At 25.4% G+C, this 50468-nt stretch carries 47 protein-coding genes and 4 tRNA genes; 17 read left to right on the plus strand and 34 right to left on the minus strand.

Features of this window, described 5'->3' with window-relative positions; all coding sequences use genetic code 11:
* Window positions 1-142: 142 nt before the first annotated feature.
* The gene (tyrS, locus tag H0H53_RS02795) at window positions 143-1423 is read left to right on the plus strand and encodes a tyrosine--tRNA ligase (RefSeq protein WP_185870469.1); all 1281 of its coding nucleotides are present in this window, start codon (window positions 143-145) and stop codon (window positions 1421-1423) included.
* A 13-nt stretch (window positions 1424-1436) separates the two neighbouring features.
* Here the strand turns inward: tyrS and era are convergent, their stop codons facing one another.
* Both era and clpB read right to left on the minus strand, forming a co-directional pair.
* Complete coding sequence (gene era / locus H0H53_RS02800; RefSeq protein ID WP_185870802.1) at window positions 1437-2333, minus strand: GTPase Era; 897 nt, start codon at window positions 2331-2333, stop codon at window positions 1437-1439.
* Window positions 2334-2359: 26 nt separating this feature from the next.
* On the minus strand, window positions 2360-5020 hold the full coding sequence (gene clpB, locus H0H53_RS02805) for an ATP-dependent chaperone ClpB (protein WP_185870470.1): 2661 nt from the start codon (window positions 5018-5020) through the stop codon (window positions 2360-2362).
* 263 nt (window positions 5021-5283) lie between these two features.
* On the opposite strand from clpB, the gene prfB reads away from it, so the two are divergent.
* The 6 genes from prfB (at window position 5284) to menD (ending at window position 11952) form a co-directional block, all read left to right on the plus strand.
* On the plus strand, window positions 5284-6399 hold the full coding sequence (gene prfB / locus H0H53_RS02810) for a peptide chain release factor 2 (protein WP_185870803.1): 1116 nt from the start codon (window positions 5284-5286) through the stop codon (window positions 6397-6399).
* A gap of 65 nt (window positions 6400-6464) precedes the next feature.
* Window positions 6465-7865: a type III PLP-dependent enzyme domain-containing protein gene (locus tag H0H53_RS02815; RefSeq protein WP_185870471.1), complete on the plus strand. Its 1401-nt coding sequence runs from the start codon at window positions 6465-6467 to the stop codon at window positions 7863-7865.
* A gap of 13 nt (window positions 7866-7878) precedes the next feature.
* Complete coding sequence (gene speB / locus H0H53_RS02820) at window positions 7879-8745, plus strand: agmatinase (protein ID WP_185870472.1); 867 nt, start codon at window positions 7879-7881, stop codon at window positions 8743-8745.
* A gap of 16 nt (window positions 8746-8761) precedes the next feature.
* Window positions 8762-9478, plus strand: coding sequence for a (d)CMP kinase (gene cmk / locus H0H53_RS02825; RefSeq protein WP_185870473.1), 717 nt, complete (start codon window positions 8762-8764; stop codon window positions 9476-9478).
* Window positions 9479-9510: 32 nt separating this feature from the next.
* Entirely contained in the window at window positions 9511-10248 is a 738-nt protein-coding gene (fabG, locus tag H0H53_RS02830; RefSeq protein ID WP_185870474.1) for a 3-oxoacyl-[acyl-carrier-protein] reductase, read from the plus strand.
* Between the two features lie 6 nt (window positions 10249-10254).
* The gene (menD, locus tag H0H53_RS02835) at window positions 10255-11952 is read left to right on the plus strand and encodes a 2-succinyl-5-enolpyruvyl-6-hydroxy-3-cyclohexene-1-carboxylic-acid synthase (protein WP_185870475.1); all 1698 of its coding nucleotides are present in this window, start codon (window positions 10255-10257) and stop codon (window positions 11950-11952) included.
* A 7-nt stretch (window positions 11953-11959) separates the two neighbouring features.
* On the opposite strand, the gene H0H53_RS02840 is transcribed toward menD, so the two are convergent.
* Genes H0H53_RS02840 through H0H53_RS02850 form a run of 3 tightly spaced genes read right to left on the minus strand, consistent with a single transcriptional unit; the run spans window position 11960 to window position 16194 of the window.
* Window positions 11960-12550 carry a SanA/YdcF family protein gene (locus tag H0H53_RS02840; protein ID WP_317168604.1) on the minus strand — a complete coding sequence of 197 codons (591 nt, stop codon included), beginning with the start codon at window positions 12548-12550 and terminating at the stop codon, window positions 11960-11962.
* A 42-nt stretch (window positions 12551-12592) separates the two neighbouring features.
* The gene (secA, locus tag H0H53_RS02845; protein ID WP_185870476.1) at window positions 12593-15913 is read right to left on the minus strand and encodes a preprotein translocase subunit SecA; all 3321 of its coding nucleotides are present in this window, start codon (window positions 15911-15913) and stop codon (window positions 12593-12595) included.
* Between the two features lie 47 nt (window positions 15914-15960).
* On the minus strand, window positions 15961-16194 hold the full coding sequence (locus tag H0H53_RS02850; protein WP_012821710.1) for a DUF2795 domain-containing protein: 234 nt from the start codon (window positions 16192-16194) through the stop codon (window positions 15961-15963).
* Between the two features lie 139 nt (window positions 16195-16333).
* On the opposite strand from H0H53_RS02850, the gene fmt reads away from it, so the two are divergent.
* Window positions 16334-17326 (plus strand): methionyl-tRNA formyltransferase, encoded by a 993-nt coding sequence (gene fmt / locus H0H53_RS02855; protein ID WP_185870477.1) that lies wholly within the window; start codon window positions 16334-16336, stop codon window positions 17324-17326.
* A gap of 84 nt (window positions 17327-17410) precedes the next feature.
* Window positions 17411-17677 carry an HU family DNA-binding protein gene (locus H0H53_RS02860; RefSeq protein ID WP_185870478.1) on the plus strand — a complete coding sequence of 89 codons (267 nt, stop codon included), beginning with the start codon at window positions 17411-17413 and terminating at the stop codon, window positions 17675-17677.
* 186 nt (window positions 17678-17863) lie between these two features.
* Here H0H53_RS02860 and pdxH read toward each other — a convergent pair whose 3' ends face one another.
* Complete coding sequence (gene pdxH, locus H0H53_RS02865; protein WP_185870479.1) at window positions 17864-18520, minus strand: pyridoxamine 5'-phosphate oxidase; 657 nt, start codon at window positions 18518-18520, stop codon at window positions 17864-17866.
* 126 nt (window positions 18521-18646) lie between these two features.
* Here pdxH and H0H53_RS02870 point away from each other — a divergent pair.
* The 3 genes from H0H53_RS02870 to pheT all read left to right on the plus strand — a co-directional run bounded on the left by H0H53_RS02870 (window position 18647) and on the right by pheT (window position 22013).
* A tRNA-Met gene (locus H0H53_RS02870) sits at window positions 18647-18720 on the plus strand.
* A gap of 24 nt (window positions 18721-18744) precedes the next feature.
* Window positions 18745-19917: a DNA polymerase III subunit beta gene (gene dnaN / locus H0H53_RS02875; protein ID WP_185870480.1), complete on the plus strand. Its 1173-nt coding sequence runs from the start codon at window positions 18745-18747 to the stop codon at window positions 19915-19917.
* The gene (pheT, locus tag H0H53_RS02880; protein ID WP_185870481.1) at window positions 19914-22013 is read left to right on the plus strand and encodes a phenylalanine--tRNA ligase subunit beta; all 2100 of its coding nucleotides are present in this window, start codon (window positions 19914-19916) and stop codon (window positions 22011-22013) included. Before dnaN ends, pheT begins: the two co-directional genes overlap by 4 nt.
* Here the strand turns inward: pheT and H0H53_RS02885 are convergent.
* Window positions 22002-23426 carry a glycine--tRNA ligase gene (locus H0H53_RS02885; protein WP_185870482.1) on the minus strand — a complete coding sequence of 475 codons (1425 nt, stop codon included), beginning with the start codon at window positions 23424-23426 and terminating at the stop codon, window positions 22002-22004. The two genes, pheT and H0H53_RS02885, sit on opposite strands and share 12 nt — an antisense overlap.
* Window positions 23427-23445: 19 nt before the next feature.
* Complete coding sequence (gene trxB, locus H0H53_RS02890) at window positions 23446-24384, minus strand: thioredoxin-disulfide reductase (RefSeq protein ID WP_185870483.1); 939 nt, start codon at window positions 24382-24384, stop codon at window positions 23446-23448.
* A gap of 93 nt (window positions 24385-24477) precedes the next feature.
* On the opposite strand from trxB, the gene H0H53_RS02895 reads away from it, so the two are divergent.
* Entirely contained in the window at window positions 24478-24906 is a 429-nt protein-coding gene (locus H0H53_RS02895) for a type I restriction enzyme HsdR N-terminal domain-containing protein (protein ID WP_185870484.1), read from the plus strand.
* 9 nt (window positions 24907-24915) lie between these two features.
* Here the strand turns inward: H0H53_RS02895 and gap are convergent, their stop codons facing one another.
* The 7 genes from gap to fabZ form a co-directional block, all read right to left on the minus strand.
* Window positions 24916-25929: a type I glyceraldehyde-3-phosphate dehydrogenase gene (gene gap, locus H0H53_RS02900; RefSeq protein WP_185870485.1), complete on the minus strand. Its 1014-nt coding sequence runs from the start codon at window positions 25927-25929 to the stop codon at window positions 24916-24918.
* Window positions 25930-25966: 37 nt separating this feature from the next.
* Window positions 25967-27769, minus strand: coding sequence for a translation elongation factor 4 (gene lepA / locus H0H53_RS02905; protein ID WP_185870805.1), 1803 nt, complete (start codon window positions 27767-27769; stop codon window positions 25967-25969).
* 42 nt (window positions 27770-27811) lie between these two features.
* A tRNA-Arg gene (locus H0H53_RS02910) sits at window positions 27812-27884 on the minus strand.
* A 12-nt stretch (window positions 27885-27896) separates the two neighbouring features.
* A complete protein-coding gene (locus H0H53_RS02915; RefSeq protein WP_262887277.1) occupies window positions 27897-28283 on the minus strand; it encodes an aminoacyl-tRNA hydrolase in 387 nt (128 codons plus the stop codon).
* A gap of 14 nt (window positions 28284-28297) precedes the next feature.
* A complete protein-coding gene (locus H0H53_RS03115; RefSeq protein ID WP_262887279.1) occupies window positions 28298-28477 on the minus strand; it encodes an aminoacyl-tRNA hydrolase family protein in 180 nt (59 codons plus the stop codon).
* Window positions 28478-28480: 3 nt separating this feature from the next.
* Entirely contained in the window at window positions 28481-29365 is an 885-nt protein-coding gene (gene sucD, locus H0H53_RS02920; RefSeq protein WP_185870486.1) for a succinate--CoA ligase subunit alpha, read from the minus strand.
* A 136-nt stretch (window positions 29366-29501) separates the two neighbouring features.
* Window positions 29502-30830: a 3-hydroxyacyl-ACP dehydratase FabZ gene (gene fabZ / locus H0H53_RS02925; protein ID WP_185870487.1), complete on the minus strand. Its 1329-nt coding sequence runs from the start codon at window positions 30828-30830 to the stop codon at window positions 29502-29504.
* A gap of 438 nt (window positions 30831-31268) precedes the next feature.
* Here fabZ and rpmH point away from each other — a divergent pair, with 438 nt between their 5' ends.
* On the plus strand, window positions 31269-31418 hold the full coding sequence (rpmH, locus tag H0H53_RS02930; protein WP_185870488.1) for a 50S ribosomal protein L34: 150 nt from the start codon (window positions 31269-31271) through the stop codon (window positions 31416-31418).
* Window positions 31419-31420: 2 nt separating this feature from the next.
* Here the strand turns inward: rpmH and H0H53_RS02935 are convergent, their stop codons facing one another.
* Window positions 31421-32593, minus strand: a complete 1173-nt coding sequence (locus H0H53_RS02935; protein WP_185870489.1) for a M14 family zinc carboxypeptidase — start codon at window positions 32591-32593, stop codon at window positions 31421-31423.
* 597 nt (window positions 32594-33190) lie between these two features.
* Here H0H53_RS02935 and H0H53_RS02940 point away from each other — a divergent pair.
* Both H0H53_RS02940 and H0H53_RS02945 read left to right on the plus strand, forming a co-directional pair.
* Entirely contained in the window at window positions 33191-33985 is a 795-nt protein-coding gene (locus H0H53_RS02940) for a CPBP family intramembrane glutamic endopeptidase (RefSeq protein ID WP_185870490.1), read from the plus strand.
* A gap of 520 nt (window positions 33986-34505) precedes the next feature.
* Window positions 34506-35429 carry a ribonuclease Z gene (locus H0H53_RS02945; protein WP_185870491.1) on the plus strand — a complete coding sequence of 308 codons (924 nt, stop codon included), beginning with the start codon at window positions 34506-34508 and terminating at the stop codon, window positions 35427-35429.
* On the opposite strand, the gene H0H53_RS03095 is transcribed toward H0H53_RS02945, so the two are convergent.
* From H0H53_RS03095 to H0H53_RS02955, 3 genes are all read right to left on the minus strand, one after another.
* The gene (locus H0H53_RS03095; protein ID WP_238784263.1) at window positions 35430-35957 is read right to left on the minus strand and encodes an ABC transporter permease; all 528 of its coding nucleotides are present in this window, start codon (window positions 35955-35957) and stop codon (window positions 35430-35432) included. It lies immediately after the preceding gene.
* Between the two features lie 131 nt (window positions 35958-36088).
* Entirely contained in the window at window positions 36089-36619 is a 531-nt protein-coding gene (locus tag H0H53_RS03100; RefSeq protein WP_238784264.1) for a hypothetical protein, read from the minus strand.
* The gene (locus H0H53_RS02955) at window positions 36616-36984 is read right to left on the minus strand and encodes a ribosome-binding factor A (protein WP_238784265.1); all 369 of its coding nucleotides are present in this window, start codon (window positions 36982-36984) and stop codon (window positions 36616-36618) included. The genes H0H53_RS03100 and H0H53_RS02955 overlap by 4 nt, the downstream gene beginning before the upstream one ends.
* A 102-nt stretch (window positions 36985-37086) precedes the next feature.
* Between H0H53_RS02955 and H0H53_RS02960 the strand changes: the two genes are divergently transcribed.
* Window positions 37087-37160: transfer RNA gene (locus H0H53_RS02960), tRNA-Ile, on the plus strand.
* A 15-nt stretch (window positions 37161-37175) separates the two neighbouring features.
* Here H0H53_RS02960 and H0H53_RS02965 read toward each other — a convergent pair.
* The 15 genes from H0H53_RS02965 to H0H53_RS03035 all read right to left on the minus strand — a co-directional run bounded on the left by H0H53_RS02965 (window position 37176) and on the right by H0H53_RS03035 (window position 50273).
* Window positions 37176-37252, minus strand: a tRNA-Arg gene (locus tag H0H53_RS02965).
* Window positions 37253-37266: 14 nt separating this feature from the next.
* On the minus strand, window positions 37267-37521 hold the full coding sequence (rpmA, locus tag H0H53_RS02970; protein ID WP_185870493.1) for a 50S ribosomal protein L27: 255 nt from the start codon (window positions 37519-37521) through the stop codon (window positions 37267-37269).
* The gene (gene rplU, locus H0H53_RS02975) at window positions 37511-37885 is read right to left on the minus strand and encodes a 50S ribosomal protein L21 (RefSeq protein ID WP_185870494.1); all 375 of its coding nucleotides are present in this window, start codon (window positions 37883-37885) and stop codon (window positions 37511-37513) included. Before rplU ends, rpmA begins: the two co-directional genes overlap by 11 nt.
* Complete coding sequence (locus H0H53_RS02980; protein WP_185870495.1) at window positions 37882-39129, minus strand: aminotransferase class V-fold PLP-dependent enzyme; 1248 nt, start codon at window positions 39127-39129, stop codon at window positions 37882-37884. Before H0H53_RS02980 ends, rplU begins: the two co-directional genes overlap by 4 nt.
* 15 nt (window positions 39130-39144) lie before the next feature.
* Complete coding sequence (gene sufD, locus H0H53_RS02985; protein WP_185870496.1) at window positions 39145-40464, minus strand: Fe-S cluster assembly protein SufD; 1320 nt, start codon at window positions 40462-40464, stop codon at window positions 39145-39147.
* 19 nt (window positions 40465-40483) lie between these two features.
* Window positions 40484-41230, minus strand: a complete 747-nt coding sequence (sufC, locus tag H0H53_RS02990; protein ID WP_185870497.1) for a Fe-S cluster assembly ATPase SufC — start codon at window positions 41228-41230, stop codon at window positions 40484-40486.
* Window positions 41231-41277: 47 nt separating this feature from the next.
* Window positions 41278-42714, minus strand: coding sequence for a Fe-S cluster assembly protein SufB (sufB, locus tag H0H53_RS02995; protein ID WP_185870498.1), 1437 nt, complete (start codon window positions 42712-42714; stop codon window positions 41278-41280).
* A gap of 9 nt (window positions 42715-42723) precedes the next feature.
* Complete coding sequence (locus H0H53_RS03000; RefSeq protein ID WP_185870499.1) at window positions 42724-43053, minus strand: HesB/IscA family protein; 330 nt, start codon at window positions 43051-43053, stop codon at window positions 42724-42726.
* A 126-nt stretch (window positions 43054-43179) separates the two neighbouring features.
* Window positions 43180-43713 (minus strand): DUF192 domain-containing protein, encoded by a 534-nt coding sequence (locus H0H53_RS03005; protein WP_185870500.1) that lies wholly within the window; start codon window positions 43711-43713, stop codon window positions 43180-43182.
* Window positions 43710-44600, minus strand: coding sequence for a prolipoprotein diacylglyceryl transferase (lgt, locus tag H0H53_RS03010; RefSeq protein WP_185870501.1), 891 nt, complete (start codon window positions 44598-44600; stop codon window positions 43710-43712). Before lgt ends, H0H53_RS03005 begins: the two co-directional genes overlap by 4 nt.
* Window positions 44601-44612: 12 nt before the next feature.
* The gene (yidD, locus tag H0H53_RS03015; RefSeq protein ID WP_185870502.1) at window positions 44613-44852 is read right to left on the minus strand and encodes a membrane protein insertion efficiency factor YidD; all 240 of its coding nucleotides are present in this window, start codon (window positions 44850-44852) and stop codon (window positions 44613-44615) included.
* Window positions 44853-44876: 24 nt separating this feature from the next.
* Entirely contained in the window at window positions 44877-47162 is a 2286-nt protein-coding gene (locus tag H0H53_RS03020; protein WP_185870503.1) for an aconitate hydratase, read from the minus strand.
* 260 nt (window positions 47163-47422) lie between these two features.
* Entirely contained in the window at window positions 47423-48211 is a 789-nt protein-coding gene (locus H0H53_RS03025; protein ID WP_185870504.1) for an alpha/beta fold hydrolase, read from the minus strand.
* Entirely contained in the window at window positions 48208-48957 is a 750-nt protein-coding gene (locus H0H53_RS03030; protein WP_185870505.1) for a pyridoxine 5'-phosphate synthase, read from the minus strand. Before H0H53_RS03030 ends, H0H53_RS03025 begins: the two co-directional genes overlap by 4 nt.
* Before the next feature lie 29 nt (window positions 48958-48986).
* Complete coding sequence (locus tag H0H53_RS03035; protein ID WP_185870506.1) at window positions 48987-50273, minus strand: mechanosensitive ion channel family protein; 1287 nt, start codon at window positions 50271-50273, stop codon at window positions 48987-48989.
* Between the last annotated feature and the right edge of the window lie 195 nt (window positions 50274-50468).

The following is a 50468-nucleotide window of genomic DNA, read 5'->3' on the forward strand; positions in this document are numbered from 1 at the left end:
TACAAATTATATGTATAAATATAACCGAAAAAAAAGCTATCAGCTTATAATATTTCTTAATCTTTAAGATCATCATTTGAAAATGAATAAACATAAATAATAAATAAAATCAATCAAAATAAAAAAATGTTATCCCTTTAACATGCAAAATATTATTGATGAACTCTCTTGGAGAGGTTTAATTCAAAATAAAGTCCCTGGGGTAGAAGAACAATTAAAAAAACGTACTATTATATATATTGGATTCGATCCAACATCTGATTCTTTACATTTAGGAAGTTTACTCCCCATTATTATATTGATTCATTTTCAGAAAATGGGGCACAAATCCTTAGTATTAATTGGAGGAGCTACAGGTCTTATAGGAGATCCATCTGATAAATATGATCGTAGAATTTTTTTGAGCAAAAAAACTTTACATAAAAATATAGAATCTATAAAAAATCAACTTTGTAAACTCTTAGAATTTCATTCAGAAAAAGCAGAGCTGTTAAATAATTTTAATTGGATGAAAAATATTTCCTTTTTAAAATTTATACGTGATATAGGAAAACACTTTACTATAAATTATATGATATCTAAAGATTCTGTAAAAAAACGTATTCACAATAAAAATGACGGAATTTCTTTCACTGAATTTTCTTATTCTCTCATACAAGGATATGATTTTTTTTATTTAAATCAAAAAAAAAATTGCTTTCTCCAAGTTGGTGGATCAGATCAATGGGGAAACATTATTACTGGAATAGAACTTATTAGAAAAAAAACTGGGAAAAAAGCATATGGAATCACCTTCCCTTTGATAACAAAGTCTAACGGAAAAAAATTTGGAAAAAGTGAAAAAGAAGAAAATATATGGTTGGATAAAAACCGCACTTCTCCATACAAATTCTATCAATTTTGGATAAATGTATCTGATGTTGAAATTGAAAAATTTATTAAAATTTATACTTTTCTTCCTCAAGAAGAAATTCATTCTTTAATTTTAAAACATAGAAATAATCCAGAAAAGAGATTTTTACAAAGAAAATTAGCGTATGAAATGACAAAATGGGTTCATGGAAATGAAGCCTATGAAAAAGTGATAAAAATTTCAAATCTTTTGTTCGAAAAAAAGTATACAAATACTCTATTACAATCTTTAGATGAAAAAACTTTATTTTCTATATATCAAAATATACCGAATATGCTTTTTTCTAAAAAAAAGTTTGAAAAAGGGATTTATTTATTAGATTTATTAATATTAAGTAAATTTTTTTCTTCTAAAAGTAAAGCTAATCGTGCTTTAAATGCAAATTCAATTTATATCAATAAAATCCCCATCAAAAAAAATATATTACTGAATAAAAAAAATATAATAAAAAAAAGATATATATTACTTCAATTTGGAAAAAAAGAATTTTTCATTGTAAAACTTAAATAAAAATAAAGTTGATTTAATATCCAAAATTTTTTAATTTTTTATAATTTGATCTCCAATTTTGACATACCTTTACATTTAATTTTAGATATACTTTTTTCTTAAAAAAATCCTCCATTCTTTTTACAGAAAAATATCCTAATTTTTTTATAGAATTCCCTTGATTTCCAATTATAATCTTTTTTTGAGAATCACGCTCTACGTATATAGACGAAAATATATCTATAAAAATTTCATTTTCTTGGAATTGTTCTGTAGAGATTTCAACGGAATAAGGAATTTCTTTTTTATAGAAAAAAAATATTTTTTCTCTAATAATTTCATTAACAAAAAATCGTTCCGATTTATCACTTAAAATCCCTTTTGGATAGTAAGGAGGATGTTCAGATAACAATCCTAAAATTTTATTCATAAGTAAATCTTGGTTCATTTTTTTTAATGCAGATATAGGAAGTATTTCTGAATGAGGAATAAATTCATGCCAATCATCTATTGTATCATAGAATAACTTTTCATTTTTTATCCCCATTTTATCTATTTTATTTATTAAAATAATAACAGGAATATTCTTTTTTTGAATAGAATTCAATATAAAAGAAAAATATTTTTTTTTGAAAAAATTCAATTTTCCTATTTCTGTTACCAATAAAACGATATCAGCATCTTCTAAAGATTTTTCTACGTATTGCATCATCATTCTTTGCATAAAAGAAATTGGGTTTAGAATAATTCCAGGAGTATCAGAAAAAATAATCTGAAAATCAGATTCATCAATAATTCCTAATATTCTATGACGAGTTGTTTGTGGTTTATTCGTAATAATAGAAATATTTTCTCTTACAAGAGAATTTATTAATGTGGATTTTCCTACATTTGGAAATCCTATAATATTAACAAACCCAGATTTATGAATCACTACACTACTAAATCAATAGTTAATTAATTTGTTGATTCTTGTATTTTATCCTTCACCGTTTCTGATTCTGATTGTTGTCTAAATACAATTCCTTTTTCTTTAAAAAAATCTACTACTATTTTAGTATTATTATGTATTCTTCCTTGAAGAATTTTTTTAGAAAGATTATTTAAAATATCATGTTGAATCACTCTTTTTAATGGTCTGGCACCAAAATGAGGATCATACCCTTTTTCAGATAAATATTCTATTGCCTCATTTGTCGTTTCTATATGAATATTTTTATTTAATAATAATAGTCCTAATTTTTTCATTTGTAATTGAACAATTACTTTAATTTCTTTTCTAGAAAGAGGTTTAAATAAAATTATTTCGTCAATACGATTAATAAACTCTGGTTTTACTATATTTTTTAATAAATCTATCAAAGATTTTTTTATGAATTCCATTTCATTGGAAAAATAAATTTCTTGATCTTGATCTAGTTGATCTAATTTTTCTTGAACAAGATCCGCACCTATATTGGAAGTCATGATAATAATTGTATTTGTACAATTAACTGTACGCCCCTTATTATCTGTCAATCTTCCATCATCTAATACCTGTAAAAGAATATTAAAGATATCTGAATGAGCTTTTTCTATTTCATCTAACAAAATGACACTATAAGGACGAAGACGTATAGCTTCTGTAAGTTGTCCACTTTCATCGTAACCAACATATCCAGGTGGAGCTCCAATCAATCTGCTTACTGAATGACTTTCTTGATATTCACTCATATCTATACGAACCATATTATTTTCATTATCAAAAAGATATTCTGCTAACGTTTTAGCCAATTCTGTTTTTCCTACTCCTGTACTTCCCATAAAAAGAAAAGATCCTATAGGTTTTTTCTCATCTTGAAGTCCAGCTCTAGAACGTCGTATCGCATTTGCCACCGATTGAATAGCATTCTCTTGACCTATAACTCTTTGATGTAATTTTTTTTCTAAAAATAACAATTTTTCTTTTTCACTTTGTAACATCTTAGTAATTGGAATTCCAGTCCATTTAGAAACAACTTGAGCGATATCCTCCCTAGATACTTCTTCTTGTATCATTTTTTTTCCATTTTCATTTTGTTTTTTTAATTGTTTTTCAAATAATTTAACCTTTTTTTCTTCTTCTTTAATTTTACCATATCTTAATTCAGCTACTTTTCCATAATCTCCTAATCTTTCTGCCTGTTCTGCTTCAAACTTAAAATTTTCTATTTTATCCTTAGATTTTTGTATTCCTTCTACCAAATCTTTTTCACTTTGCCATTGATCTTGTAATTTTTTTCTTTTTTCATTTAATTTAGCTAATTCTTTTTTTAAAGTCACTAGTTGTTTTTCATCATTTTCTCTTTTTATAGCTTCTATCTGTATTTCCATTTGCATTATTTTTCTGTGCAAAACATCTAGTTCTTCAGGTTTTGAATTAATTTCCATTCTTAGTTTCGATGCGGCCTCATCAATAAGATCAATAGCTTTATCAGGTAAAAATCGTTCATTAATATAACGTTTAGACAATTCTACAGCAGCAATAATTGATTCATCTTTAATTCTTACTTTATGATGACTTTCATATTTTTCTTTAATTCCACGTAATATAGAGATGGCATCTGTCACAGATGGTTCATCAACATAGACTTGTTGAAATCTTCTTTCCAAAGCTTTATCCGATCTAAAATATTTCTGATATTCATTTAAAGTAGTTGCTCCTATAGCACGAAGTTCCCCTCTTGCTAATGCCGGTTTAAAAATATTTGCAGCATCTATAGAACCTTCTCCTCCTCCTGCATTGACTAAAGTATGTATTTCATCTATGAATAAAATGACATCTCCATTTGAAGAAGTAACTTCTTTTATAACTCCTTTAAGACGTTCTTCAAATTCTCCTTTATATTTAGCTCCTGCAATAAGAGATGCCATCTCTAAAGAATAAACTTGTTTGTTTTTTAAATTCTCTGGAATATCTCCATTAATAATACGATGAGCTAATCCTTCAGCAATAGCTGTTTTTCCAACTCCAGGTTCTCCAATTAAAATTGGATTATTTTTTGTTCTTCTCGATAATATTTGTAAAACTCTACGTATTTCTTCATCACGTCCAATAACAGGATCTAATTTTCCTTTATTTGCCCAATCATTAAGATTTTTTGCATATTTTTCTAAAAAATTATAAGTATTTTCTGCAGTTTGATAGATTACATTTCCACTTTTTTTTCTTATATTTTCTATGATTTTTTTAATATCATTTTCCGTAATTCCTTGATTTTTTAATACTTGAGAAGTAGAATCGGAACTCATAAAAATAGCGTAAAAAAGATGTTCAATTGAAATAAATTTATCTTTCAAACTATTAGCATAAATTTCTGCTCTATTTAACATTTGTACGACATGATTACTTAAATGTTGAGTAATTATCCGACTCAATACTTTAGGATAAGTAGAGATAATACGATCTACTCCTATCATTATTATTTTATGATTTATATTTAATTTTTCTAAAAAAAAAGGAATAATATTCTCCTCTATCTCTAATAAAGATTTTAAAATATGTGCATTTTCAATAGATTGTTGATGATTTTTTAACGCAATTTGTTGCGCTTCTTGTATAACTTCTTGAGATTTTATAGTAAACTTATTAGAATTCATAAAAAATGAAATTTTTTTTAGGACAAAGTAGTTATCTAGTCTTTATTCTTTTTTATTTAGAATCTTTTTCTTAAGAAGTTCCATATTTTTTTTATTATTGTGCAGAATAATCATAATATTAGTATGAATAATAATTTATTTTTTATTTATCAAAATTCATAATTTTTATTTTCAAAATGTATTTTTGACAATCATTATAGCATCAATTTATAAATTATAAAAATCATTTTTATGATAAATTCGTGTTTTTATTTATTATTATGATGATAAAAAAAGAAGAAATACAATCTCTTTCAGAAAGAATCAATAGAATTCATGATGTTCTTAACATTAAAGAAATGAAAATATTTCTTGATAAAGAACAAAAAAAATTTTTTGATCCTAATTTTTGGAAGAATTATAAAAAATATCAAATTTTCATAAAACGTTTACATGCTATGAAAACATGTATGAAAGATTTTTTTGAATTAAAAAACGCTATGGAAGAATTAGAAATTCTTTTTTCTTTTTCTAAAGAAGAAAATATTGAAAAAGAACTTCATATTCAATTTAATAAAACTAAAAAATTACTATCAAATATAGAATTAAAAAATCTTTTTTCTAAAGAAGAAGATATTTTAAACGCAGTATTACAAATTTCTTCTGGAGCAGGAGGGACTGAAAGTTGTGATTGGACATCTATGTTAATGAGAATGTATATCATGTGGGCAGAAAAAAATAAATATTTTATTAAAAAAATTCATCATCTTCCTGGAGATGTTACAGGAATTAAATCCGTAACTTTAGAACTTGATGGATTATATGCTTTTGGATCTCTTAAAGGAGAAAATGGGGTTCATAGATTGATACGAATCTCTCCATTTGATAATAACTCAAAACGCCATACTTCTTTTTCTTCTGTTTATGTTTATCCTTTAGTTGATAAAGATATAGATATTGAGATCAACCCTTCGGATATACAATGGGAAACTTTTCGTTCTGGAGGAGCAGGAGGACAAAATGTTAATAAAGTAGAAACAGGAGTTAGATTACGTCATATTCAAACAGGGATTACTATAGAAAATACAGAATATCGTTCACAAATACAAAATAGACAAAAAGCTTTACAGCTTTTAAAATCTAGATTATTTGAAATAGAAATCGTTAAAAAAAATGAAAAAAAAAACAAAATAGAATCTGAAAAAAAAAAAATAGAATGGGGATCTCAAATACGAAATTATATCATGCACCCTTACAAATTGGTAAAAGATTTACGAACAGGTTATGAAACAACCCAAATTTATTCTGTAATGAATGGAGAAATAGATATTTTTTTAAAAAAATTTTTGGTATACAATAAAAAAATAGAAGAAAAAGAAAACGAAAGAAAAAAACTTTAAATTTTTTTTTATTATTATTATTTAGAACATTACATTAAACATTAATTCTTCTATTTTTTCAATCGATGAAAATTCGTTACGCGGATCTTATAGATCAAACTTTTGATTTTCCTACAGAGGAATTTACTATTAAAAATAATTTATTAGAATTTCATGGAATTCCATTAATGGATCTTATTCAAAAATATGGAACTCCATTAAAATTTACTTATTTGCCAAAAATATCTCAAAATATACAAAAGGCTAGAAAATGGTTTGAGAAAGCTATTCATTCTAATCAATATAATAACAAATATACTTATTGTTATTGTACAAAAAGTTCTCATTTTTCTTTTATCTTAGAAGAAGTATTGAAAAATAATACTATTAGTAGTATTGAAACTTCATATGCTTATGATATAGAAATCGTTAAAAATCTTTATCAAAGAGGAAAAACAAATAAAAATATTGAAGTGATTTGCAACGGATTTAAAACTCATAACTATATAGAAAATATATCAGAATTGATTAATAACGGTTTTTATAATACTATTCCCATATTAGACAACTCTGATGAATTAGAGAAATTCAGTTTATTTATCCATAATTATCCATTTAAATTAGGAATAAGAATTGCTTCCGAAGAAGAACCTAAATTTGAATTTTATACTTCTCGTCTAGGAATTGGATATAAAGATATCATTTTTTTTTACTTAAAAAAAATAAAAGATAATCCTAAAGTAAAACTAAAAATGTTACATTTTTTCATCAATACGGGGATTAAAGATACGGCTTATTATTGGAATGAACTCTTTAAATGTTTGCATATTTATGCTAGACTAAAGAAAATAGCTCCTGAATTAGATATTCTAAATATAGGGGGAGGTTTTCCTATTAAAACATCTATGTCTTTCAAATATGATTACGAATATATGACTAATGAAATTATTTATCAAATAAAAAAATTTTGTCAAGAAGAAAATATCTTAGAACCACATATATATACAGAATTTGGTGCCTATACAGTAGGAGAAAGTGGAGGAATTTTATATAAAATTCTTAATCAAAAACGTCAAAATGACAGAGAAAAATGGAACATGATAGATAGTTCATTTATGACTACTCTTCCTGATACTTGGGCTATAAGTAGTAGATTTATCATGATGGCTATCAATCGTTGGAATGATTCATATGAAAGAGTTTTTTTAGGAGGATTAACATGTGATAGTGAGGATTATTATAACTCAGAACAACATATGAACGCCATTTATCTTCCTTGTTTTCGTGAAAACATTCCACTTTATATTGGTTTTTTTAATACTGGAGCATATCAAGATACAATTAGTGGATATGGAGGGGTTCATCATTGTTTAATACCTCAACCTGTTCATATTTTAATCGATCATGATGATAAAAAAAACTTTGTATACAGAATATTTCGTCACTCACAAAATTCTGAAGAGATTTTAAAAATATTAGGTTATTAAAAAAAGGTTCAAGATGAAGGAAAAAAAAACTTTTGCAGGAATTCCTAAAAAATACGCCTCACTTGAAAAATCTAAAATTGTCCTTATTCCTGTTCCATATGATTATACAGGAACATGGAAAAAAGGATCTAAAAAAGGTCCAAAAGCTTTCTTATCTGCAGCAGAACATATGGAATTATACGATATTGAAACTAATTCCGAAGTATACAAAAGAGGAATTTTTCTTGTTCCACCTATTGTAAATCCTTCAATTTCTTCCAAAAAAATGATAAAAAAAGTATACGAAATAACAAAAAAATACCTTTTAAAAAACAAATTTGTCACTCTCGTAGGAGGAGAACATTCTATTTCAATAGGGAGTATTCGAGCGTTTGGAGAAACATATACTGATATGAGTATTCTTCATATGGATGCACATACGGATTTACGTCCTATATATAATGGAGATCCTTATAATCACGCTTGTTCTATGCATGAAGCATCCAAAAAATATCCTGTTATACAAATTGGAATTCGCAGTATGGATATACTAGAAAAACAATATATACAAAACGAAAATGTATTTTATATTCATGATCTTTATCAAGATGATTTATGGATGAAAAAAGCCATTCAAAAATTATCTAACAATGTATTTATAAGTATAGATATAGATGTTTTTGATCCAAGTATAGCCCCTTCTACAGGAACACCAGAACCAGGTGGAATGTCTTGGTACAAAACTTTAAATTTTTTAAAAATGGTATTTGAAAATAAGAAAGTTATAGGGTTTGATCTTGTAGAACTATTGCCAAACGAAAAAGAATCTTCTACAGATTTTTTAGTAGTTAAACTCTATTACAAATTATTGTCATACAAATATGAATTAATTACAACATAATTAATTATTTTTGATAATGAATCAAAATCAAAAAATCATAGTCGCTATAGATGGATATTCTTCTTCTGGAAAAAGTACTCTTGCTCAAGAAATATCTAAAAAATTAAAATACATTTATATAGATACTGGAGCAATGTATAGAAGTATCGCTTTACTAGCGATTCAAAAAAATGTTTTCAATAGCGATTTGTGGAATATCACTAATTTTATTCCTTTTTTAAGGAATATTGATTTTCAATTTCAATGGAATAAAACATTAAATAAAACAGATTTTTTTTTAAAGAAAAAAAATGTTCAAGATGAAATTCGTTCAAAAGAAGTCACCAATAAAGTAAGTTTAATAGCTAGAATCCCAGAAATTCGTGATATATTAACAATGAAACAGAGAAATTTTGTAAATAATATTCATAATAAAGGGATTATTATAGATGGAAGAGATATAGGAAATATTATTTTTCCTCAATCAAAATTAAAAATTTTTATGACAGGATCTATAGAAACTCGTTCTTATAGAAGATATCAAGAAATTCAAAAAAAAGGAGAATTAGATTCTTATGAAGAAATAAAAAAAAATATTCTCTATAGAGATATGATAGACATTTCTCGTCAAATTTCTCCACTTAAGAAACCTATTGATTCCATAGAAATCGATAATACATCTCTAAATCCTGAAAAGCAATTAACGCGTGTCCTTCAATTGATAGAAGAAAATATTTCTTCTAAAAAAAAGTAAATAGGAGGTGGTAAAAATAAAAGAAATCATATATGAAACTTTTAAACGGAAAAATAGCAATAGTAACAGGAGGGTCAGGAGATATTGGAAAATCTATTGTGAAAACATTTGTAAAACATGGAGCTTATGTTATTTTTACATTTTTTTTTTCAAAAAATAATGCTAAAAAATTATCTAATGAATTGGGGAATTCGGTAGAAGCGCATAAAATAGATCTTACAGATTTTAATTCTTCACAAAATTTCGTAAAAAAAGTTATGGAAAAATTTGGAGGTATAGATATATTAGTCAACAATGCTGGAATCATAAAAGATAATTTATTACTTAGAATGTCTGAAAAGGATTGGGATCAGGTTATCAGAACTAATATTTATTCTATTTTTTATCTCACAAAATATGTCATTAGCTCTTCTATGATAAAACAAAAAAATGGAAGCATTATTAATATGAGCTCTGTTATAGGAGTCACAGGAAATTCTGGACAATCTAACTATGCTGCATCTAAAGCGGGAATTATTGGATTTACTAAATCAATTGCTAAAGAATTAGGTAAAAAAAATATTCGTTGTAACGTCATAGCTCCTGGATATATTGAGACAAGAATGAATTCTCATTTTCAATCAAAAATAAAGGAAAATTGGATTAAAAATATTCCGTTAAAAAGACCTGGAATTCCTCAAGATGTAGCCAACTGTAGCCTATTTCTTGCGTCCGATCTTTCTAATTATATTACTGGAGAAGTATTAAATGTCAACGGAGGATTAATTTGAATCATTATGTATTCAAATAAAAAGATTGTGCAAAGTTTAGGAGAAATTCTAATAGCAAAATCTATTTTCCACATCATAATATCTCCAGGATCTAGAAATGCTCCTCTCATCATCCATTTTACACAGCATATGTCTTTTAAAACTTATAGTATTGTAGATGAACGTTGTGCAGGTTTTTTTGCTATAGGAATTTCACAACAAATAAAAAAACCCGTAGTTCTCAGTTGTACTTCTGGGTCCGCAGTAGTTAACTATTATCCTGCAGTTACAGAAGCTTTTTATCAAAACATTCCTCTTATTTTTATCACTGCAGATCGTCCTAAAGAAATTATAGATGTTTTTGAAGGGCAGTCTATTCATCAAGAAAATATTTTTAAAAATCATGTTGAATCATTCATTCAACTAACAGAAGATGAATCTAAATCAGGATTATGGTATAATGATAGATTAATTAATGAATCTATTAATCTATGTATTTTAAAAAAAAAACCTATACATATTAATATTCCTTTTTCAGAACCTCTTTATGAAACAACAAACTGTTTACAAGTAAAACCTAAAATTATAAAAACGATACCTGTGAATAATTTTATTGAAAAAAATCAATATAAAAAAGAAAAATATATATGGAAAAAATCTAAAAAAAAAATGATTTTACTGGGGTTATATTCTCCAGAAAAAAAAATGGAAATGGAAAAAATGTTAAAAAATTTAAGTATGGATCCTTCTATAGTCATTTTCACAGAAACAACATCTCATATTATATCTGAGAAATTTTTTTTTTCATGCATAGATCAGCTTATTTTTGGTATGAAATCTAAAGATTGGATTCAATTAAAACCTAATCTTTTATTAACTATTGGAATCAATATTATATCCAAAAAAATTAAATTTTATTTACGAAAATATCCCCCTGTGTATCATTGGCATATAGGAGATCATCAAAATCATTATCCAGATACTTATTACAAATTAACAACCTATTGGCCTATCAAACCAGAAGCTTTCTTAAAAATATTTTTTTTTCAGAATAACAACAATAATAATCATTCACATTCATTATTAGATTATAGATATAAATGGGAAAAATTAAGAAAATTAAGAAGAAAAAAACAGGATACCTTTTTAAAAAAAGAAAAAAGTTTTTCAGATATTAAAGTTTTATTTTTTATATTCAAATCCATTCCTAACAATTCCATTTTACAATTAGGAAACAGTACCATTATACGATATTATCAACTTTTTAATAAAAAAAAATATTCTGTTCAATCTTATTGTAATCGTGGAACTTCTGGAATAGATGGGAGTGTTTCTACAGCAATAGGTTCTGCTGTTATCAGCAAAAAAAAAACTGTGACACTAATTATTGGAGATATAAGTTTTTTTTACGATAGTAATGCTCTATGGAATAATTATGTACCAAATAATTTTCGAATTATACTTATTAACAATGGAGGAGGAAATATTTTTAGATTTATTTCAAAAATACCTAAAAAAAGTTTTAATTTTTTTGAAACAAAACATACTTTTACTGCAGAAAAAATTTGCAAAATGCATAATTGGAAATATGAAAGGGTCTCAGATAAATTTTCTTTGAAAAAAAGTTTATATGTTTTCTGGAATCAATATGATATTCCTTGTTTATTAGAAATCATCACTCAAAAATACAATAATGCAGAAATCTTGAAAAGATATTTATCTTAATAATTTTTCATTGTATTTTTTTAGGAATAAAATGAGTAAAAATAATATCCCAGATAGCTTTAATCCTTGCAAGGATTTCTCTAAACTGTATTTTGGAATCAAAAGATAAACTTTTTGCATTAAACCCTATGACATCTAATCCTAAACAATTACCTATAAAAATAGCTCTTTCATTATGAAATTTTTGAGAGATAATAGTAAATTTTTTTTGATTAAAAATTTTGTGAACTCTTTTTACAGAATGTAAAGTACTAATTCCTAAAAAATCTTCGTAGATAAAATAAGAAGGAATTCCTTTTTTCATTAATTCTTTTTTCATCATTTTTGGTTCATTATAATTCCTTTCTCGGTTATCTCCACTAACAATTATATAACGAATTTTCTTATGAAAAAAAAGAAAATAAGCTGCATCTATTCTATACTGAAAATAAGCGTTTATTCCTCCTCCATGTAAATATTTAGAAGTCCCTAAAACGACTCCGAATGTATTATATGGAATGTCATCAACATGATCATAACTCTTTCTTATTGACCATAAACTAATTCCAAAATAACAAAAAACAAAGAATAAAACAATAATAAAAAATATACGTTTTATTTCTAATTAAAATACACAATACACAATACAATAATCGCATTCTTAAAAAGAATCATCTTCAATCACCCATTCCCCTTTGTCCAAAAAAAATTCCACTTGTTTAAATTTTATATTTTTAGTTTCTCCAGTAATTAGATGACGGATATTAATTCTATTATTTCTTCCTAACTTTTTTCCATCTTTTTTCCCTTTCACTTTCAAAAAAGGATCTATATCTATCATCATCTTATTGTTATTTGGAATACATAAAACATCACTTCTCATAATAGTAGATTGAAGCAAAAAAGAAATAACTTTTTTGTTTATTTCATAAACTCTTTCTTGAAATAAATTAAAAGCATTCTTCTTATAAACTATTAAAGGATCCTTTTGTTCAAAAACAGCATTCTGCACTGAAGATCGCAAATTATCCATTTCTCGTAAATGTTCTTTCCATTTTTCATCTAGAAAACACAATATAGTTTTTTTTTCAAACATAGAGAATAAAGACCTTCCCTCACTATCATAAATTTCTTTCAAACTTGATACGGAACGTATATTAGTTCTTCCATCTGTAAAAATAATCTGAACTTGATAAGTTTCATGATTTTTTTCAAAAATATTAGATATATTAGATATAATAGGAAAAAAATTTTCGGAAATCATTTTTTCTTTTTTCTTTTCATAAAAATCTATAATTTTATCATGAAGAAAATTGATACAATCACGTTCTTTATACGAAAAAAATTCCTTTTCTTGTATAGGAAAACGAATTCCAAAAGTTTGAAAAAATTCAAACTCCAAATTTTTAAAGTCATTTAAGGATTTTTGTCCCCATAAAATCATAACATCTAATAATAGATACACCATATTAGATATATCTAAACTTAATTCATTTTCACAACACAACGCGTTTCTACGTTTTTTATAGATAAATTCTCGTTGTTTATTAATCACATCATCATAATCTAATAAACGTTTACGTATGCTAAAATTATTATCTTCTATTTTTTTTTGTGCTCTTTCTATAGACCTTGTTAACAGAGGATGTTGTATAATATCCCCTTCTTTATGACCAAAACGATCCATTAGTTTTGACAATCTTTCTGAATCTATAAATAAACGAATTAAATTATCTTCTAGAGAGACATAAAATTGAGAAGTACCTGGATCCCCTTGACGTCCAGAACGCCCTCTTAACTGATTATCTACTCTTCTAGAATCATGTCTTTCAGTTCCTAATACAGCTAATCCTCCATATTTAACTACTTCTTTAGAAAGTTTTATATCCGTTCCTCTACCGGCCATATTGGTTGCTATAGTTACAGCTCCAGGAAGACCTGCTTTTGCTATTATTTCTGCTTCTTTATCATGTAATTTAGCATTCAAAACATTATGTGTTATTTTTCTAAATTTCAAAGCTCTGCTAAGAAATTCAGAAACTTCAACAGAAGTTGTTCCAACAAGAACTGGACGTTTTTCATTTTTAGATAAATGAATAATTTTTTCTATAATATCGTTATATTTTTCACGTTGTGTTTTAAAAACAAGATCTTGCAAATCCTTTCTTTTTATAGGTTTATGAGTAGGAATCACCACCACATCCAATTTGTATATATGCCAAAATTCTCCAGATTCTGTTTCTGCTGTTCCCGTCATTCCAGATATTTTTTTATACATCCTAAAATAATTTTGTAAAGTGATTGTTGCAAAAGTTTGACTGGAAGATTCTATTTTTACATGTTCTTTTGCTTCAATAGCCTGATGAAGTCCATCAGAATAACGTCTTCCTTCCATAATACGACCAGTTTGTTGGTCGACAATTTTCACTTTTCCTTCTAATACGACATAATCAACATCTCTTTCAAAAAGAGTATAAGCTTTAAGAAGTTGATTGATAGTATGGATACGTTGTGATTTAACAGTAAAGTTTTTTAAAATTTTTTCTTTTTCCTTAATTTCTTTTTCTTTAGAAAAATTTTTTTTTTCTAGTTCCGTAATTTCTACATTTATATCAGGCAATACAAAAAAACCTATGTCTTCTACATTTTTAGATAAAAACTCAATCCCTTTATCTGTTAATTCTACAGTATTATTTTTTTCATCTATAACAAAATAAAGATCTTTGTCTACTCTATACATATCCCTACCATTGTCTTGTAATAAATATTGACTTTCTACCCTTTGTAAAATTAAACGAATATTATCTTCACTTAAAAATTTTATTAAAGACTTTTTTTTTGGTAATCCACGATATGCTTGAAAAAGTTTAAATCCCCCTAATTTTTTCTCTCCAGACTTTATTAAACTTTTAGCCTCATAGAAAAAATTATTTACTTCTTTATTTTGTTGATTTACAATATCTTCTACTTTTTTTTTCAAAAATTTAAATTCATCTTTATTATCTTTATCAGGTTGAACAGGACCTGAAATGATTAAAGGAGTACGGGCTTCATCGATTAGAACAGAATCAATCTCATCTATAATAGCATAATTTAATTCTCTTTGAACCAATTCTTCTTTAGAACTTGCCATGTTATCACGTAAATAATCAAATCCAAATTCATTATTAGTTCCATAAGTTATATCAGCTTGATAAGCCTTTTTACGTAAATCTATGTTAGAAGACAGATAGTTATCAATACAGTCCACTTTTAATCCATGAAATTCCATTAGAGGAGACATCCAACTCGTATCTCTTTTAGACAAATAATTGTTTACCGTAACAATATGGACCCCTCTTCCAGAGAGAGCATTTAAATAAGCAGACAAAGTCGCAACAAAAGTTTTTCCTTCTCCTGTAGCCATTTCAGCTATCTTTCCTTGATGAAGAACCACTCCGCCCATTAATTGAACATCATAATGAACCATATCCCAAATAATAGCTTTTCCATGAGCATCCCATTTATTTTTCCAAATGGCCATTTTTTTATGCAATAAAACATAAGGTTTTGTTTTTGAAATTTCTTCATCAAAAAATGTGGATTGAACTATCAGTTCTTTTTTTTCTTTAAATCGTTTTGCCGTTTCCTTAATCACAGCAAAAGCCTGATAGAAAATACTTGTTAATACTTTTTGTTCTTCTTTATAACATTCTTCTTTTATTTTTTCTAAATTAGAGTAATTCTCTTCTAGAGAATTTAGAGTACAAGATTTTTCTTGTATTTTTTTCAGTATCAATTTTTCTTCTTCATAAAATTTTTTTGTACATGTTTTTATGATATTTTTGAATTTTTTAGTTTTATTTCTTAATTCATCATCTGATAATAACGATATTTTTTTTTCTTCTTCTTTGATATGAATTAAAATTTTTCTAACCTCTTGAAGGTCTTTTTCATTCTTATTTTCTAAGAACTTTTTTAAAAGATTTCTAAAAAAATTCATTAGTATAAAATGTTATAAAACATATTTTTTAATTTGAATTATAATAATTAAAGTTCATATTCATCTCTATTCCAATAAAAATCTTCATCATCACGTGGATAATCTGCCCATATATCTTCTATGGATTCAAAAACTTCTCCTTCCCCGTTTTCTAATTGTTGGAGATTTTCTACCACTTCTAATGGAGCACCAGTACGAATAGCAAAATCAATTAATTCCTCTTTTGTTGCAGGCCAAGGAGCATCTTCTAAATGAGAAGCTAATTCTAAAGTCCAATACATATTATATTATTGATATTGATTGTTCTACTGAATTTTATTTGAAAAAAAATGAACTTTTTCATAAAATTACAAGATAAAATTAGTGAATTTAAATTACAAATAATTTGATATTTAGTTAGTATTTATTTTTTTTTGATCTATGAAAAAATTTCCTAAAATTGTGTTTATAGGAGGAACACATTTTTCTCTTTTTTCTTTAAGAGAATTATTTACTCATCAATATAATATTGTAGGAATAATCACAAATCCTGATAAACCTTTTTTTAGTAAAAAAAGAGGAAATGGCCCTCCTATAAATCCTATAAAAAAATATGCATTAGAAAATCATATTCCTTTTTTACAACCAAAAAATCTTCTTGATTCTTCTTTTTTAAGAAATTTGAAAATTTGGAATGCAGATATACAAATAGTTGTTTCATTTCGAATTTTACCTAAAAACATATGGATACATCCAAAAATGGGAACTGTTAATTTACATGCATCTCTTCTTCCCCAATACAGAGGAGCTGCTCCTATCAATTGGACGATTATAAATGGAGAAAAAAAAACTGGATTAACTACTTTTTTCATTTCTAATCAAATAGATGCTGGAAATATTCTTTTACAAAAAGAAATAAAAATAGGTAGAAAAGAAACAGCAGGAGAACTAGAAAATAAATTAAAAAAAATAAGTGGATCCATCATCATAGAAACATTAGAAGGAATTATTAAAAAGAAAATCAAACCTATTTCACAAAAAGAAACTATTATTACGACGACTAGTCGTCGTAATTTACCATTAAAATATGCTCCAAAAATATCTACTAAAAATTGTAGAATTCATTGGGAAGAAACTTCCATCGAAGTTATTTACAATAAAATTAGAGGGCTTAGTCCCTATCCAACTGCATGGACCATATTATTTTTCAATAAAAATAAATTTGTTAGATTCAAAATTTTTGTTGTTGAAACAATACGAAAAAAACACTCTTTTCCAGTTGGACAAGTAATTATTTCATTATACAGAATGAAAATTTCTGTAAAAGAAGGGTTTATATCTATTCTTGAAGGACAAATAGAAGGAAAGAGAAAAATGAATATAAAAAATATCATCAATGGAATGAAAATAAGAAAAAATATTTTTGTTCAATGAACAAAGTCTTTTTTTTTGTTTACATATTTTTATCCATTATAAATCTTTTATATTTGTTTTTTTAAATTAAAAAATAAAATTTCCATGAATAAAACAGAATTGGTAAATTCAATAGCTGAAAAAACCGGGATTACAAAAATAAAAGCGAAAAATGTAACAGATGCATTTATTGATACCGTCATTGAATCTCTAAAAAAAGGAGATAAAGTAACATTAGTAGGATTTGGAACTTTTTCTGTTGTCAAAAGACATCCTAGAAATGGAATTAATCCTAGAACAGGAAAAAAAATTCATATTCCAGGAAAAAAGGTCGCTAAATTTAAAATAGGAGCTGAATTGACAAAATTGTAAAAAAAAGGAAACTAGTTAGTTAGTGTAATTTTTTTGATTGGATTCATCTACTAAAAACTTATTTTTTCTTCTATGTGTATGTGTGTTTGTTGTTGTATATTATTTATAGTTTAGTTTCTGCTTTCTATTCTAGAAGAAATAGATGTTTCTTTATGTTGTATTATTATTGTTGTATGGATTATGATTTTATGGAGATAATCTATATAATTTCCACTTTTTTTCTTCTTTATTGTATAAATTGTAAACTAATCTATCATGAAGTCTATTTGGTTGTCCTTTCCAAAATTCCATTTTATATGGTTTTACAAGATATCCTCCCCAATAAAAAGGTCGTTTTATCCTGTTTTTTTGAAAAAAATTACTCCATTTTTTATACTGATTTAATAAATGCTCTTTGGAGGGAATGATTGTACTTTGTTTTGATGCCCAACATCCTATTTGATTTTCTTTAGGTCTTTTATAAAAATATTCATCTGATTTATTGATTGATAATTTAATAACATTCCCTTTAATAATCACTTGTCTTTCTGTATTTGGCCAATAAAAAGAAAGACAAATTTTAGGATTTTTTTTTATAGCTATTCCTTTAAAACTTAAATAGTTAGTATAAAAAATAAATCCTTCTTCAGAATACATTTTTAATAAAACGATTCTCGTTTCGGGAACTCCATCTTCTCCTATAGTTGAGATAGACATAGCATTAGGTTCCTCATTTATTGGATGAATATTTTTTTCTTCTTGAAACCAAGAATGAAATAATATTAAGGGATCCAAAGGAACATCAGATTCCATTAAAGAATTTTTTTTATAATTCTTTCTATAATGACTTAAATCAAAAATCATAATATTTCTTTTCTAAAAGATAATTAAAAATATACTACCTTTATTTTTTTTTTATTCTATTCTCACGTAACAAATTTTTTGATACTATACTTGGATTAGTTAGATAGATAAATAAATATTTTATAAGGCGTGATAGCTCAGACGGTTAGAGCGTTGGATTCATAACCCAGAGGTCGGGGGTTCAATTCCCCCTCACGCTATTTATTATATAAAAAAAGTAAAACATGCATTTTTCTGTTTCTAGATTTTCTTTTTTACAAAAATTATATGCTTTACATAAAATCATTACCCCTCCTAGGAATTCAGAATATTTTCTTCTTGAAATTTTTGGAGAAAAATTAATGATCATGTTATCAGATTCAGAAAATCTCATTACTACAGAAATACAAGTATATGTGAAAAAGTATTCAAAAGAAAAAGTAGCTGTACATCCCCAATTGATAATAGATATTTTAAGGACATTTTCAGATGAAACTCTTCTTATTAAGTTCAAAAAAGAAAAAAAAATACTGAATATTGGTTCAAAACAAGGGGATTACAACATTCCTATTATTTTTAAATCTCATTTGACGTATTTTAACAAAAAAAAACTATCACACATATTACATCCTAAAAAAAAAATTACCTTATTTTCAAACATGCTTTTGAATATTTTAAATAAAACTTTGTTTGTTATTGAAAATAATAAAGAAGAATTAAGACCTATTATGAACGGAGTTTTTTTTCAATTTTCTTCATATGGATCGACTTTTGTCGCTACAGATACTTACAAATTAGTCAAATACACTATAGATCATATTAAATTAGACCAATTTATTGAATTTACTATTCCCAAAAAATCTCTTAATATCCTTAAGAAAATTTTAATTAATGAAACCAATGAAAAGAGCAAAGTTACTATTGAGTATCATAATAAAATGGATCTAAAATTTTATTTAGAAAATGAAACTTTTTCCTGCTTATTAATAAACGAAAAATATCCGAATTATAACTCGTTTATTCCTAATAAATATGATGTCTCATTTATTATAAATCGCATTTCATTTCTAAATTCCATCAAAAGAATATCTATTTTAAATAAAAAAAAAACAAGTTTTATTCGTTTTTATTTTTTAAATGATAACAGATTAAAAATTTATGAAGAAAATGCTAGAATTTCTAGTTTTTTAACAATCATTCAATATGAATCTGAATCTATTGATAATAGTTTCCAAAAAAAAGAAATAAAAATAGGATTTAATTCCCAATTTTTAATTGAAATATTATCTTCTTTTAATGAAGATTTTGTTAGATTTGAATTGTATTCTACTTTCAACAAAGTAGGTATTTTGAGACCAATTAATAATAAAAAAGAAGAATCTATTTTAATATTGATTATGTCTGTTATAATATTATGAGAATATCATATAATTGGATAAAAAAATATATTTCTACTGATCTTAGTATAGAAAAAATATCTAATATTCTTACTGAAATTGGATTGCCAGTAAAAAACATAAAAAAAACATTCATAGAAAACCATATAGAAGATAATATATTGGATATAGAAATAACCCCTAACCGTGCTGATGCTATGAGTCATTACGGAATCGCCAGGGATTTATACGCTGTTTTAACATTTCGTGGATACAAAGAAGTGCGTTTATCAAAACCAATAGTAAGTAATTATAAAAGAGATATCTATAATAATAATAAATATTGTTTTCAAATTTTTCTTGAAGAAAAGAAAAAATGTATCAGATATTCTGGAGTTGTTCTTTCTGAAATAAAAATAGATACATCTCCAATATGGTTAAGGTTTCGATTAAAATCAATTGGAATACAACCTATTAATAATATAATAGATGTTACAAATTTTGTAATGTATGAATTAGGACAACCTATCCATATTTTTGATATGGATCAAATTGAGGGAAAAAAAATTATAATAAAAAACGCGAAAAATCATACAATATTTAAATCTATTGATAATGTCACAAGAAAACTAAACGAAAAAGATTTAATTATCTATGATACAATAAAACCTTTATCAATAGCTGGGATTATAAATAGCAAAAATTCAAATATTAATAGAACAACTAAAAATATTTTTTTAGGAAGTGCTTATTTTGATCCAATTACTGTTCGTTCCATTGGAAAAAGACATCTGATAAAAACAGATGCAAAATTTAGATTTGAAAGAGGAGTAGATCCGAATCAAACTGTATATGCATTACAAAGAACCGCCATTCTCATAAAAGAAATTGCAAAAGGAAAAATTTGTTCCGATATCATCGATATTTATTCTCATCCTAGATTTCCTTTTAAAATAAAACTTCGTTATAAAAAAATTAGAGAGACTATAGGAAAATATATTTCAAATAATAAAATTAAAAAAATTTTATTATTACTTGAAATCGTTATTCTTTCTGAAAGTGAAAAATCGTTATTAGTTCTTGTACCACCTTATAGAATTGATGTCCAAAGAGAAATAGATTTAATCGAAGAAATATTACGTATTTATGGAATAAATAAGATAAAAACATCTAATACTAATATAAAAATATCTCCATATCCTAATTTTTCAAAAACAAAAGAAGAAATACAGAAAATTATTTCCAAACAATTGGTTGGTTATGGATTTCAAGAAATTGTAAATTATTCTATGAACAATAAAAACGAATATTCTTATTTATTAAATTCTTTTTTTAATAGAAAAGAGATTAATATAATGAATCCTACAAATAAATTTTATAATTCAATGCGTTCCAGCTTGCTATTTGGAATGATCAATTGTATAAAATCTAATCATAATAGGGGAAATAGAAAAACAAAATTTTTTGAAATTGGGAAAATATATTTTCAAAAAAATAATAAATTTTTAGAAAAAACCTTTCTAAGTATTTCTATATCAGAAATAGAAAAAAAAATTATAGATCCAAGAAATTCTTCTTCTTCCTTTTTTTCTTTAAAAGGAATCATAGAACAAATTTTTCAATTAAGTGGAATTAACAATTATTCACAAGTTTTATTTACACATCCTCTTTTGGAAAAAAGTATATCAATTCAATATAAAAACAAAAATCTTGTTGTATTAGGAAAAATAAAAGAAGAATTTTTTCTTCAACTTCAAAAAAAAGAAATATTCTATGCAGAAATTGATTGGGAATATTTGATATCTATCATTCAAGAAGAAAAAGTTACTTATGTTCCATATTCTAAATATCCTACTTCAAAACGAGATTTATCATTATTAATAGATAAAACTATTTCTTTTGAAAAAATTTATCAATTGATTAAAGAAAAAGAAAAAGGGTTAATAAAAAAAATTAAAATATACGATTTCTATGAAGGAAAAAATTTTCCAAAATCAAAAAAATCTTATACCATAAGTTTTTTCTTTGAAAGCAAAAATGAAACATTAACCGATGTTATTATTAATGAAATCATGAAAAAAATAGAAAAATTTCTAAAAAACAAATTAGGAGCAAAAATCAGAGAATTAGATCAATAATTTTTTCAAAATATTTCTCAAGCCAGTTTCATTTTCTATAATTTTAGAAATTTTATTGATATGAACTCTTTTTTGTAACATAGTATCTCTATATCTCATTGTCACTGTATTAGTTTTTACAGTATCATAGTCTATAGTAAAACAAAGAGGAGTCCCAATAGCATCTTGTCTACGATAAAGTTTTCCAATAGATTTTTTTTGGTCATAAATCAATCTATGATCTATTTTTAGATCATTGAATATTTTTTTTGCAATTTCTGGTAATCCATCTTTTTGAACCAATGGAAATATAGCAGCTTTTACAGGAGATAAATAAGGTGGTATTTTTAAAACTATACGTTGATTTCCATTTAATTTTTCTTCTTTAAGAGAAGAAGAAAATATAGCTAAAAAAAGACGATCTAATCCTAAAGAAGTTTCTATAACATAGGGAATAGAATTTTCTATTCTTAGTTTTTTTTTTGAAAAAATTTCATGATTTCTTAAATCAAAATCTCTACGGGAATGAATTCCCTCCATCTCTCTAAATCCAAAAGGAAAATTAAATTCTATATCGGAACCAATACTCGCATAATGAGCTAATTTATCATGATCTCGTAATTTATATTTTTCATTTCCTAAATTTAACTCTAAATGCCATTTTAAACGAATTTTTTTCCAATATTCATACCATTTCATTTCTTCTTCAGGAAGAATAAAAAATTGCATCTCCATTTGCTCAAATTCACGCATACGAAAAATAAACTGTCTTGCAATAATTTCATTACGAAATGATTTTCCTATTTGAGCAATTCCAAATGGAATTTTCATTCTATTAGATTTTTTAACATTGAAAAAATTAGAAAATATTCCTTGAGCAGTTTCTGGACGAAGAAATAAATCTCCTTTTTCTTCTTGAACTTTAAACATCATATTAAAAGGACGAATGTTTGTCCAATTTTTAGATCCACAGATGGGATCAGAAATGTTTAATTCTTCAATCAAAACACGAATATCTAAAAAATCATTTTTTTTTAAAGATTGATCTAAACGAGATAGTATTTCGTTGATTTTATGATTATTTTTATAACCTTTTTTTTTCCTAAAGTCCACATATTCTCTAATTAATACTTCAGGTTTGTATCTTTTTTTAGAATCCTTGTTATCAATGAAAAATTCATTAAATTTATCAACATGTCCAGAAGCTTTCCAAACATTAGAATGCATAAGAACAGAAGAATCCAATCCTACTATATTTTCATGGATTTGAGTCATAGACTTCCACCAATATTCTTTAATATTATTTTTTAATTCTACTCCATATTGACCATAATCATAAACGGCATTTAACCCTCCATAAATTTCACTAGACGGAAAAACGAATCCATAAGTTTTGGCGTGAGAAATCAAAAAATGAAAAAAATGACTATCCATGAAAAAAATTTTTTTAAGATTAAGAGAGATACCTTTCTAAATCCAAAGCCGCCATACAACCACTTCCAGCAGAAGTGATAGCTTGCCGGTAGATTGGATCTTGGACATCCCCAGCAGCAAAGACACCTGGCTTATTAGTACGAGTGCTTCCTTTTTCTACAAGAATATATCCTCTTTCATCCAAAGAAAGTTTTTTTTGAAAAATATCCGTATTAGGAAAATGACCTATAGCTATAAATAACCCACTAATAAAAAGAATCTTACTATTAGATTGGTTATTATTATTCATTATTTTAATTCCTTCTAAAAAATTATCTCCAATAATTTCTATAATTCTGTGACCAAATAATATGTTTATATTTTTCTTTTTTAAAAGACTATTTTGTAACGACTTAGAAGCTCTAAAATAATTTTTTCTGACTAATAAATATACATTTCTACAAATTTTTGATAAATAACTAGCTTCTTCCAAAGCTGTATCCCCTCCTCCTACAACAGCCACATCTTTTCCTTTATGAAAAAATCCATCACAAGTAGCGCAAAAAGAAACTCCTAATCCCATCAATTTTTTTTCTTTTTCTATTTCCAAAAATTTAGGACGAGAACCTGTAGCGATGATAATTCCTTTACTTTTTATACTTTCTTTATTTTCCACATTAATACTATGTATTCCTCCTTTTTGATTAGAAAAATGAACTTCACTCACATTTTTATGTATAATTTCAACATTGAAACGTTCTGCTTGTTTCTTACAATTTTCCATGAGTTCCTTTCCACTAATTCCTACAGGAAATCCTAGATAATTATCAACATTTGTTGTAGATATTAATTGACCTCCAGGTTGTAATCCAGAAAATAGAATAGGATTTAAATCTGCACGTGCAGCATATATAGCGGCAGAATATCCAGCGGGTCCAGATCCTATAATTACGCAATCTACTATTTTTTCTTTTGACATAATAAAAATTCTTACGAAGTCGTTTTAATATTATTAAAAAAAACTAAATATTTCTATAAAAAAACTTATAATAGAGATTATAAAAATTATTTTATGTCATTTTTCCACTTTTTTCTCAATTATTTACATTTAAAAAAAATAAAAAAGAAAACTTATATATTTTGTACAATTAGAAAAAAATTTCTTTCTTTTACTAAAGAAGAAGTGATACGACAATATATAATTTTTTTACTAAAAAAAGTAAAGAATTACAAAAGTTCAAACATATGGGTAGAAGTTCCTTTTCAAATAAATAAACTAAATAAACGATTAGATCTTTTAGTACACTTAGAAAAACCCTATCTTCTCATAGAATGTAAAGCCCCAAATGTTTCACTCACACAAAAAACCTTCAATCAAATTTTTCATTATAATAAAAAAATAAAAGCTCCCTACTTAATGGTAAGTAATGGAATTAAAAGCTTTATTTTTCAAAAAAATAAATACAATAAAAAATTTTTATTTTTAAATCATATTCCATAAATATCATGATTATAACGAATAATGCATATAATCAATGAGATCTACCAACTTAGTTGAATAAGCAACTTCATTATCATACCATGATACTATTTTGATAAAAGTAGGACTTAACATGATACTAGAATTTGCGTCAAAAATAGAAATTCTTTGATCTCCTATAAAATCAGTAGAAACAACAGCTTCTTCTGTATACCCTAGAATTCCTTTTAATGTCGTTTCAGATGCATTTTTCATACAATATTTAACCTGATTATAATCAGTACTATTTTTTAAACAAACAGTTAAATCTAATACAGAAACATCAGAAATTGGAACTCTAAAAGCCATTCCAGTCAACTTTCCATTTAAACTTGGAATAATTTTTCCAACTGCTTTTGCAGCACCTGTAGATGAAGGAATAATATTAGTTAATGAAGACCTTCCAGCTCTCCAATCTCTATCAGAGACAGAATCAACTATTTTTTGAGTAGAAGTAGCAGCATGTATCGTAGTCATCAAACCTTCTAATACTCCAAAATTATCATTTAATACTTTAACTATTGGGGCCATACAATTTGTGGTACATGAAGCATTGGATACAATCATTTGATGAGATTTCATAGTTCTATGATTGACACCCATAACATACATTGGAATATTGTTATCTTTTGGAGGTGCAGATAAAATAACTTTTTTACCCCCTGATTGTAAATGACCTCCCGCTAAATCCCTAGTTAAAAAAAGACCGGTAGATTCAACAACATAATTAACATTTAAACTTCCCCATTCTAAATTTTTAGGATCTTTTTCATTACTTACTTTTATGCGTTTTCCATTCAAAACTAAATAATTATCTTCTTCTATGTGAAGATCTCCTTTAAAAGTACCATGGACAGAATCATATTTTAGTATATATGCTAAATACTCTGTATTGGCTAAATCATTTACAGATACAACTTCAATATTATTTCTTTTTAAAGCAGACATTAAAACTAATTTTCCTATCCTTCCAAGACCATTTATTCCTATTTTAATTATTGACATATTATTTTATTGAACAATTTTTTTCTATCTATCTAAATTAATTATTAACTTTCAAAAAAGTTATAAAAGCAGATGAAGGAATTTCAACTTTCCCTATTTGACGCATTTTTTTCTTTCCTTTTTTTTGTTTTTCCAAAAGTTTTCGTTTTCTAGAAACATCTCCCCCATAACATTTTTCCGTAACATTTTTTCTTAAAGCTTTAATTGTTTCTCTTGCAACAATTTTTCCAGAAATGGAAACTTGAATAGGAATACTAAATTGATGTTTTGGAATTAAAACAGACAACTTTTTACATATTTTTCTTGCCATAAAAAAAGCTTCATTTTTATGAACTAAAAGGGATAAGGGGTCTATTTTTTTATGATTAATTAATACAGTTATTTTTTTTAAATTTGAATTTCTATAACCTAAAAAATTATAATCAAAAGAAGCATATCCACTAGATATTGTTTTTAATTTATCATAAAAATCAAATATGATTTCAGACAAAGGCATTTCAAACATAATTTGAACTCTTCCTGAAGTTAAATAACGTTGATTCTCAATTATTTTTCCACGTTTTCCTATACATAAAGAGATCACATTTCCTAAATATTCTTCTTTTGTAAGAATAGAAACAAAAACATAAGGTTCTTCTATTTTTTGTATTTTTTCTGTTTCTGGAAAATCTGAAGGATTATTTACTTCTATGACTTCTTGATTCAATGTTTTTTTCATAAAAATTCTATAAGAAACATTAGGAATAGTAATAATAACAGAAACTCCATATTCACGTTTAAGACGTTCTCTCACTATTTCCATGTGAAGTAATCCTAAAAAACCACAATGAAACCCAAATCCCAAAGCAGGAGAAGATTCCGTTTTAAAAGTAAAAGCAGCATCATTCAATTGTAATTTTCCCATAGAAGAACGTAATTCTTCATATTGATCAGAATTTACTGGATAAATGCTTGCAAAAACCATAGGTTTAGATTCTTCAAATCCACTGATTGCTTTTAAAGCTGGATTTTTTGCATCAGTAATAGTATCTCCTACTTTAACTTCATAAGTATTTTTTATCCCAGAAACAACATATCCTACATCTCCGGTTTCAATTTTACTTTTAGAAATATGTTTTAATTTTAAAGTCCCTATTTCATAAGCACAATAAATTTTTCCTGTAGACATAAATTGCAATTTTTGTCCTTTTTGGACACATCCATTTTTTACTATAAAATATGCTTCTACTCCTGTAAATGGATTATACAAAGAATCAAAAATCAATGCTTGAAGAGGAGATTTTGGATCTCCATTTGGATGAGGAATTTGTGTCACAATTTTATCTAATACTTTTTTAATTCCTAATCCATTTTTTGCGCTAACAGAAATAATATCTTCAGGAGCACATCCCATCAATTCTACCATTTCTTCTATTACATATTCTGATCTTGAATCAGACAAATCTATTTTATTTAAAATAGGAATAACTACAAGATTTTTTTTTAATGCTAAATAAAGATTGGATACAGTTTGCGCTTGCACGCTTTTGGTACAATCAACAACAAGCAAAGCACCTTCGCATGCAGAAATAGAACGAGACACTTCATAAGAAAAATCAACATGTCCTGGAGTATCAATTAGATTTAATCTATATATTTGATTGTTGTATTTATATTCCATTTGAACTGCATGACTCTTAATAGTAATTCCACGTTCTCTTTCTAAATCCATATTATCAAGCAACTGATGTTTATTTTTTTCCTCAGAAACCGTTTTTGTAAATTCTAATAAACGATCTGCTAAAGTACTTTTTCCATGATCTATATGTGCAATGATACAAAAATTACGAATATAATGAATTATCATACCTGCATAATAATAATTTTTATTGAACAAAACAAATGACCTTGAAGGGATTTGAACCCCTGCCATAGGAATCGGAATCCTATATTCTATCCAATTAAACTACAAGGTCTTATTCTTTGTATTAATTTTTATTATTGAATAAATTCATAGTTTTTTGTAATCCATTTAAAATAAATGAAAATATTATATCAATCCCTATTTCTAATTTAGAAAATAATTTTTGGTATTCTTCTTCATTCCAATTATCTAATACATAATTCATTTTGTTTTTTTGATAAAAAGAAAAATTATTGCGACTTTTAATGCCAAAACGAAGACGAGCATAATGAAATGTTCTTAATTCCTCTTCAATATTTTTTAATCCGTTATGTCCTCCATTTCCTCCTTTTTCTTTTAAACGAAAATTACCAAAATGAAGATAAAGATCATCAGATATAATAAGAATATTTTTTAAGGGAATATTTTCCTTATTCATCCAATATTTAACGGATATTCCAGAACCATTCACATAAGTTGAAGGTTTTAAAAAAAAAATTTTTTTTTTTTCAAATTCAAGACTGAAACAAAACCTAATTTTTTTTCTGAAAAAGAAAAAAAATACTTTTTTGAAATTTGATCTAAAATTAAAAATCCTAAATTATGTCTTGTTTTTTTGTATAATATCCCTGGATTTCCTAATCCAGTGATTAAAAATTTTTCCATATTTTATGAATATAAATGAATAACTTCATCTACCTTCATTCCTATATATGCAGGAGATTTTACTATATGTATTCCACATTTTTCCATAATATTCATTTTTACTTGTGCCGTTTCTCCTTCTTTTCCTATAATAGCTCCAGCATGTCCCATAGTCCGTCCTTTAGGTGCAGTTTGACCTGCAATAAAACCTATTATCGGTTTTTTATTTTTTAATTTTTTGATCCATTTTGCAGCTTCAATCTCTAATTGACCCCCTATTTCTCCAATCATAACAATGCATTCTGTTTCAGAATCTTTCAAAAAAAGTTCTACAATTTCTTTTATATTCATTCCAATAATACTATCTCCTCCTATCCCAATAGCGGTAGAAATCCCATATCCTTTTTTTACTATCTGATCTGCTGCTTCATAAGTAAGTGTTCCAGATCGAGAAACAATTCCTACTTTTCCTTTTTTATTAAAAACTAGATTAGGCATAATTCCTACTTTTGCTTTTTCTGAAGAAATAATTCCAGGACAATTAGGTCCAATTAAACGTGATTTTTTTCCTTTTAAAAAATGTTTTACTAAAACCATGTCTGAAACAGGAATCCCTTCAGTGATACATACAATTATTTCAATATTTATGCTAATTGCTTCTAAAATAGCATCTGAAGCAAATAAAGAAGGAACAAAAATAACACTTACATTTCCTCCTGTATTACGAACTGCCTCATCCATAGTATTAAAAATAGGAATCCCTAAACAAATTTTTCCTCCTTTACCTGGGGTGACTCCTCCCACTATAGAAGTTCCATAATTCATCATTTGTTCAGTATGAAATAAACCTTCTCTCCCCGTTAACCCTTGAACAATGACTTTAATATTTTCATCTATTAAAATACTCATAATTTTTTATCTAAGATAGAATTTTTATTTTTCGTACGTTCTTTCTCTATAAGTCAATTTCATTCCTTTTTCTCTTTTCTTTTCTATATTATATATCTATATTTCATTATGTTAGAAATAAAATTCAATATTCTTTTTAGATAAATTCATTCACTTTAACAAGTTTTGCCATAACTTCTGCTTCCATAACTAATTTCTTATTGACAAAACCTTTTCCTTTCATATGAACGATTCCTCTTTTTATAGGCTCTAATAAATCTACTTGAAAAACTAATAAATCCCCAGGAACTACTTTTTTTTTAAATTTAACTTTGTCTATTTTTAAAAAGTATGTCGAATAAGATTCGGGATCTTTCATTTTATTTAATGCTAAAATACCACCTACTTGTGCTATTGCTTCTATTTGTAAGACTCCAGGCATAATTGGTTCTTTAGGAAAGTGTCCCATAAAAAAAGGCTCATTCATAGTAACATTTTTTACTCCAATGACTCTATTTTCTGTTAAATCGATGATTTTATCTACCAGCAAAAATGGAGGTTTGTGTGGCAAAATACTCATAATCCTATTGATGTCAAAAACCGGTTCTTTTGTTAAATCAAATTCAGGGATATTCTTTTTTAATGTTTGTGTTTGAATGTTTTTCATTAATCTTTTTGCAAACTGTATATTTGCATGATGACACGGTTTGTAAGCAATTATTTTTCCTTTTAATTTAATTCCTATTAGAGTTAAATATCCCATAATATCTAAAAGATAATGTTCGGCAACTTCATTGTTATTCTTATAAAAAGAAGAATTTTTCTTATAATAAGAAGAAATAGAGGAAAAAAATGAAACCACATTTTTATGATTTTTTATACTTTTTCTTTCATCATAAAAAAGAGAACAAAAAATCCTTGAGTTTGCTATTTCTTTCTTAAATTGATCTAAATGTTTTAGAACAGCATTTTGTGTATGAATAAATTTTGAATCAAAATCAACCATAATGGCGATTTCAAATTTTTTAGCAGGGAAAGCTAAAATTTCTCCTCCTGTTTTTGGATCTGAATATGAAAGTATTTTTTTTACTGTAAAATATTCTCTTTCCGCATTTTGTTCTACAATTCCTACTTTTTCAATAGCTTCTACAAAATATCTGGAAGAGCCATCCATCATAGGAAATTCTATGTTATCTAACTCTACAATTACGTTATCTAAATCCATTCCTGTAAGAGCGGCGAGGACATGCTCACTAGTACAAATTTTTAACCTATTATTTTCTAAAATAATCCCTCTCTCTGTTTTTTCATTGATCAATGAAATATCTGCCTTTATCCAAGGATTTCCTTTTATATCTGTTCTTACAAAAAGAAATCCCGTATGTACTGGAGCTGGTTTAAAAGTAATAGTAACATTTTTTTTAGTATATAATCCAATTCCTCTCAAGGAGATTTGCGTTGCAATGGTTTTTTGCTTTTCAAGCATAAATCTTTATGTTATTTTTTTTAGAACATTCAAAAAAAAATTATTTGAACCCATTAGAGATATAAATACGTTATTTTTATATTCAAAAATATGATAAATCGTTAGATAAAGAAATAAAAAACTTTATGTAATTTAGGTTAGTCTTTTTTGATTATTTAGTTAGTATTGATTATAATTAATATATGAGTTTTTATAGACGTTTTATTTTTTTTTTAACAGGTTTTATTATTGGAGTTATAATTCTGTTATTTTGTTTTTAGTTATGCGACTATGACTATATTATCTACATAATACTACTATTTTTGCAGTATTTTCACATAATAAATAAAATAAATAATAGAAAAAAATTGATTTTATTTCTATTTCTTCTTCTTTGAGAAAAAGATAAAAAAAACGAATAAATAAAAATTAAAATTCAAACAAAAATTTTGAAATATAATGAAAAGAACTTATCAACCTTCTAATAGAAAAAAAGTAAATGTTCATGGATTTCTAAAACGGATGAAAACAAAAAACGGAAGAAGGATTATATCCAAAAGAAGAAAAAAAGGAAGAAAAAAATTAACAGTTTCTAATTTCAAGAAATAAAATTAAAAAATTTGAAAGAATTCTCTATCTCCAATTTTTGGAAAATTTCTACCTTCTTGACCATGAAACCTTTTTCCATGAGACATAATATCTTCATACGCAAAAAAATGAGACAAATCTCCTATATCAACTATTTCTGAAATAAAATTAATATTTCTTTTTACAGGATCAAATTCTTCATATTTCATAATTCCTATATCAACTAAAAACTTTTTTTTTTCTTTCTGTATTTGAACTTTTCTATAAATTTTATCAAATAAATTTTTTTTATTTTCAGGAATGTAAAAATAAGATTTATAATTTTTTTCAAGATATTTTTCTTTAGTAGAAAGAAAATAAAATCCTGTAAGAATAGATAAAGCATTATATTTTATAATAATTTCTTTTTGATTATCTTTAGGATAAAAACCCGCTTCAAAAAGAACACAAGGATAACCTTTATTTTGAAAAAAATCTCCAGTAGCTGTAGGAAATAATTCATCAGAATATCTTCCTATTGATCCTATTTTTGGTAACACTTTTTTCATATTTTTTGCAATAGAAGAGATCAAACCCATCGCTTTTTTTCTTTCTTTAGTTATTTTGATAGGGCCTTTTACAGAAGGAGCTAAAAAAGATAAAATAGCTGGGTTGAAAAATTGATCTCCAATATTATAAATACTTCTTTGATCATGTAAATTAAATAAAACATGAGGATGATTTTTTTCTATTTCATAGAATAAAATTCTAATTTCTGGAGATTGTAAACGAAGAACATCTCTATTCAAATCAATATTCACAGAATTCCGTCTTTGAAATTTTTCAGATCCATCAGGATTTAACATAGGAATAAATAAAATGGTTAAATTTTTTTTCAAAAATTGAACTAAATCGTGTTTTTCTTGATTTAAAAAAAAATGAAAAATATCAAACATAGCTTTTGTTCCTGTAGTTTCATTTCCATGCATTTGAGACCAAATAAAAACTTTTATATTTCCTGTTCCCCATTGAAATTTAAATATTTTCCTTCCTTCTATAGAAAATCCTACAGGAATAATAGAACATATATTTTGGTATTTTTTTATCATTTTTAATAATTTAGAATATCTGAAAATTCTAGAATTATTTTTTCTACTTTTATCCTTAAAAAATGGATCATAATTTTTAAAAAAAAAATGGATATCAAAATTTAACATTTTTATTATAATTCACGAATAAAATAATTTTTTAAAAAAATTGTTTTATATTTCACTCATACATTTCACAAAAATACAAGTGAAAAATGATTAACATAAAAACATAAAAAAAATTTTTTAGAAAAAAAACTTTGAAAATAATAATAAATAATAAAAACAAGGGGATCTTAATTTTTTATTAAATTTATTTTATTTATATTGTAGTGAATTTTTTCTTTGCATCAAAGATGATTTCAATCATTGATTAAATGAAATAGTGTGAATCTTCATTCTACGTAAAACAACAATTCTAAAGAAATTTGACTATCATTTTTTGAACTCTGTTTTATCGATTCAGAATAGAATCGTGATACGTGATCAATTTTTATTGAAAAAAATAGAAAAAAAATATTGGAATTCTATTTTTTTAGAATTGTTAAATAAATTTTATTCATAGTTATGATGATAATATTAGGATTCAATTAGAGTAAAGCAGAGTAAGGAGGAGGTTCGTTCTAAATATAGAACGTCAATAAAATTTGAAAAAAAACTAAAATAATATATAAGATCAAAAAAGATCTAAAATAATTTTAATATATAACGAATTTTTATTTTTTTATGAATAATTATTTTAAAATCAATTATCTTGAATCATTACTATTAATTTTAGCTTTTATTGCTTTAAATTTTTTCAATCTAATATTGAGAAAATTATTGATTGCTATAAATTTACCAGAAAGTATGATATTTTCTATATCATATGCATTTCCTTTTATTTTTTTATTTCTCTTCATTTCTCATCAAGCTCAAAAAAAAAATCTTATCATTGAATTATCATTTAAAGTTTCTCCATGGTATATCTACCTTATAACTTTTTGTATGATGTTTTGTATGATTATTCTGAATGACTGCATTACTTCATTTGTTCCAAAAGAAGGTCCATTATTGGGAAATATGTATAAAGAAATAGAAGATTTTTTGAAAGAAGAATCTAAAAATCCAATTCCATTTTTTTCTACTACCGTTTTATTGGCTCCTATATGTGAAGAAGTTCTTTTTAGAGGAATTATTTTAAATGGAATGTTAAAAAATAAGATACATCCAGCGAAAGCTATTCTTTTTTCCTCTTTTTTATTTGGATTAACTCACATGAATCCTTGGCAATTTGTAGGAGGTTTTCTTATTGGAAGTTTCATAGGATTTATTTATTTTACAACTAACTCTATAATAGATTGCATTTTATTACACGTTTTTAATAATGCTTTTGCTATTTTTGCTATGTTTTTTTTCATGAAAAATGAAGAAGTTTTTTCAGAACAATTTAATTTTTGGTTAATTTTAATTTTAATAATTAGTTGTTTAATTATTCCCGTTGGTTCTGTTTTTCTTTTAAAGGAAAGAAAAAAAATATGAAAAAAATTGTTTTTCTACTGAAGTGAAGATTCTTTCTTACAAGAAAAAAAAATACATTTTGTTTATAATAGATAATAGCATCAGCATATACTGGAATCTATTCGTTAAGAACTAAAAATATTCTTCTTCTATCTAATTTAGAATTCTAAAAAAAACAGAAACAGTGATAATAAACTTTTGAAATAATAGGAATAAGTAGTAAAAAAACAGAACTTTTTCTTTCTTTGCTTAAAAGAAAAATTCAAGGGTTATATAAAAATTTTATGGATTGATCAATATCAATGGCCTTCTTTTCTCTCTATTCTCAATTATCTCAAATGAATAAAAATAATATGTTACATAAAATAATCAGTAGTCAACTAGCTAGTACGTACGTACTCGTATAGTAGTAGTATTATATATATAATAAATAGTTATAGTAAATAGGAGAATAAAATAAAAAGAATACACAACACAAGCTTTTAGAAAGCTTCATCAAATTTATTTTTATCATTAATCACAAAAATTAATCTTTTCTTAAATGAGAAAACCTTCATTAACTATATTGGGTTGTCATTCGTCAATTCCAACAGATAAATTTTATCCTACAGCTCAAATATTGGATATGAAAGGTTATTCTTTTCTTATTGATTGTGGGGAAGGGACTCAAGTTCAATTAAGAAAGGCAAAAATAAAATTTAATAGAATAGTACATATATTTATATCTCATTTACATGGAGACCACTTTTTTGGTCTTATAGGACTTCTATCTACTTTTCATTTATTAGGAAGAGAAAAATCAGTAAGCATTTACGCTCCAAAAGGGTTAAAAGAAATTATTAATACTCATTTTAAATGGTCTTATACAAAACTTCAATATTGTATTGATCATATAGAATTATCTTCTGATAGATTAGAAAAAATTATGGAAAATGAAAAAATCAAAGTTTATACTATTCCATTGAAACATAGGATTTATGCAAATGGATTTCTTTTCAAAGAAAAACCAAGTAATAATAGGAAATTAAATATGAAAGAAATTAAAAAAATTCCTGATATTAAAATTGTAGATTATAAAAATTTGAAACTTGGAAAAGATTTTATGACAAATGAAGGACAAATTATTCCTAATTATCAACTTACATTTGATCCTCCTAAAATATTATCTTATGCTTTTTGTTCAGACACTTCTTATTATTTACCTATTATAGAACAAATAAAATGCGTAGATTTATTATATCATGAATCTACTTTTTTAAAAAAAGAAGAAAATAGAGCAATTAATACAGGACATTCTACAGCAAACCAAGCTGCTTGGATAGCAAAGAAAGCTCAAGTTAAAAAATTATTACTAGGACATTATTCTAATAGATTTCCAAATATTAAAAAATTTGAAGAAGAAGCAAAAGAAATTTTTTCTAATGTGGAAGCATCAGAACCTTTAAAAACATATTATTTAGATTGATTAAAAGTTAGGATATTTTCTATTACTCCTAGAATAATAAAAAAAAATAGATATAATAATCCCAACCATAAAAATCACACATGTTATTAGAAAAAAATTTTTTATTGTAAATTTTACTGGAAAAGGAATTTTATCTATCATTTTAAAAAAATGATATGTTCTCTGTAACAAAGAGACAATATAGGATACAAATATCCCAGTAGACCATCCAAAAAAAGTAATAAGAATTCCTATGTAAAAAAAAATTTTTTGTATTTCAGATAAAGAATAACCAAAACTCCACAATACAAAAAGTTGGTTTTTTTTATCTAATTGTAATATATAAATTGCACTCATTAAGTTGAATCCAGTAATTAATGTAATTAAACTGAATAAAAAATAAATGAACATTTTTTCCGTATTAACAATTTTATAAAAATATTTTTCCTCTTCTATCCGTGTTTTTATCATAAATCCGGATCCAAATTTTTTTTTCAAAATTTTTTTTATTTCATAAATATTTTCATTTTTATCAATTTTTATTTCCAATGTCTGAAAAACATTTTTCTTGATTAAATTCTGAATCTCGGAAAGATCACAAAATAAATATTTTTTATCAGTATTTGGACTAAATTGAAAAAATCCTTTTATTTTCGCCTCTTTTTTTATAAAAAACGGAACTAAAGATTTTTTTTTTTAAAAAAATAAAAAAGTTTAATTTTTATAGGAAAAAATAATGTAAAATAATAAATCATGGGGTAAGATAGACTTACATATATATTAATTTTATTATTTTTTGTATTTTTTTTTGTAAGAATAACTTTTTTAAAATTTTTCATAACTTTTTGATATTCTGAATCAACTCCTTTTAAATGAAATAAATAGACAGTATTTTTGTAATAAAAAAATACTTTTTTTTCCATAGTTTTAGAAAAAGCCATAATTCCTTTTGCAGATTTCATTTTTTTCATTAGAATTTTATCGCTTATATTAAATTCTTTTCCATTTAAAGAAGAAATAACAATATCAGGATAATGAATTTGATAAAATTTTAAATTTAAATCCTCTAAACCAGAAAAAACAGATAGAATTATAGATAAAGAAAATGTAGATATACTAAGAGATACAGTAGATAAAAAAAGAATAATGTTAACAATATTCGTTCTCTTTTTAGAGAAGAAATATCGTATCGCTATATAATAAGTTTTCAAAACTTAGATAAAAATTTTTTTTCTTTTTTCTCCATTTCCATAAGTTCTAAAGATCTATCCAAACGAAAATCCAGTTTTGGAATTTTTTTGACACGATATCTAAGTCTTTTGGAGAGTAATTTTCTGTAAAATCCAGATTTTAAACGAATTTTTCTTAAAATATTCCTATCTAGAAAAGGATAGATAGCAATATATCCCATTATTAAATTCATTTCGTAAAAAATACAAACTTTAATTAAAGTAACTAAAAATCCTTCTTTATTTTTTTTTACATCATTATAATTTTTATTAAATTCTTTATGTAAAATTTCTGCTATTTCTATATAAAATATTGAAGATAGTTTTTTATTTTTAATAGAATTCATGCCTATCATGATTTTTTAAATATTCAATTAAAAATAAAAAAAAATTTGTAATAGGTTAAATATTGTTGTAACATTGCATTTATATTTATCATCATCATTATGGGTCCCATAGCTCAGTTGGTTAGAGCACCTGACTCATAATCAGGGCGTCGCTGGTTCAAATCCAGCTGGGACCATATAGTATCAAAAAGTGGTGACTGGAGAGGGATTCGAACCCACAACTTACAGTTTAGGAAACTGTTGCTCTATCCTATTGAACTACCCAGTCCTCATTAATAAAAATTATTTTTCTATAACAGATACGAATGATTTGTTTTTTTTCTTTCTCTTGAAAAGAACAAAACCATTTTTCACAGCATATAAAGTGTGATCTTTACCCATTTCTACATTTTTTCCAGGATGATGTTTTGTTCCTCGCTGACGGAGTATTATTCCTCCAGACTTAACATATTGGTTCCCATATATTTTCACTCCTAATCTTCTTCCTTCTGAATCTCTTCCATTTCTAGAACTTCCTGAACCTTTTTTATGAGCCATTTAATGATAATTTATTTTCTATTTTTTCTTGTTTTTGATCATTCAATTTTTGTTCCAAAAAAGAAATTACTTTAATTTTTGTAAAAAAAGGTCTGAACCCATTTTTTACTTTATATCCTTTTCTTCTTTTTTTTTTAAAAATAATTATTTTATCTCCTTTTAAATGCTGTAAAATTTCTACTTGAACATTTATATTCCTTAAAAAAGGAGTTCCTATTTTAGAATAACCATTTTGATAAAAAAAAAGAATTTTGTTCAAAAAAATCTTTTTTCCTAAATCTATTTGAATGTGAGGCACATAAACATACTTATTTTCAATCAATTTAAATTGTTTTCCCAAAAAATCAACAATAGCATATATCATAAAAAATTTCTTTTTTTTAACAAAAATTTTTTTGCTTTCAAAAGACTCTCAAACAAATAATCTATTTCCTTAAAAGTATTATATATAGAAAAACTAGCACGAATCATTCCTGTTACATTAAAAAAATTCATTAGAGGATGAGCACAAAGATGACCCGTTCTAACAGCAATTCCCAAACGATCTAAAATACTTCCTACATCAAAACAATGCAATTTACTTAAATTAAATGAGATAATACTAGACCTTTTTTTCGGATCATTCTTTCCATATAATTGAATTCCATCAATATCACTTAATCGCTTTATAGCATAAATAAAAAGCTTTTCTTTATAAGATTCTATATTTTTTATTCCTATTTTTTCTACAAAATCTATAGCGGCTCCCCATACTATAATTCCTTCTATATTTGGAGTTCCAGCTTCAAATTTGAATGGCAAATCTGAATAAGTAGTTTTTTCAAAACTTACTTCCTTAATCATTTCTCCGCCTACTTGATAAGGGGAAAAATTTTCTAATATTTTTTTCTTACCATATAAAACTCCAATTCCAGTAGGTCCATACATTTTATGTGCAGAAAAAACATAAAAATCAGTATTTATATCTTGTACATTTAAACATAAATTAGATATAGCTTGTGCTCCATCAATCAAAACTAAAGCTCCATATTCATGAGATATATCAATAATTTTTTTAATAGGATTAATTATTCCTAAAACATTAGATATATGATTAATGGCTACAATTTTTGTTTTTTCTGAAATTAAAAATTCAAAATCTTCCAATTGTAAAATTCCATCTTTATCAATAGGAATAATTTTTAATAATGCTTCTCTTTTCTCACAAAGAATTTGCCAAGGAACAATATTTGAATGGTGTTCAAGATAAGAAATAATTATTTCATCTCCTTTTTTTATGAAAGAAGTAATACTAGATGCTACCAAATTGATAGCTTCTGTAGCTCCTTTTGTAAATATGATTTCATAGGGATATTTTGCATGAATAAATTTTTGAATTTTTTTTCTTACTTTCTCTACATGAAGAGTAGCTTTTTGACTAAAAAAATGAAGTCCACGGTGAATATTAGAATTCATTGTAGAATAATAATTTTTAGAAGCCTGAATTACTTGCAAAGGTTTTTGAGTCGTTGCCGCATTATCTATATAAACTAAAGGATTTGAATAAACTTTTTGATTCAAAATTGGAAATTGATTTCTAATTTTTTTAATTGTTTCTTGTGAAAACATATATTAGTTTTATAACTATATATCTAATTTTTTCTTCATTTTTTTTAAAAGTAAATTTTTTAATTTAAAAATATTAATAGGTTTCAATACTTCTTCTAAAAAAGAAAGTAATAATAAAATTTTACTTTCTGTTTCTGGAATTCCTCTGGATTGAAAATAAAATAAATCAGATTCATGAATATTTCCAACAGTACAACCATGTGAACATTTTACATCATCAGAAAAAATTTCCAATTGAGGATTAGTGTATATGCAAGCTTCATCGGATAAAAGAATATTATTATTTTTTTGGAATGCATTGATTCCTTTTATCCATTTATTCACAATAATTTTACCATTAAAAATTCCTTTAGATTTTTCCCATAAAATATTTTTGTATAACTGGAAACTAATAGAATCAGAATATAAATGATCTACTAAAGTATGATGGTCTACCAATTGTTTTCCTGATAAGAGAGAAATTCCGTATAAATAAGAAGAAGCGGATTTTCCATGAGAATAAATATTCAGGTTATTCCTAATCCATTTTCCTTGAAAAGAAAAAGTATGAACGGAACATTTACTATAAAGGCTCTGTTTAAAAAAAGTATTATCTATCATAGAAGATTCTTCCAAATCATCTTGAATTTTATAATATTCTATTTTGCTATTATAAAAAGCATAAATTTCACTAACTGAATTGATCAATCCTAAATGTTTTTTTAAACATTTATGGTGTTCAACTATTCTAACAAAAGAAGATTTTCCTACTATAATTAAATTTCTTGGATGAAACAAAACTTTGGATTCTGTAGAAATATGTAATATTTCTATTGGTTTTTTTAAAAAAACATTATCAGGAATATAAATATAGACCCCATCTTTTGAAAAGATAGTATTCAAAGCATTAAAAGAATCATATTTATATGATAATTTTCCATAAAAATTCCTAATTTTTTCTTCTTTTTGTGAAGCAATATTTGATAAGATAATATTATTATTATCTGTAGTCTTAGAAGAAAAATTGGATGTAGAAAGAAATGAATTATATTTTCCATTAACAAAAATAATAAGAAAAGAATCCTTTTGACTCAAAAAAAGAGATTCCTTAATATTTTTTATATTTATATTTAGAGATTCTAAATTTTTTTTTGATCTCAAAAAATTATCTTCTTGATTAAGAATTGAATGAATATTCGTATTTCTCCATTCTTCATCTGTATATAATGGGAACCCTTTTTTTCTAAATAAATCAATTGATTCACGTTGCAACATGGACATGTATGATGGATTTTCTCCATTCAAACTTTTTTCTGAATCTGATAAATAGGAAAAAATTCTATCTTTTAACACCATATAACATAATTAATTTTTTTTACTTTTTTTTTATCCAGTCATATCCTTCTTTTTCCAATTTTTCCGCTAATTCTTTATTTCCTGATTGAACGATTTTTCCATCGTATAAAATATGCAGAATATAATCTGAAAACAAATAATCTAACATCCTTTTATAATGAGTAATTATTAAAATAGAATTTTTATCGTTTTTTAACGAATTAATTCCTTTTGCCACAATTCTCAATGCATCTATATCCAAACCAGAATCTACTTCATCCAAAATGGATAATAAAGGATCTAACATAGACATTTGAAATATTTCATTACGTTTTTTTTCTCCTCCTGAAAATCCTTCGTTTAAAGAACGATAAAAAAAATCTTTTTCTATCTTTAAAAGAGAAGATTTTTCTTTACTTTTAATCAGTATTTCCTTCGCAGATATTTTATTCATTCCTTTAGCTTTACGAGATTCATTTATTGCCGTTTTAATAAAATTTATCACGGAAATTCCAGGAATTTCTACCGGATGTTGAAAAGAGAGAAAAATCCCTAAATGTGCACGTTCTTCTGGAGAAAGATTTTTTAAATTTTTGTTCATAAAAAAAATGTTGCCTTTAGTAACATTGTATTCTTTTTTTCCGGCAATTACAGAAGCAAGTGTACTTTTTCCAGATCCATTTGGCCCCATAATAACATGAGTTTCTCCTGTAGTTACTTCTAAATTTATTCCTTGAAGAATTTTTTTCCCCTCTATAGAAACATGCAAATTTTTTATACTCAACATAATTAGTTAAGAATATATAGGAATCTATAATATTAGATAATTTTTATCTATCCAACAGATCCTTCTAAAGATATTTCCAAAAGTTTTTGAGCTTCTACCGCAAATTCCATTGGTAATTTTTTCAATATTTCTCTACTAAATCCATTGATAATAAGAGAGATTGCTTTTTCTGTATCAATTCCACGTTGATTACAATAAAAAATTTGATCTTTTCCAATTTTTGAAGTAGTTGCTTCATGTTCCACTTGAGAATTAGAATTGGATACATTTATATAAGGAAAAGTATGAGCCCCACACTGATTTCCTATTAATAATGAATCACATTGAGAAAAATTACGAGATTTGATAGCTTTGGGTAAAATTTTCACTAATCCTCTATAATTATTTTGAGCTTTTCCAGCAGATATTCCTTTTGAAATAATTACACTTTTAGTTTCTTTTCCCATATGAATCATCTTAGTTCCTGTATCCGATTGTTGAAAATCCTTAGTTAAGGCTAAGGAATAAAATTCTCCTATAGAAAAATCTCCTTTTAAAATACAAGATGGATATTTCCAAGTAATTGATGAACCCGTTTCTACTTGAATCCAAGATATTTTAGCATTTTTTTCACATAATCCACGTTTTGTAACAAAATTAAAAATCCCTCCTTTTCCTTCTTTGTTTCCAGGATACCAATTTTGAACTGTAGAATATTTTATTTCAGAATTTTCCAAAGCCACAATTTCTACTACCGCAGCATGTAGTTGATTTTCTTTTCTCTTTGGTGCGGTACACCCTTCCAGATAACTAACATAAGATCCTTTATCTGCAATAATTAAAGTTCTCTCGAACTGTCCTGTTCCACTTTCGTTAATACGAAAATATGTTGATAATTCCATAGGACATCTAGTTCCTTTTGGAACATAACAAAATGAACCATCTGAAAATACAGCGGAATTTAAAGCTGCATAAAAATTATCATTTTTTGAAACAACGGAACCTAAGTATCTTTTCACAAGATCTGGATATTGTTTTAAAGCATCATTCATAGAACAAAATAGAATCCCCTTCTCTTTTAATTTTTTATGAAATGTAGTTACTAAAGAAACAGAATCTAAAACAATATCTGTTGCAATTCCAGAAAAAGATTTTTTTTCTTCCATAGAAATGCCTAATTTGTTAAATGTATTTAACAATTCTGTATCTTTTTCATTAAAATCAAATTTTTTTTTCGGAGCAGAATAATAGCTAATTTTTTGAAAATTAGGAATTCTCAATTTTATATTCGCCCATTTTGGGGGAGTCATTTTTTTCCATAGAGCATATGATTCCAATCTCCAATTTAACATCCATATCGGTTCTTTTTTTTTTTCTGATATTTCTTGAATCACTTTTTCATTTAATCCAACTGGAATTTTATCCGATTCTATTGGGGTGTAAAACCCATATTTATATTCAGAATTAGTAAAATTTTCTAATATTTTATTATTATCTTTTTTCATTCAGTCTTCTTATGAAGAAAAACTCTTTCCACATCCACAAGTGTGTTTAGCATTAGGATTTTTAAAATAAAATCCTTTTCCATTGAGCCCTCCTGAATATTCTAACGTTGTCCCTGATAAATAAGGAATACTATTTTTATCCACCAATATTTTCATATTTTCATATTGAAAAAGTTGATCTTCTTTTTTTTTTTCTTTATCAAAAGTCAGTTCATAGGACAACCCAGAGCATCCTCCACTTTTGACTTCAAATCTAACAAAAGAAACATTATTAGAAAAACCTTCTTCTTCCATAAGAGAAATCAGTTTTTTTTTAGCTTGATCAGATATAAAAACCATAATACTTATAATTTTTGTAATTAAAATTTTAAATTTAAAGTTATATCAAAATATAAATATATTTAAATATTTTTCTTCTTCATTACAATTACATTAACTAAATAAACCATTAACATAACAATTAAATTATATATCCTTTTTTTTTAATGAAAAAATGATTTTCGTTATTCCTTTTTTGACTCCCCATTTATCTGACATTCCAGAATTGATTTCCAAAATATATTTAACATTGGAATAATAATCCCTTCCCTCTATTTCCATCAAATAATCCATCATAGGATAAACGTATTTATTAATAAAAATAACAGTATTATTATTATCAATATAAAGAATATCTAAAGGAATTCTCATATCTTTCATATTGATTATTTGTTGAGCTTCTTCTTTATTTTTTAAAAAAAACAACATCCCACTGTTTTCTTTTAAAAAAGATCTATACGTCAATCCGTTTTTTTTCTCTATATCATTATTTGCAAATTCTATGTCAATTTTTTGAATAATCAAATTTTCATTCTTCATATATAATTCTCCATGTTTAATAAATTCAATTTCCAATTGATCTCCTATATCTGAAAATAACAAAAAATCATTCTTACTTCTTTCAGAAGAGAGAAAAAATAAAATCATTATCAATGATAAAAAAACTTTTTTCTTTATCATGAGGAAAAATATTTTTTTTTTCTTAAAGAAAAAAGGAGGATAAAAATTCCAAAAAGAATATATGGAATACTAAGCAATTGTCCAGTATTCATAGATAATAGATTGATAATTTCATCTCCTTGTGGTTCTTTCATGAATTCTAACAAAAAACGGAAAGACCAAAGAAAAACAAAAAAAATTCCCGATATATATCCAGTAAGTTCTTTTCTGTTTTTATTTTTTTTATATAAAAAAAATAAAAACAGAAAAATGAATAAATAACTAATAGATTCATATATTTGTGTAGGATGCCTAGGAATTATTTCTCCATATTCTGTATCCATTTGAACAAATTTTACAGCCCAAGGAAGTGTTGTTTGACATGGTTTCCCTACAATTTCAGAATTGAAAAAATTTCCTATCCTTATAAAAACTGCAGATAATGAGACTACAATACATAATCTATCACATAACCATAAAAAAGGTTTTTTAAGTATTTTTTTACTGTAAAAAAAACTAGATAAAATAATTCCTATAGTTGCTCCATGACTAGACAATCCTCTATAACCAACAAATTCATAACCTTTTATCATTCCTAATAAAAAATTTTTTTTAGGATTTTCTTTTATAGGAAAAAGTGCTTCTATCCAATGATTATCTGAATAATATAAAAAATCATAAAAAAAAACTTGTCCTAACCTTGCCCCTACAATAGTTCCTAAAACAGTATATATCAATAAAGGGTCCAAATATTTTTGATTGATATTATCAACCCTATAAATATATCTCATAATATACCATCCTGTTATAAAAGAGAGAACAAACATTAGACTATAAACATGAATAGAAATACCTTCTTTCCAAAAAGAAAATTTAGTTATTGGATCCCAATTGATATATTCTAACATTTTTTTAATTTATTATTTAACAGGATCGAATCCTGATTTTCCCCATGGATGACATCGAATAATTCTTTTTAAACCAATAAAAAAAGCTTGAAAAATATTATTATTGTCTCTTTTCAAAGATTGAATCATATAATCTGAACAAGTAGGGATATATCTACAATTTTTTCCTATCCATGGAGAGATTCCTATTTGATAAAATTTAATACTCTTTAAAAGAAAAATATAAATGATTCTTCTCATAATATCAATCATAATAAATAATAAATATAAAATCTATTATGATGATTCTCTTTTTCTAATGAAATTTAAAAAAGAACCCGCCATAAACCATTGAATTTGTCTTTCATTATAAGAATGTTGAACGATTATGTTCTTTTGATCCCCATTTTTATGAATCAATTTTACATTAATATTTTTTTTCGGAAAAAAATTTTTTATATAAAAATGAAAAGTATCCTCTTCTTGAATTTTATAATAATCTAAAGGATCCAGGAAAGTTAAAGCTAAAATACCTTGTTTTTTTAAGTTTGTTTCATGTATTCTAGAAAAAGATTTTGCAAGAATCACACGAACTCCTAAAAAACGAGGCTCCATAGCGGCATGTTCTCTTGAAGATCCTTCTCCATAATTTTCATCTCCTACAATTACAGTGGAAATATTTTTGAATTTATAAAATTTTGCTGTATCAGGTATATATCCATAGTTTCCTGTTATAATATTTTTTATTTTATTGGTTTTTCCATTAAAAGCATTAACAGCTCCAATTAACAAATTTTCTGAAATTTTTTCAAGATGTCCTCTATATTTTAACCATCTTCCAGCCATGGAAATATGATCTGTGGTGCATTTTCCTTTTATTTTTATTAAAAGCTTCACATTTAATAAATCTTCTCCATTCCAAGAAAGAAATGGAAATAAAACTTGCAAACGTTCTGAATTGGAGTCAATTTTTATGATCTCTTTTCCACTATTTTCAGGGGCCTCATATCCTAATTCCATCAAATTAAAATTTCTAAAAAAAATGGGCATATCCATAGATATTGGTTCTTCAAATTTAACAGATTCTCCTATTTCATTTTTTATAAAATCCTTTCTAGGATCAAAGGTTAAATCTCCTGAAAAAATTAAAGCAGTCACAATTTCAGGAGAAGCGATAAAAGCGTGTGTTTTAGGATTTCCATCATTACGAGATGAAAAATTCCTATTAAAAGAGTGAATGATTGTATTTTTTTTTTTGTTGTTCCTTCCTTTTCTTTTCCATTGTCCAATGCAAGGCCCACAAGCATTAGAGAAAATCTTAGCTCCAATACTTTGAAAAATAGAAATAAATCCTTGTTTTTTAATGATTTGATACACTCTATTGGATCCTGGTGTTACTAACAATTCAGAAGAAATCTTTAATTTTTTTTTTTTTGCTTGTTTAATTATAGATATCACTTTTGACATATCTTCATAGGAAGAATTTGTACAAGATCCAATTAATCCGACTTCTATGTTAGTCGGCCAATCATTTTTTTTAGCCTCTTCTTTCATCTTAGAAATTGGAATAGCACGATCTGGAGTAAAAGGGCCATTAATATATGGTTCTAATAAATTGAGATCTATTTTTATTACTTGATCATAATAAACATATGGATTCTGATAAACTTCTATATCTGCCTTCAAAAAATCTTTTACTTTATCAGCCATATCAGATATCTCTTTTCTTCCACTTTTATCTAAAAAATCTTTCATTTTTGTATCATAAGGGAATAAAGAAGATGTAGCCCCTATTTCTGCTCCCATATTACATATAGTTGCCTTACCGGTACAAGTAAGGCATTCTGTTCCTTCTCCAAAATATTCAATAATAAAACCTGTTGCTCCTGTCGTTCCAAGGATTCCAGATAATTTTAAGATAATATCTTTAGGGGAAGACCATCCATTTAATCTTCCTTTTAAATAGACTCCAATAATTTTAGGAAGTTTTAATTCTAAAAAATCCCCAGACATAACTTCTACTGCATCTGCACCTCCTATTCCTACTCCTAACATTCCTAGACCACCAGAATTAGGAGTATGAGAATCTGTTCCAATTATCATTCCTCCAGGAAATGCATAATTTTCCAAAAGAACTTGATGAATAATCCCTGATCCAGGTGTCCAAAATCCAATTCCATATTTATTAGATGCAGATTTCAAAAAATTATAAATTTCTTGGTTTTCTTTAATAGATTTTTTTAAGTCTATATCAGATCCATATTGAGCTTTTATTAAATGATCACAATGAACCGTTGTAGGAATTTTTGTTTTCTGTTTTCCAGTTTGCATAAACTGAAGCAATGCCATTTGAGCTGTTGCATCTTGCATTGCAATACGATCCGGTAAAAAATTCAGATAAGATTCATTACGAATATAATGATTATTCAATTGATTGTTTTTCTCATCTGTTTTTTTGATTAAATGAGAATACAATATTTTTTCAGAATAGGTCATTGGGGAAGCTATTCTATTTCTAACTTCACTGATTCGAAATTTTAAATTTGAATAAAAATTTCGAATCATGTCAAAATCAAAAATCATAAATTTTTTTTCTGTAAAGTTAGAAATTATATGATTTTTAAAAAAATTTCAATAACATTATTTGTCTGCATTTTTATTTTATGTTGTGTATTTAATTTCTTATAGTTCGTTAGTTATGTTATATGTTTGTTGTTATGTTATGTGTAGAGTATTTTTGAATTATTATTCTTGTTTATATTATTGTATTGTGAGGACATGCAAAAAAATAATACATTTAATACTACTACTACAACACACTACACACACACACATACATACATTCATTGAATAGTGGAGTATAATAGAAAAAAATCAGAAACTTCTTTATAAAAATCTACTGGATTATCTATATGAATCCAATGTTTTGCTTTTTTAATAGTAATAATTTTTGAATTTGGAAATAATTTCTGTATAGAAAAATAATCTTTAGGAAGAATATAATCAGAATATTCTCCACGTAAGAAAAGTGTAGGCCCATTATAAAAACCATTTCTTATCTCCTCACAAATTAAAGAGTCATAATTTTTTTCAATTCCAAATAAAAAAAAACGAAATGCTAATTTACCATCTTTTTTCCTGTAAGTACATTTAGAAAAAAACACTCTTTTTTCTGTATTTCTAATCAATGGTTTTAGAAAAACATCAAGATCTTTTCTTGTTTTAAGAATATCAAAATTAACGTTTTTTAATATTTGAATAATATTTTTGTGAGTAGTTGTATCAGAAAAATATGCTCTAGGAGTTATATCCACAATGACAATTTTTTTAGGAATTAATGGGTATTTCATGGAAAATTTCATAACAGCTCTTCCTCCCATGGAATGACCAATTAATATTGGCCGTGATAAATTATAATACTTGATATATTCAAATATATCCTCTGATATGAGGTCATAATCCATTTCTTTTGAAGAAAAACTTCTTCCATGATTTCTAATATCTATCAAATGAATTTGAAAATTTTTTGAAAAAAAATTTGCAAAAGATATCCAATTATCTCCATTTCCAAATAAACCATGAAAAACTAAAATAGGAAATCCATGTCCTAAAATTCTAGAATGCAAAATCATAATCCTTTATTTTCATCATATTCATAATATGATGATTCAATTTTTTTTAAATAAGTTTGAATTGCATTTTCTAATCCCATATACAAAGAATCACTTATCAAAGAATGTCCTATAGAAACTTCCACAAGATTGGGGATTTTTTTAATTAAAAAAGAAATGTTTTCTAAATTTAAATCATGACCCGCATTAACTAATAGATGATTCTTGATAGCCTCTCTTGCTGTTAAAACATAAGGATTAATACAATCCCATTTTTTGTTAGCGTATCCTATAGCAAAGTTTCCAGTATATAATTCTATCCTATCAGCACCTGTTTTTGCTACATATGGAACAAATTTTGGATTTGGATCTAAAAAAATAGAAGTTCTAATTCCATGATCTTTTAATTTAGAAATTGTTTCAGTTAATAAATTCTGATAAAGAATTGGATTCCATCCTGAATTAGAAGTAATAACATGGTCATAATCAGGGACTAAAGTAACTTGATCAGGAAGAATATCTAATACTAATTTCATAAACTTTTTAATAGGTCTTCCTTCAATATTAAATTCTTTTGTAAGAATAGAATTTAAATCATAAACATCTTTATAAGTAATGTGTCTTTCATCAGGACGTGGATGAACAGTAATTCCTTGTGCGCCAAATTTTTGAACATCTATTGCTACCTGTAAAAGATTTGGAATCTCTCCTCCTCTTGCATTTCTTAATGTAGCTATTTTATTTAAATTAACGCTTAATTGTATCATTATTTTTTTTTGAATAAAAATTGAAATTTTCAATGAGAAACATTTGTAGTCACTTGTGTTACTTTTAAGTTAAATTCCTTAGCTGCTGTTAATAAATGATCAAAAACACTAGCTTGTATTTGTTCATATTGTACAGATACAGAAGTATTTGTAAAACAGTACAATTCTATAGGAAGTCCATAAGGAGTAGGTTCTAAGTGTCTAACCATCAAAGTTTCTGATTGTGATATTTTAGGATGTTGATGTAAATACTCTAATGCATATTGACGAAATAGACCAATATTAGTTAATCTTCTTCCATTAATATCCATACTAACATCTATATTTTTCTTTTTATTAAAAATATCTATCTCTTTTTGTTTTTTTTGAATATAATTTTTTATTAAATAAAAATGTTGAAATTTTTCTAATGTAGAAGAATTACAAAAATGAAAAGATTGAATATTAAATAAAATAGATCTTTTTATTCTACGTATATTTTTTTGACGCATCACTTCAAAATTTGTAACAGCAGTGGAAATTAAATCATAAGTAGGGATACTTGTAATAGTCTTATCAAAATTTTCTATTTTTGCAGAAATTAGATTAATTTCAATAACAGTTCCTTCTATACTGTATTTCGGAATTCCTATCCAATCTCCTACTTTTATCATTTTTGTAGAAGCCATTTGAACTCCAGATACAAAACCTAAAATTGTATCTCTAAAAACTAGGATCACAATAGCAGTAATAGCTCCTAAACTAGTAAGAACAGAAAGAAGATCACTTTTTGTTAAAATAGAAATAATAATTAAAACACAAAAGATAATAGAAATAATTTTTAATAGTTGAGAAAAAGAACGAACTGCAATTGTTTGATGATTATTTTCACTAGTAGCAATTCTCATAATTGAATTAATAACTCTGATTAAAAATTGTAAAACAATCAGAACAAATAAAATATTAAATATTTTTTCCAAATAGACAATAGTTGTATGATGGTCTTTAAAAAAAGGTTTAATCAAAAAAAATCCAATTGATAATGGAAAAAAATGAGCTAAACTATCAAAAACTTTATTTTCATATAATATATTATCCCAAATAAAATGAGTAGAACTCACTATTCTCCTTCCTATAAAACGAACTCCTTTATTGAAAATTAATTCTAAAACAATCAGTAAAATTGTAAACAAAAAAAATTTACTAATTATAATAATCGTTATACTTCCCCAATTTTTTAACTCCAAATTATTATGAGTGAATAATAATTCATCATAATAAATCCATTCATAATATTGAATCTTATTTAATTCTAATATTTTTTTTACAAAAGACATAAATCAAACTCTTGATCCTTTTTTTTTATTTATATAGTATAATATCTAAGTTATTTCCTAAATTTTATTTTTTCAGTATTTCGTATTATTTTTTTTAATTTTTTTTAGTAGATTGGATAATCTAATAGATATTGAATTTTTTTTATGATTATGAAAAATCAAAAAAAAATAATTCAACTTTAAAATTGAAAAATT

The sequence above is a fragment of the Blattabacterium cuenoti genome, assembly GCF_014251955.1.
GTDB classification, from domain to species: domain Bacteria; phylum Bacteroidota; class Bacteroidia; order Flavobacteriales; family Blattabacteriaceae; genus Blattabacterium; species Blattabacterium cuenoti_L.

Bases quoted from the DNA above. Each gene is read 5' to 3' on its own strand.
- clpB (WP_185870470.1), bottom strand. From the start codon at position 5,020: ATGAATTCTAATAAGTTTACTATAAAATCTCAAGAAGTTATACAAGAA.
- H0H53_RS02935 (WP_185870489.1), bottom strand. From the start codon at position 32,593: ATGTTAAATTTTGATATCCATTTTTTTTTTAAAAATTATGATCCATTT.
- pheT (WP_185870481.1), top strand. From the start codon at position 19,914: ATGAGAATATCATATAATTGGATAAAAAAATATATTTCTACTGATCTT.
- speB (WP_185870472.1), top strand. From the start codon at position 7,879: ATGAAGGAAAAAAAAACTTTTGCAGGAATTCCTAAAAAATACGCCTCA.
- H0H53_RS03030 (WP_185870505.1), bottom strand. From the start codon at position 48,957: ATGATACAATTAAGCGTTAATTTAAATAAAATAGCTACATTAAGAAAT.
- fmt (WP_185870477.1), top strand. From the start codon at position 16,334: ATGAAAAAATTTCCTAAAATTGTGTTTATAGGAGGAACACATTTTTCT.
- pdxH (WP_185870479.1), bottom strand. From the start codon at position 18,520: ATGATTTTTGATTTAAGTCATTATAGAAAGAATTATAAAAAAAATTCT.
- H0H53_RS02850 (WP_012821710.1), bottom strand. From the start codon at position 16,194: ATGTATTGGACTTTAGAATTAGCTTCTCATTTAGAAGATGCTCCTTGG.
- sucD (WP_185870486.1), bottom strand. From the start codon at position 29,365: ATGAGTATTTTAATAGATGAAAATATTAAAGTCATTGTTCAAGGGTTA.
- H0H53_RS03035 (WP_185870506.1), bottom strand. From the start codon at position 50,273: ATGTCTTTTGTAAAAAAAATATTAGAATTAAATAAGATTCAATATTAT.
- dnaN (WP_185870480.1), top strand. From the start codon at position 18,745: ATGCATTTTTCTGTTTCTAGATTTTCTTTTTTACAAAAATTATATGCT.
- H0H53_RS03025 (WP_185870504.1), bottom strand. From the start codon at position 48,211: ATGATTTTGCATTCTAGAATTTTAGGACATGGATTTCCTATTTTAGTT.
- yidD (WP_185870502.1), bottom strand. From the start codon at position 44,852: ATGATTGATATTATGAGAAGAATCATTTATATTTTTCTTTTAAAGAGT.
- secA (WP_185870476.1), bottom strand. From the start codon at position 15,913: ATGAATTTTTTTAGAAATCTTTTAAAAAAGTTCTTAGAAAATAAGAAT.
- prfB (WP_185870803.1), top strand. From the start codon at position 5,284: ATGATAAAAAAAGAAGAAATACAATCTCTTTCAGAAAGAATCAATAGA.
- fabZ (WP_185870487.1), bottom strand. From the start codon at position 30,830: ATGCTTGAAAAGCAAAAAACCATTGCAACGCAAATCTCCTTGAGAGGA.
- rpmH (WP_185870488.1), top strand. From the start codon at position 31,269: ATGAAAAGAACTTATCAACCTTCTAATAGAAAAAAAGTAAATGTTCAT.
- sufD (WP_185870496.1), bottom strand. From the start codon at position 40,464: ATGGTGTTAAAAGATAGAATTTTTTCCTATTTATCAGATTCAGAAAAA.
- H0H53_RS02860 (WP_185870478.1), top strand. From the start codon at position 17,411: ATGAATAAAACAGAATTGGTAAATTCAATAGCTGAAAAAACCGGGATT.
- H0H53_RS02895 (WP_185870484.1), top strand. From the start codon at position 24,478: ATGTCATTTTTCCACTTTTTTCTCAATTATTTACATTTAAAAAAAATA.
- H0H53_RS02940 (WP_185870490.1), top strand. From the start codon at position 33,191: ATGAATAATTATTTTAAAATCAATTATCTTGAATCATTACTATTAATT.
- H0H53_RS02885 (WP_185870482.1), bottom strand. From the start codon at position 23,426: ATGGATAGTCATTTTTTTCATTTTTTGATTTCTCACGCCAAAACTTAT.
- H0H53_RS03020 (WP_185870503.1), bottom strand. From the start codon at position 47,162: ATGATTTTTGATTTTGACATGATTCGAAATTTTTATTCAAATTTAAAA.
- H0H53_RS02945 (WP_185870491.1), top strand. From the start codon at position 34,506: ATGAGAAAACCTTCATTAACTATATTGGGTTGTCATTCGTCAATTCCA.
- rpmA (WP_185870493.1), bottom strand. From the start codon at position 37,521: ATGGCTCATAAAAAAGGTTCAGGAAGTTCTAGAAATGGAAGAGATTCA.
- tyrS (WP_185870469.1), top strand. From the start codon at position 143: ATGCAAAATATTATTGATGAACTCTCTTGGAGAGGTTTAATTCAAAAT.
- sufB (WP_185870498.1), bottom strand. From the start codon at position 42,714: ATGAAAAAAGATAATAATAAAATATTAGAAAATTTTACTAATTCTGAA.
- H0H53_RS03005 (WP_185870500.1), bottom strand. From the start codon at position 43,713: ATGATAAAGAAAAAAGTTTTTTTATCATTGATAATGATTTTATTTTTT.
- fabG (WP_185870474.1), top strand. From the start codon at position 9,511: ATGAAACTTTTAAACGGAAAAATAGCAATAGTAACAGGAGGGTCAGGA.
- lgt (WP_185870501.1), bottom strand. From the start codon at position 44,600: ATGTTAGAATATATCAATTGGGATCCAATAACTAAATTTTCTTTTTGG.
- sufC (WP_185870497.1), bottom strand. From the start codon at position 41,230: ATGTTGAGTATAAAAAATTTGCATGTTTCTATAGAGGGGAAAAAAATT.
- cmk (WP_185870473.1), top strand. From the start codon at position 8,762: ATGAATCAAAATCAAAAAATCATAGTCGCTATAGATGGATATTCTTCT.
- H0H53_RS02955 (WP_238784265.1), bottom strand. From the start codon at position 36,984: ATGAATTCTATTAAAAATAAAAAACTATCTTCAATATTTTATATAGAA.
- H0H53_RS02815 (WP_185870471.1), top strand. From the start codon at position 6,465: ATGAAAATTCGTTACGCGGATCTTATAGATCAAACTTTTGATTTTCCT.
- menD (WP_185870475.1), top strand. From the start codon at position 10,255: ATGTATTCAAATAAAAAGATTGTGCAAAGTTTAGGAGAAATTCTAATA.
- H0H53_RS03115 (WP_262887279.1), bottom strand. From the start codon at position 28,477: ATGGAAAAATTTTTAATCACTGGATTAGGAAATCCAGGGATATTATAC.
- trxB (WP_185870483.1), bottom strand. From the start codon at position 24,384: ATGTCAAAAGAAAAAATAGTAGATTGCGTAATTATAGGATCTGGACCC.
- H0H53_RS03000 (WP_185870499.1), bottom strand. From the start codon at position 43,053: ATGGTTTTTATATCTGATCAAGCTAAAAAAAAACTGATTTCTCTTATG.
- gap (WP_185870485.1), bottom strand. From the start codon at position 25,929: ATGTCAATAATTAAAATAGGAATAAATGGTCTTGGAAGGATAGGAAAA.
- rplU (WP_185870494.1), bottom strand. From the start codon at position 37,885: ATGATATATGCTATTGTTGATTTTTTGGGAAAACAATTTAAATTGATT.
- H0H53_RS02980 (WP_185870495.1), bottom strand. From the start codon at position 39,129: ATGTTTTCACAAGAAACAATTAAAAAAATTAGAAATCAATTTCCAATT.